52 protein-coding genes and 6 pseudogenes (1 of these 58 cut by a window edge) are annotated in these 56,293 nt (G+C 56.4%); 24 read left to right on the forward strand and 34 right to left on the reverse strand.

Going from position 1 to position 56,293, the window contains the following annotated elements:
• The first annotated feature begins 311 nt into the window (after nt 1-311).
• From HGP16_RS27480 to HGP16_RS27490, 3 genes and pseudogenes are all read left to right on the forward strand, one after another.
• Complete coding sequence (locus HGP16_RS27480; RefSeq protein ID WP_168843190.1) at nt 312-2,270, forward strand: hypothetical protein; 1,959 nt, start codon at nt 312-314, stop codon at nt 2,268-2,270.
• 26 nt (nt 2,271-2,296) lie between these two features.
• Complete coding sequence (locus tag HGP16_RS27485) at nt 2,297-2,515, forward strand: hypothetical protein (protein ID WP_168843136.1); 219 nt, start codon at nt 2,297-2,299, stop codon at nt 2,513-2,515.
• A gap of 161 nt (nt 2,516-2,676) precedes the next feature.
• Nucleotides 2,677-2,790 (forward strand): annotated as a pseudogene (locus HGP16_RS27490) (DDE-type integrase/transposase/recombinase); the annotation flags it as partial.
• A 246-nt stretch (nt 2,791-3,036) separates the two neighbouring features.
• Here HGP16_RS27490 and HGP16_RS27495 read toward each other — a convergent pair.
• Nucleotides 3,037-4,023 (reverse strand): AraC family transcriptional regulator, encoded by a 987-nt coding sequence (locus tag HGP16_RS27495; protein ID WP_168843137.1) that lies wholly within the window; start codon nt 4,021-4,023, stop codon nt 3,037-3,039.
• Between the two features lie 100 nt (nt 4,024-4,123).
• Here HGP16_RS27495 and HGP16_RS27500 point away from each other — a divergent pair, with 100 nt between their 5' ends.
• From HGP16_RS27500 to HGP16_RS27510, 3 genes and pseudogenes are all read left to right on the forward strand, one after another.
• A complete protein-coding gene (locus HGP16_RS27500) occupies nt 4,124-4,873 on the forward strand; it encodes an SDR family oxidoreductase (RefSeq protein WP_168843138.1) in 750 nt (249 codons plus the stop codon).
• 31 nt (nt 4,874-4,904) lie between these two features.
• Nucleotides 4,905-5,180 (forward strand): annotated as a pseudogene (locus HGP16_RS27505) (HAD family hydrolase); the annotation flags it as partial.
• Nucleotide 5,181: 1 nt separating this feature from the next.
• A pseudogene (locus HGP16_RS27510) lies at nt 5,182-6,475 on the forward strand (DUF3422 domain-containing protein).
• A 527-nt stretch (nt 6,476-7,002) separates the two neighbouring features.
• On the opposite strand, the gene HGP16_RS27515 reads toward HGP16_RS27510, so the two are convergent.
• The 12 genes from HGP16_RS27515 to traI all read right to left on the reverse strand — a co-directional run bounded on the left by HGP16_RS27515 (nt 7,003) and on the right by traI (nt 17,874).
• Nucleotides 7,003-7,413 (reverse strand): response regulator, encoded by a 411-nt coding sequence (locus tag HGP16_RS27515; protein ID WP_168843140.1) that lies wholly within the window; start codon nt 7,411-7,413, stop codon nt 7,003-7,005.
• A gap of 394 nt (nt 7,414-7,807) precedes the next feature.
• Nucleotides 7,808-9,130 carry an IncP-type conjugal transfer protein TrbI gene (trbI, locus tag HGP16_RS27520; RefSeq protein ID WP_168843141.1) on the reverse strand — a complete coding sequence of 441 codons (1,323 nt, stop codon included), beginning with the start codon at nt 9,128-9,130 and terminating at the stop codon, nt 7,808-7,810.
• A gap of 11 nt (nt 9,131-9,141) precedes the next feature.
• A complete protein-coding gene (gene trbH, locus HGP16_RS27525; RefSeq protein WP_168843191.1) occupies nt 9,142-9,603 on the reverse strand; it encodes a conjugal transfer protein TrbH in 462 nt (153 codons plus the stop codon).
• A complete protein-coding gene (gene trbG, locus HGP16_RS27530; protein ID WP_168843142.1) occupies nt 9,603-10,451 on the reverse strand; it encodes a P-type conjugative transfer protein TrbG in 849 nt (282 codons plus the stop codon). The genes trbH and trbG overlap by 1 nt, the downstream gene beginning before the upstream one ends.
• A gap of 17 nt (nt 10,452-10,468) precedes the next feature.
• Nucleotides 10,469-11,131, reverse strand: coding sequence for a conjugal transfer protein TrbF (locus tag HGP16_RS27535; RefSeq protein WP_168843143.1), 663 nt, complete (start codon nt 11,129-11,131; stop codon nt 10,469-10,471).
• A 15-nt stretch (nt 11,132-11,146) separates the two neighbouring features.
• Nucleotides 11,147-12,346 (reverse strand): P-type conjugative transfer protein TrbL, encoded by a 1,200-nt coding sequence (gene trbL, locus HGP16_RS27540; protein WP_168843144.1) that lies wholly within the window; start codon nt 12,344-12,346, stop codon nt 11,147-11,149.
• Nucleotides 12,340-13,149 (reverse strand): P-type conjugative transfer protein TrbJ, encoded by an 810-nt coding sequence (trbJ, locus tag HGP16_RS27545; protein WP_168843145.1) that lies wholly within the window; start codon nt 13,147-13,149, stop codon nt 12,340-12,342. The genes trbL and trbJ overlap by 7 nt, the downstream gene beginning before the upstream one ends.
• On the reverse strand, nt 13,121-15,595 hold the full coding sequence (locus HGP16_RS27550) for a conjugal transfer protein TrbE (RefSeq protein ID WP_168843146.1): 2,475 nt from the start codon (nt 15,593-15,595) through the stop codon (nt 13,121-13,123). Before HGP16_RS27550 ends, trbJ begins: the two co-directional genes overlap by 29 nt.
• A 10-nt stretch (nt 15,596-15,605) precedes the next feature.
• Nucleotides 15,606-15,905: a conjugal transfer protein TrbD gene (locus HGP16_RS27555; protein ID WP_168843147.1), complete on the reverse strand. Its 300-nt coding sequence runs from the start codon at nt 15,903-15,905 to the stop codon at nt 15,606-15,608.
• Nucleotides 15,898-16,278: a TrbC/VirB2 family protein gene (locus HGP16_RS27560; RefSeq protein ID WP_168843148.1), complete on the reverse strand. Its 381-nt coding sequence runs from the start codon at nt 16,276-16,278 to the stop codon at nt 15,898-15,900. The genes HGP16_RS27555 and HGP16_RS27560 overlap by 8 nt, the downstream gene beginning before the upstream one ends.
• Complete coding sequence (gene trbB / locus HGP16_RS27565) at nt 16,268-17,239, reverse strand: P-type conjugative transfer ATPase TrbB (RefSeq protein WP_168843149.1); 972 nt, start codon at nt 17,237-17,239, stop codon at nt 16,268-16,270. The genes HGP16_RS27560 and trbB overlap by 11 nt, the downstream gene beginning before the upstream one ends.
• The gene (gene traI, locus HGP16_RS27570; protein WP_168843150.1) at nt 17,236-17,874 is read right to left on the reverse strand and encodes an acyl-homoserine-lactone synthase TraI; all 639 of its coding nucleotides are present in this window, start codon (nt 17,872-17,874) and stop codon (nt 17,236-17,238) included. Before traI ends, trbB begins: the two co-directional genes overlap by 4 nt.
• Before the next feature lie 373 nt (nt 17,875-18,247).
• On the opposite strand from traI, the gene repA reads away from it, so the two are divergent.
• From repA to HGP16_RS27585, 3 genes and pseudogenes are all read left to right on the forward strand, one after another.
• Nucleotides 18,248-19,438 (forward strand): plasmid partitioning protein RepA, encoded by a 1,191-nt coding sequence (repA, locus tag HGP16_RS27575; protein WP_168843151.1) that lies wholly within the window; start codon nt 18,248-18,250, stop codon nt 19,436-19,438.
• Between the two features lie 75 nt (nt 19,439-19,513).
• Nucleotides 19,514-20,505, forward strand: a pseudogene (gene repB, locus HGP16_RS27580) (plasmid partitioning protein RepB); the annotation flags it as partial.
• Nucleotides 20,506-21,625: 1,120 nt separating this feature from the next.
• Nucleotides 21,626-22,123 carry a DinB family protein gene (locus HGP16_RS27585; protein ID WP_168843153.1) on the forward strand — a complete coding sequence of 166 codons (498 nt, stop codon included), beginning with the start codon at nt 21,626-21,628 and terminating at the stop codon, nt 22,121-22,123.
• Between the two features lie 323 nt (nt 22,124-22,446).
• Here HGP16_RS27585 and HGP16_RS27590 read toward each other — a convergent pair whose 3' ends face one another.
• The gene (locus tag HGP16_RS27590; protein WP_168843154.1) at nt 22,447-23,517 is read right to left on the reverse strand and encodes a GSU2403 family nucleotidyltransferase fold protein; all 1,071 of its coding nucleotides are present in this window, start codon (nt 23,515-23,517) and stop codon (nt 22,447-22,449) included.
• Nucleotides 23,518-24,014: 497 nt separating this feature from the next.
• Between HGP16_RS27590 and HGP16_RS27595 the strand changes: the two genes are divergently transcribed.
• Nucleotides 24,015-24,251 carry a hypothetical protein gene (locus HGP16_RS27595; protein WP_168843155.1) on the forward strand — a complete coding sequence of 79 codons (237 nt, stop codon included), beginning with the start codon at nt 24,015-24,017 and terminating at the stop codon, nt 24,249-24,251.
• 212 nt (nt 24,252-24,463) lie between these two features.
• Here HGP16_RS27595 and HGP16_RS27600 read toward each other — a convergent pair whose 3' ends face one another.
• From HGP16_RS27600 to HGP16_RS27610, 3 genes are all read right to left on the reverse strand, one after another.
• The gene (locus HGP16_RS27600) at nt 24,464-24,787 is read right to left on the reverse strand and encodes a DNA-binding transcriptional regulator (protein WP_168843156.1); all 324 of its coding nucleotides are present in this window, start codon (nt 24,785-24,787) and stop codon (nt 24,464-24,466) included.
• On the reverse strand, nt 24,777-25,136 hold the full coding sequence (locus HGP16_RS27605; protein ID WP_168843157.1) for a type II toxin-antitoxin system RelE/ParE family toxin: 360 nt from the start codon (nt 25,134-25,136) through the stop codon (nt 24,777-24,779). The genes HGP16_RS27600 and HGP16_RS27605 overlap by 11 nt, the downstream gene beginning before the upstream one ends.
• A 296-nt stretch (nt 25,137-25,432) precedes the next feature.
• Nucleotides 25,433-26,404: a hypothetical protein gene (locus tag HGP16_RS27610; RefSeq protein WP_246705601.1), complete on the reverse strand. Its 972-nt coding sequence runs from the start codon at nt 26,402-26,404 to the stop codon at nt 25,433-25,435.
• Nucleotides 26,405-26,724: 320 nt separating this feature from the next.
• Here HGP16_RS27610 and HGP16_RS27615 point away from each other — a divergent pair, with 320 nt between their 5' ends.
• Both HGP16_RS27615 and HGP16_RS27620 read left to right on the forward strand, forming a co-directional pair.
• A complete protein-coding gene (locus tag HGP16_RS27615; RefSeq protein WP_246703541.1) occupies nt 26,725-26,967 on the forward strand; it encodes a hypothetical protein in 243 nt (80 codons plus the stop codon).
• A 652-nt stretch (nt 26,968-27,619) separates the two neighbouring features.
• Nucleotides 27,620-29,542 (forward strand): S9 family peptidase, encoded by a 1,923-nt coding sequence (locus tag HGP16_RS27620; protein ID WP_168843158.1) that lies wholly within the window; start codon nt 27,620-27,622, stop codon nt 29,540-29,542.
• A gap of 184 nt (nt 29,543-29,726) precedes the next feature.
• On the opposite strand, the gene HGP16_RS27625 is transcribed toward HGP16_RS27620, so the two are convergent.
• From HGP16_RS27625 to HGP16_RS34200, 5 genes and pseudogenes are all read right to left on the reverse strand, one after another.
• Complete coding sequence (locus HGP16_RS27625; RefSeq protein ID WP_168843159.1) at nt 29,727-29,981, reverse strand: hypothetical protein; 255 nt, start codon at nt 29,979-29,981, stop codon at nt 29,727-29,729.
• 298 nt (nt 29,982-30,279) lie between these two features.
• A pseudogene (locus HGP16_RS27630) lies at nt 30,280-30,507 on the reverse strand (FitA-like ribbon-helix-helix domain-containing protein); the annotation flags it as partial.
• Between the two features lie 130 nt (nt 30,508-30,637).
• The gene (locus HGP16_RS27635) at nt 30,638-32,083 is read right to left on the reverse strand and encodes an adenylate/guanylate cyclase domain-containing protein (protein ID WP_168843161.1); all 1,446 of its coding nucleotides are present in this window, start codon (nt 32,081-32,083) and stop codon (nt 30,638-30,640) included.
• A 444-nt stretch (nt 32,084-32,527) separates the two neighbouring features.
• Nucleotides 32,528-32,785: a DUF930 domain-containing protein gene (locus HGP16_RS34590; protein ID WP_168843194.1), complete on the reverse strand. Its 258-nt coding sequence runs from the start codon at nt 32,783-32,785 to the stop codon at nt 32,528-32,530.
• Nucleotides 32,709-32,885, reverse strand: a pseudogene (locus tag HGP16_RS34200) (recombinase family protein); the annotation flags it as partial. The pseudogene HGP16_RS34200 and the gene HGP16_RS34590, both read right to left, overlap by 77 nt.
• A gap of 136 nt (nt 32,886-33,021) precedes the next feature.
• Between HGP16_RS34200 and HGP16_RS27650 the strand changes: the two are divergent.
• Nucleotides 33,022-33,393, forward strand: a complete 372-nt coding sequence (locus HGP16_RS27650) for a type II toxin-antitoxin system RelE/ParE family toxin (RefSeq protein WP_113349385.1) — start codon at nt 33,022-33,024, stop codon at nt 33,391-33,393.
• Nucleotides 33,380-33,697, forward strand: a complete 318-nt coding sequence (locus HGP16_RS27655; protein WP_168843162.1) for a helix-turn-helix transcriptional regulator — start codon at nt 33,380-33,382, stop codon at nt 33,695-33,697. The genes HGP16_RS27650 and HGP16_RS27655 overlap by 14 nt, the downstream gene beginning before the upstream one ends.
• A gap of 36 nt (nt 33,698-33,733) precedes the next feature.
• Here the strand turns inward: HGP16_RS27655 and HGP16_RS27660 are convergent, their stop codons facing one another.
• From HGP16_RS27660 to HGP16_RS27685, 6 genes are all read right to left on the reverse strand, one after another.
• Complete coding sequence (locus HGP16_RS27660) at nt 33,734-34,891, reverse strand: site-specific integrase (RefSeq protein ID WP_168843163.1); 1,158 nt, start codon at nt 34,889-34,891, stop codon at nt 33,734-33,736.
• Complete coding sequence (locus tag HGP16_RS27665; RefSeq protein ID WP_168843164.1) at nt 34,888-35,136, reverse strand: type II toxin-antitoxin system Phd/YefM family antitoxin; 249 nt, start codon at nt 35,134-35,136, stop codon at nt 34,888-34,890. Before HGP16_RS27665 ends, HGP16_RS27660 begins: the two co-directional genes overlap by 4 nt.
• Nucleotides 35,137-35,147: 11 nt before the next feature.
• Nucleotides 35,148-35,525, reverse strand: a complete 378-nt coding sequence (locus HGP16_RS27670) for a type II toxin-antitoxin system VapC family toxin (RefSeq protein WP_168843165.1) — start codon at nt 35,523-35,525, stop codon at nt 35,148-35,150.
• A complete protein-coding gene (locus HGP16_RS27675; protein ID WP_168843166.1) occupies nt 35,522-35,806 on the reverse strand; it encodes a type II toxin-antitoxin system Phd/YefM family antitoxin in 285 nt (94 codons plus the stop codon). Before HGP16_RS27675 ends, HGP16_RS27670 begins: the two co-directional genes overlap by 4 nt.
• Before the next feature lie 202 nt (nt 35,807-36,008).
• Entirely contained in the window at nt 36,009-36,320 is a 312-nt protein-coding gene (locus HGP16_RS27680; protein WP_168843167.1) for a BrnA antitoxin family protein, read from the reverse strand.
• Nucleotides 36,301-36,606, reverse strand: coding sequence for a BrnT family toxin (locus tag HGP16_RS27685; protein ID WP_168843168.1), 306 nt, complete (start codon nt 36,604-36,606; stop codon nt 36,301-36,303). The genes HGP16_RS27680 and HGP16_RS27685 overlap by 20 nt, the downstream gene beginning before the upstream one ends.
• 251 nt (nt 36,607-36,857) lie before the next feature.
• Here HGP16_RS27685 and HGP16_RS27690 point away from each other — a divergent pair, with 251 nt between their 5' ends.
• Nucleotides 36,858-37,745, forward strand: a complete 888-nt coding sequence (locus tag HGP16_RS27690) for a hypothetical protein (protein WP_246705602.1) — start codon at nt 36,858-36,860, stop codon at nt 37,743-37,745.
• Nucleotides 37,746-37,790: 45 nt separating this feature from the next.
• Here the strand turns inward: HGP16_RS27690 and HGP16_RS27695 are convergent, their stop codons facing one another.
• On the reverse strand, nt 37,791-38,648 hold the full coding sequence (locus HGP16_RS27695) for a hypothetical protein (RefSeq protein ID WP_168843169.1): 858 nt from the start codon (nt 38,646-38,648) through the stop codon (nt 37,791-37,793).
• 493 nt (nt 38,649-39,141) lie between these two features.
• Here HGP16_RS27695 and HGP16_RS27700 point away from each other — a divergent pair, with 493 nt between their 5' ends.
• Nucleotides 39,142-40,338: a helix-turn-helix domain-containing protein gene (locus HGP16_RS27700; protein WP_168843170.1), complete on the forward strand. Its 1,197-nt coding sequence runs from the start codon at nt 39,142-39,144 to the stop codon at nt 40,336-40,338.
• A gap of 93 nt (nt 40,339-40,431) precedes the next feature.
• Here HGP16_RS27700 and HGP16_RS27705 read toward each other — a convergent pair whose 3' ends face one another.
• Nucleotides 40,432-41,193, reverse strand: coding sequence for a hypothetical protein (locus tag HGP16_RS27705; RefSeq protein ID WP_168843171.1), 762 nt, complete (start codon nt 41,191-41,193; stop codon nt 40,432-40,434).
• Between the two features lie 116 nt (nt 41,194-41,309).
• Between HGP16_RS27705 and HGP16_RS27710 the strand changes: the two genes are divergently transcribed.
• Nucleotides 41,310-43,520, forward strand: a complete 2,211-nt coding sequence (locus tag HGP16_RS27710; protein ID WP_168843172.1) for a hypothetical protein — start codon at nt 41,310-41,312, stop codon at nt 43,518-43,520.
• Between the two features lie 299 nt (nt 43,521-43,819).
• On the opposite strand, the gene HGP16_RS27715 is transcribed toward HGP16_RS27710, so the two are convergent.
• From HGP16_RS27715 to HGP16_RS27730, 4 genes are all read right to left on the reverse strand, one after another.
• On the reverse strand, nt 43,820-44,239 hold the full coding sequence (locus HGP16_RS27715; RefSeq protein WP_168843173.1) for a hypothetical protein: 420 nt from the start codon (nt 44,237-44,239) through the stop codon (nt 43,820-43,822).
• A 147-nt stretch (nt 44,240-44,386) separates the two neighbouring features.
• Nucleotides 44,387-45,805, reverse strand: a complete 1,419-nt coding sequence (locus HGP16_RS27720; RefSeq protein WP_168843174.1) for a UvrD-helicase domain-containing protein — start codon at nt 45,803-45,805, stop codon at nt 44,387-44,389.
• Nucleotides 45,792-47,546: an ATP-dependent nuclease gene (locus HGP16_RS27725; protein WP_168843175.1), complete on the reverse strand. Its 1,755-nt coding sequence runs from the start codon at nt 47,544-47,546 to the stop codon at nt 45,792-45,794. Before HGP16_RS27725 ends, HGP16_RS27720 begins: the two co-directional genes overlap by 14 nt.
• A 341-nt stretch (nt 47,547-47,887) precedes the next feature.
• Nucleotides 47,888-48,823, reverse strand: a complete 936-nt coding sequence (locus tag HGP16_RS27730; RefSeq protein ID WP_168843176.1) for a LysR family transcriptional regulator — start codon at nt 48,821-48,823, stop codon at nt 47,888-47,890.
• 266 nt (nt 48,824-49,089) lie between these two features.
• Here HGP16_RS27730 and HGP16_RS27735 point away from each other — a divergent pair, with 266 nt between their 5' ends.
• The 7 genes from HGP16_RS27735 to HGP16_RS27765 form a co-directional block, all read left to right on the forward strand.
• On the forward strand, nt 49,090-50,061 hold the full coding sequence (locus tag HGP16_RS27735) for a transporter substrate-binding domain-containing protein (RefSeq protein WP_246705608.1): 972 nt from the start codon (nt 49,090-49,092) through the stop codon (nt 50,059-50,061).
• A gap of 65 nt (nt 50,062-50,126) precedes the next feature.
• Nucleotides 50,127-51,320, forward strand: a complete 1,194-nt coding sequence (locus HGP16_RS27740; RefSeq protein WP_168843178.1) for an ABC transporter permease subunit — start codon at nt 50,127-50,129, stop codon at nt 51,318-51,320.
• Entirely contained in the window at nt 51,320-52,456 is a 1,137-nt protein-coding gene (locus HGP16_RS27745) for an amino acid ABC transporter permease (protein WP_168843179.1), read from the forward strand. The genes HGP16_RS27740 and HGP16_RS27745 overlap by 1 nt, the downstream gene beginning before the upstream one ends.
• Nucleotides 52,453-53,238 carry an amino acid ABC transporter ATP-binding protein gene (locus HGP16_RS27750; RefSeq protein WP_205927570.1) on the forward strand — a complete coding sequence of 262 codons (786 nt, stop codon included), beginning with the start codon at nt 52,453-52,455 and terminating at the stop codon, nt 53,236-53,238. Before HGP16_RS27745 ends, HGP16_RS27750 begins: the two co-directional genes overlap by 4 nt.
• 152 nt (nt 53,239-53,390) lie before the next feature.
• The gene (locus HGP16_RS27755; protein WP_168843180.1) at nt 53,391-54,416 is read left to right on the forward strand and encodes an asparaginase; all 1,026 of its coding nucleotides are present in this window, start codon (nt 53,391-53,393) and stop codon (nt 54,414-54,416) included.
• 129 nt (nt 54,417-54,545) lie between these two features.
• Nucleotides 54,546-55,328 (forward strand): IclR family transcriptional regulator, encoded by a 783-nt coding sequence (locus HGP16_RS27760; RefSeq protein ID WP_168843181.1) that lies wholly within the window; start codon nt 54,546-54,548, stop codon nt 55,326-55,328.
• A 382-nt stretch (nt 55,329-55,710) separates the two neighbouring features.
• Nucleotides 55,711-56,293 carry the 5' end (the start) of an aminotransferase class V-fold PLP-dependent enzyme gene (locus tag HGP16_RS27765; RefSeq protein ID WP_168843182.1) on the forward strand. It continues 584 nt past the right edge of the window, so the window shows 583 of its 1,167 coding nt (coding positions 1-583); the start codon lies at nt 55,711-55,713; its stop codon lies off the right edge, out of view.

A 56,293-nucleotide genomic window follows, 5' to 3' on the forward strand; every position in this document is an offset into this window, starting at 1 on the left:
TGCTTCAAAGTCGCCAAGCGATAAGCTGGCTTCGCCTTTCACGCCCAGAAGCATTATTTTATACATGCAATTCTCCTTTGAAGGCGGCAATTGCAGGACAAATCGATATTCAATGTAATGTGCAACGCAAACTATCATGGTGTTTGCGGTGCACAAGAAGATTCCGGCTGTTGAATCCGGCAGGATATTGGCACAAACTGCCATCAACATATATATTTACGGTTTCTAACCCTGCGGATCTGCGCCGCATTTATCCGCATTCCCATACAAATGCAGTGATCGAAAATTCATACCGCCTGGGCGCATTCAAAATGACATTTTCTTTGCAGACATTTGGACAACTCCAGCTCCTTGATGCGAAAGGCAAATCCGTTTCCTTTCCAGAGAAGGGTCTATTGATCCTTGCCTATCTACTTACAAGCCAAGAAGGTTCTGAGCATCGGGCGAAGTTGGCGCAGTTTTTATGGGGCGACGCGGATAGGCCGGTTTCACTCGTCAATTTGCGCTCAATCATTTCAAGGATCAAATCACGCCAGGATGAACTTGGGGCGGAGTTCCTTCGCTTCACGGATGGCATGATCTCGCTGGGGCAGACGGCAATCGCATCCGATCTTTTGTCGCTTGACAGGAAGGGCTTCGAGGAACCCGTGATCTGGCTCGGGCGCCTCGTTGGACTCTTTAATCGGACGTTTATAGGCCCGGTTAACTGCCAAAGTCGCGATTTTGACGCATGGCTACTCCAGCGTAAAATCTACCACAATGCCCTTCTTAAGGGGTTGCTGAAGGAAACCTCTCATTCAGCAAAAACACCCAAAGAAGAGGAGATCGTAAAGAATGCGGCAATCCTCATCTTTCATAATGAACCTGACGATCCGGATACGCTCCGATTCCTTGTGCAATTATTCAACGCGGAGGAAGAGGTTGAATATTTCCGAAAATATCTGGAGCAGCGGAAACAGTCACTTTCCGAGGGACCCGCTCCGCTAGGTACCACTTCGAATAAAGCTTCTGCTGAAAGCGTTGTGAGAACGAAGGCACCCGAGCACTTCTCGGCGCAGGGTATGTCCATCACCGACTTCCCCCCTCAGCCCGAGAAAACACTGGCAAAAACTATTCCGCGTCTCGCCCTGCTGCCTCCCACGAATGCTCATCGCGATCCGATTGTCGCCATGGTTGCGTCCTCGCTGGTGGAAGATATCACGATAGCGTTCTGCGCCCTGAATAGCCTTGAGGTTATTGCCCCTCATACTGCGGTGAGGATCGGAAAAACGTCGGAGGATAAGGCCAACGTTTATGAACGCTATGACATCACTTATGTTCTTGACACGCGTTTGAGTGGCTTGAAGGATCAGGATCTTTCCTTGTTCGTTCAGCTCATATATGTGGACAACTCCGAGATCGTCTGGGCTGAGCGCTACATGCTCAGCACACTGGATCTGATGAGCCGTCGCCGTGACATTCTGCGACAAATTACTCTTTTCGTGGCAGGGCGCATCGAAAGCCATCAGGTCACCCGACTCTATTTCGAGCGAAGCGCGGCCGCGTACCATCGCTACCTTGTTGGTCGTCACTATCTCAATCGACTGACGCTTCCGAACCTACGGCGCTCGCGGAAGGAACTGAAAAGCGCCTTACAGGAAGACGCAAATTTTGCGCCGGCCTTGAGTTCGATTGCGCGAACCTATTCAAAGGAATGGCTTCTAACCGCCCGCGGCGATCTCGATCTTCTGCAGGCTGCGGCGGAATACGCCACACGCGCCATCGAGGCTCGAAGAGACTCGGCGGATGGTTACCGCGAACTGGGGGTTGCAAAGCTTCTTATGGGGGCAATAGATGAAAGCGTGCAGGCGTTGGAAGTGTCTGAAACGCTTAGCCCCAATTATGCCGACATCATCGCCGACCACGCCGATACGTTGAATCATTTTTCGCGGCCAGACCTTGCATTGCAGAAGCTCGAACGAGCGATCGAGCTTAATCCATTGACTCCGGACTCCTATTTATGGACTGCGGCAGGAGCCAGCTACAGCCTCGGCAATTTCGAGGGTGCACTCGGGTACATTGACGAGATGGTCGACGGCGATCTCGCGGACCGGCTTTCGGCGGCAAGCTGGGCAATGCTCGGCGATGAAAAGAAGTCGCGTTTCTTCGTGCGTCGGGCTCTTGAGGCAAATCCTCAATTCGATATCGATAAATGGCTAACTATCGTTCCATTCAAGGAACAATGGCAAAAGGACATTTATCGGGAAGGCCTAAAGAAAGCAGGATTCTAGTTCTTTTACAGAAAGGAATTATCGGAATGGCAAAAGTTGTCGTGATCGGCGTCGCCGGTGAGCATGGTCTTTGGGTTGCGGATCTTGATGCGGGGACGGTCACACCATTGCCGCATGCAGCAACCGGACATCTGAGGACCGTCGTTGACCTCCGGGGGGCTGGAGCCTCCGTGATTAAGGGGGTTGATGTAGCGATCGCGGTGAAGTCCACGGCGTCTGTCGCGAGCGGCCATATGGAAGGCTAGTAAGGGGGGCTTTGCCAAGCTGCGCGCCATCATGTGTTACTTTCGGAAACTCCGCGCCGATCGCCGTCCATAGGCTTCTACCTGTCGCACCACGTTTCGCCGCTCTCCTATCGCTGAGTCCAGAAACGGGCGCCCGAGACCGAGAATCGATTGCGCTGTCAACGAGCTGGCGTGTCGATGAAACCTATGTGAAAGTTCGCGGTAGATGGACATATCTATACCGAGCCGTAGACAAGTTCGGCAACACGATCGATTTCTATCTGTCTCCGACGCGTATTTCTGGACTAAGCGCCTTGACAGAAGCCGTCGCTCTGCTCGCATGGAATCTCGATGGTCAGGCCGCGTAACAGCAGAGACAATAGGATATTTCAAACCAACCGGAATTTTTGTAACAGGGCCCGAATTCCTTCGTCTCCATCGTTAAGGCCTAGCGTAGTATTAGCCTACCGAAAGTAGCATTCTCGTAGAATCGGTGTGCGCTCTTCTACTTGTTGACGTAGCACCATCAGCAGCATTGTGCCTTATCCTTGCCATTCGGGCGCAAAGTCGGTGCTTGCCAAAATCGGTCGTCCGTTCAATTTCGCTGCTGCGGCTGTCGGATGCTTTCCTTGGCGCCGCATCCGCGCATAACGAGCAGGCGGCGCGCCCGCATGGCGGGCAAAGGCAATGCTGAAGGTGCTTGCGGAACTGTAGCCCACGCGCGCGGCAACCTGATCTATGCTGAGTTCGCGCTCGCACAGCAATCGCTTCGCCAGCGCCATCCGCCAAGTCAGCAGATACCCCAACGGCGGTAGGCCCACGGCGCGACCGAAACGTGCAAAGAAGGCCGAGCGTGATAGAGCTGCTTCGGCGGCCAGTTCCGCCACGGTCCAGGGATATTCGGGCCGCGCATGGAGGGCGCATAGCGCGGCCGCCAGGCGATTGTCGGCAAGGCCACGGGCCAGGCCAGGCACGGAGGACCCGGTCTCGGCGCCGCATCGCAAAGCTTCGATCAGCAGCACCTCGAGCAACCGCTCGAGCATGAGTTCACGCGCCGGACGCCGTGCCCGGGTCTCGTCGCCGACCAGCTGCATCAGCGTCGCGAGCCGGGGCTCGCGCGCGAGAACCATCTGTGGCAGGAGCGGCACGAGGAGTTCCGCGTCAGCCGAACCAAAGCTGCAGTGACCGATCCGCATCCGCAGCTCGGCGGGTCCGTTCTTGCTGCCGACGCGAAAACAGCCCTCACTGATCTCGATCGGTCTCGTCGTCACTCCGTCCGGTGGCGCGTTGAGGCTTTCATTGATGAGATCATGCATTGCTGGCACCAGCACGAAATCGCCGGCCTCCAACACCATGAATGGCTGCCCGTTTATCGACACTCGGCAGCACCCCTCCAGCACCGCGCAATAAAATGGCTGGCGCGTCATTTCACGATGGATCCTCCAGGAGCCGGCGCACTCCACCAGTTTGGAGAAACGCGCAGTTGGCTGGAGCAGTGTTACGATCTCGGCGAGCGGATCAACGGTCATTACAGGACTTTCGCCAATGAAATTCATACTCTGAACGATATCAAGTCCTGTGGCGACAATCTACCTTCTGGGCGGTTTCAACATTTTTCCGGAGTTCCCCATGTCTACGATCCTCATTACCGGCTGCTCTTCCGGCTTCGGCCTGGAGACCGCACGACTGTTTCTCGATCGCGGTTGGAATGTCATCGCGACGATGCGTTCGCCCCGCGCCGAGTTGCTGCCCTCCTCCGATCGCCTGCGCGTCCTGCCGCTCGACATCACCGATCCCGACAGCATTAGCAGGGTCATTGCGCAGGCCGGTGTGATCGACGTTCTAGTCAACAATGCCGGCTTTGGGGCGCCAGCGCCAATCGAGTTGACCGCGCCCGAGACATCACGTTCTTTGTTCGAGACCAATATGCTGGGCACGCTTGCGATGGTCCAGGCGGTCCTTCCAGCTTTCCGCAAGCGCCAAGCAGGCGTTATCATCAACGTCACCTCGACGGTTACGCTCAAGCCGCTGCCTCTCATTGGCGTGTACCGGGCCAGCAAAGCCGCGGTTAACGCCTTCACTGAATCGCTGGCGATGGAAGTGGAGCCATTCGGCGTGCGCGTTCACATCGTCCTGCCGGGCCGTTCCCCCGAGACGCGATTCGGCGACAATGCACGGCCGCATCTGCGCGGTCTTGATCATCCCGCCTATGCTCCGATGATCGAGCGCTTCGTTGCGAGCGTCCGCGACAGCTCCGGTCCGGTGACCCATGCACCCGACGTGGCAGAAGCGATCTGGCGGGCAGCCACCGATCCATCCACCCCGCTGCGTATCCCCGCTGGGGCCGATGCCGAAGCATGGATGGCTGAGGCAGGCTAATTACTCGGCACCGCGATTGGCGCAGCCGTTCCCCATCATCACCCGCGATCAGGTTAAACACGCTAAGCCCGATCCTGACCTCTTCATTGCGGCTGCCGAAGCTTTGGGCGTGTGGATTGAAAACTCCGTCGTCATCGGCGACAGTGTGTGGGGCATGCTGGCCGCCACCCGCTGCAGGGCACTGGGTGTCGGTCTTTTAAGCGGCGGATATGGCCGCGAGGAATTGCGCGACGCCGGGCCCATGCAGATCTACGAGGACCCCGCCGATCTGCTCTATCACAACGACGAGGTCGGAGGCCGACGGTAGTTTGCACAAGGTTCAAGGTCCCGCCAAGGATGCACCGGTCGCTCAGCTGAGCTTTCCGCCAGCGGAAAATCGCGCACTCGCGCTGGGCGAGGTGCACGCCCGCCCCTTCGTGGCGGTGTCGTCCCCGCGCATCATCTTGCAGCTCGCCTTCCTGATGGATGCCGGGCAGGCGCCGCACAACGAGCTGATCGAGGAGTTGGCGCGCGCGGGGTGTTCCCGTACCCGACCGAGAAACCCGTCATTGCGCGATCCCCTGGGGCCGCGGAACCCTGCGCTGGGAGCGGCATACGGAATTCTCCACCTGGTTCTGGGATGGCCCGGCCATGACGGAATTCGGCGAACCCATGCCGCTTCATCCCTTCGGCGGCAGCTTTCGGCCACCGGGCAAATTCATTTCCGGCATTCGACTGGAGATTTGGCCTGATGGCGCGCAGGCGACAAAAGCAATCACAACCTTCGGGCCGACGAGCCTCTGTCGCAGCCGTGTTCGCGAGGGGGCCGCTGAGGTTGCCACCGACTTCCGACAGGATGGCGACGGGCTGACCCGAATATTGATCGTCGACAAGGGATTGACCGACCTGGGGCGCGGCGCGCTCGTCCAGTGTCTTTTGGACATCGAAACGTATCGCACCCTGGCTATGCTGGCGCTTCCGCTCGCTCAGACGCTCTCTCCGGAGATACGACGGATCGAGGAAGGCCTGAGATCCGTCACCCAGAAGATGCGCGACCAGGCATGGAAGGACGCGGATGATACGCTTGGGGAGATCAGCCGTCTTTCCGCCGAGCTGGAGGCGAATGCCGCGCAATCCCTTTATCGGTTCGGCGCGAGCAAAGCGTACGATTCCATTGTCGGAGAACGCATCGCCTCCCTCAATGAAGAACCTCTCGGAGGCGAGACGCTTGGCACCTTTCTTGAGCGAAGGCTTGCGCCTGCCATGCGGACCTGCAAATCGGTCGAAGAGCGACAGCAATATCTGTCAATGAAGCTGTCGAGGACCACCGAGCTTTTGAGAAGCTGGGTCGATGTTGGGCTTGCCAGGCAGAACATCGCGCTTCTGGCCTCGATGGATAAACGAGCCAAGCTCCAGCTTCGTCTGCAGCAGACCGTCGAAAGCCTTTCGGTGGCTGCGATCTCCTATTATGTCATCGGACTGGCAAGCTATCTGGCGAAAGGGCTAGACCATTCGTTTTCCCAGCCCGTGTCCACCGTCGGTATTGCCGCAGCGGTGCCTTTCGTGGTGATCATTGTGTGGTTCTTCGTCAGGAAAATACGACGCCATCACAGCGACGATTGAGCCGCTGCTTTCACCTTGCCGCGCCCTCATAACGGGCTACGGCGCTGATACGCCGTGGCCGATAAATTGTCGCCGAAACCACTTGCGCCAACCTCACCAGGTACTCGATCGTTAGCCCTGGCGTCAGTGGCATCCCGGCAGCGGCCAGCTGGCCGCGTCGCATCACCGACAATTAGCGTCTCGAGGTCAATCTGACGCTGCTCCAACAAATGGGCGTCGCCAAAGTCGGTTGATGATGGCATGGGAAACGGACTTGGCGCGCGGTCAGGCGACTATTGCCACCACCGGCGAAATGTGACGGCTAGTTTTGCTGAGAAGATCGAGCCAAGCAAGCCGGCGAGGATCGAGACATCGCAAACCAAGATCGTTTGCCCTAGTCATGCCGGTGGGCAAGACCGATGCCTCGACCACATCCAAGGGCTCTGTTTCAAATATTCCGCATGGTTGTGGAGGCCCCGTGTTCTTCACCGTCAAGCGGCCTGATCCTCCAGACCACCATCGGCTGGCAATGGGCGTTCTTGTACCTTTCACACAATAGCTGCGGCGGCATCATAGGCATCCATTTCCAGTAGAAGCCGAAAACATTTTATCGCATTGCCTGGCTCATATGGCTTTCTCAGGAAACGGCAGCGACGCGGAAGTGAGGATTGTCGCAGATTCACCATGGCTGAAGTGATAACGATGGCCAAATCCGGTCTTGTGCGGTGAATCCGCACAGCAAGACCGAGGCCATCGATGCTACCCGACATATTAACGGCCGTGAACACCAATCCAATGTCGGCGCGACGTTGTAGAACACCTATTGCTTCATCTCCATTTGATGCTTGAGCGGTCCCGAGTCCAGCTGCCTTGATCTCCTCAACAATCCTCAAACGAAGATCGGCGTCTGCTTCGACGACCAGGACTCCTCGAGCTGTTTTAGGCTGCCCTTCGACCAATTTGCCCCCTTTGAAGCACGGGTTGCGCCACTTAAAGCACGTCAGGCTCTAAGCTCTATTCATCGATTGAATCTTGCGTCGCGATAGCCTCCTCCTACTCTCGCTCCCTCTCACTAGAAGGCGGAATGGCGCCATTCCCGCGAGCGCCATTTGGGAGGAGGAGGGTCGGCGCTCGCATCTTGTCATTTTGCTTTGATCCAACATTACATCAGATTTGCTTAAATGATAAGCTATCATTTGCGATGCGGCCATGCGCTATGCGTCTAACGAATGGCTCGTAATATCTACGTCGATTGAGTGATGGTCCGCTTGCATAACGCCTTGCGCGAAACGCAGCAACATCGCTTCTCTAACGCCAAATTTCGGTGTTCGATTTAGTACGCCGCCAGGTAATCTATTTTCGGTAGGTTCCAGGAAATACGATATCCTGGTCAACAAGAACGTTGAATCTATACCCAGGTCGGACCTCAAGTGTGGGCTGAACATTTAGATTCTTACTGATCGTCTGTTCGGCGACACGGCCAAAGCTCTCCGCGAAATTCCGCCTCGCCGCATCGGACGCCGTATCCTGCGTAGCGAGTGTCGAACTCTGCGGCACGGACGCGTCGATCCCTGTTCCGATCAGCGCGATCAGTACCGCCGATCCGAAGGTCTTCAGGTAGTGGTTGTTCACCTTATCGTTGAAGCCGCCATAGCCTTGAGCATCCGTGCCCGCCATGCCGCCGATCTGAAGGGTCGAGCCGTTCGGAAAGATAATGTCGGTCCAAACGACGAGTACACGGTTCTGGCCGAAAGACACCTTGCTATCGTATCGGCCGAACAGCTTCGTTCCCTGCGGGATCAGGAGGCGATGTCCGGTCGCAGAATCGAAGACATTCTGGCTGACCTGGGCTGTGATCCGCCCTGGCAGGTCGGAGTTGATACCGGTAATCAGGGTTGCGGGAATAACCGAACCTCGTTTTAGCTCATAGAGAGACTGTTGCGGCACGACACGGTTGGGTAGGTAGCCTGCTTCCTTCAGATCGGCGTTGAAGAATTCTTCTTTGGACCTCTGCTCGTTCGGATCGAGGTTCTGTCCGCCGATGCCTGCTCGCAGCGCCGCCGCATAGAGGTCCGATGCTCCGCTGCCGGGTGCCGCAGACGAACTTCCAGCAGCCGTCGCGGCATTTGGATTTGAGATCGTCCCTGCCTTGGCATCGAATTTCCCATGGTCGATGGAGATGGGGGCATCATAGGCCGCGTCACTGGCTTGAAGCCTCGCCATCCGTTGGCGTTGCAGCTCGCGGAAATATTGCTCGTCTTGTTCGCGCTTCAGGCGGGCACGCCAAGCGTTTTCGCTTTCGAGGTCCTGGGATGGCTGTGTCTCCTGCCGACGGTCCGGCTGCGGTGCGAACGGGTTGGTGTCACTCCTTTTTTCATCCTTCGCTTCGACAGGAGCCGGCTGGAGGGGCATGGTTTGTTGGGGTTCACCAATGATCGCATCGCCGACGCCGCGCTTGAGCTGGTCGGCGAATGTCGATGCCGGATTTCCGGGACTCCCATCGGGACCGTTGTCCCGGCGAAGCAGCAGCCCACGTGTGGCAAGGCCATAAAAGATGACACCAAGGAATGCGACGACGAGCACAATCACGACGATGATCGGGAGGCGATTGACGCGGCGAATACTGTTCTGTGGGTCCTGGTTCGACACCCCACCAAGTTTAATGGATTGCACCATGGTTTCCTCTCCTATCCGCGGCGCATCACGGAAAGCGGGCTGGTTGGTGACGCCCCTCCCCCGTTCACCGTATAGGCGCGGCTAAGCTCCACATCTTTCGTCGATAGCCGTGCGAGAACTTGCCCTTCGAATGGCTCGACGACATAGGCGAGCGGGATGATCGCACCGGAGCCGTCGGTCTTCTGATTAGAGATGACTGCATACCCTCGCCCTTTGAGGGCGGCCTCCAAGGCTTGCCCGAAAGGAGAGCCATCCTGCTTTAGCCCGATAGCACCGCTGCTCGGATCGACGTGTTCGGTGAACCGGTTCGCCATGTCGGATGCGATCGCGGTCGCTGCCGCTGCCGGAATATCCGCTGATGCCCTGCTGGTAACCAGGCCACCGGGACCAAGGCTCTGGCAACCGGAAGCAAGAAGCAAGAGCGCGACAGCGAGGCCGAAGCTGCGAATACGGCGCAGGAACAGGGGTCTCATCATCGCCCGCTCCGCCGGATCGTAATTTTCTCCTGTTTCCAGCCAACGCCGGAGACCAGCACCGCCTTGTCGACATCGTAGTCGACGATCATCATGTCGTTCTTCATCCGATAATTGACGGTCCGGTTTTCGCCGCCGGAGACAACGAACAGCACTGGCGCATCCATGCCGGAGACCGAGCGTGGGAACTGAATGTATGTTTTCGTGCCATCGCTGTAGACCCGGCTTGGCCGCCATGCAGCGCTGCCCGAAATCGAATAGCCGAACCGCAGCTGTTCAGCCGGAACGCCGACGCCCGGGGTGGTGTTTGCCTCCATACGTGCGTTGGCGTCGGCGAGTTTCATGGAGACGTCTTCCGGAAATTCGAACCCGACACGCGCCATATATTGCGTCTGATGGGACTTGAGTTGGATGTGATAGGTCCGCCGCGAGGTTGTCACGACCATTGAGGTCACGAGGCCGGCCTCCGACGGTTTGACGATCAGGTGTATCGCCTGAGCGCCGGCGGCTCCCGAGGTTGCAGGCTCGACCTTCCAGCGCACGGTATCGCCCACCAGCACATCGCGGACGACCTCCCCGGCCTGCAGCTCGATATCACAAACCTGAAGGGGCGAGCACACCACGGAGGGTTGGATTTCGCCGTAGAGGAAGATCACCTTACCGTCCGGGCCTTTCGTCACGAGCCCGTCGCTTTTGCGCCAGCGCCCGGAAATTCCCGTGCCTTTGGTTTCGGTCGGTGAAAGACTTTGTGCTGCCGCCCGTGATGCGTCGGCCAAGGATGAAACGTTGATCGTCAATGCGATCACAATGGATCCGGCCACCCGGACACTTGTCGTTCTGGTGTTCATTTTGGAGTGCATGCCTCTTAAAGCTGGGCTGTCCAGTCGAAATCGCGGAGATAAAGGCCTATCGGGTTGAAACGGATGATGGCTTCGTCCTGCGGAGGCGTGAGTGTGACCGTCGCGACACCGCGGAACCGTCGGACAGCAGTTTCCTGGCCCTTGCGATCACGCTCGAACTCGGTCCAGTCGACCTGATAACTCTGGTCCGAGAGCGCCACGATATTGTTCACCTCGATGGCGACGGTCGCCGTCTTCGCCTTCTCGAAGGGCGAGGAGGAACGGAACCAGGCATTGACCTTTTCGGTCGCGGGATCGGAGGTTCTCAAATGTGCGTAAGTGCGATCGATATACTGCTTCTGCACGACCGCATCCGGTGTGACGCTCCTGAAATTCGAGACGAAGCTTGCGAGCGTCGCTCTGACGACCCGCGGGTCGGCATATTCGATCTGCTCCGGAAATCCAGCGCTCGAGGCCGTGCCGAGTTTGTCGACTTCGACGATATAGGGGACGAGCTTGACCTGCGTGCTCTGGAAGAGCGCGTAGGAAAAACCAATGATCGCCATGACCATGCCGATAATGCCGACGACACGCCAGCCCGCCGCAGCCTTCACATATGAGCCATAGCGTTCGTTCCATTCTTGACGTGCGGCAAGATAGGGATTTTCAGGTGGATTACCTGTCGCCATTACCAAAGGATCTCCTTATTTCGTGTCATCGATTGGCGGCGGTGCGGGTTTGGATGACGAACTGCGCGGAGTACGGCTCTCGTCAAGCTTAGCGTTTGCAAGACCCAATAGTGAGCCGGCGTAAGCGCCAGGCGACGCGATCGCCTTATCCTTGGCAGCGGATGCTGTCGCCTTTCCCGCGCCGCCAATGCCAGATGCCATGCCGCGCAGGGCCGCCCCCGCCATGGACGAGCCACCTGCTCGGGCTACACTTGCCGCCTGCATCCCCTTTGATGCCGCGCTCGCGCCGAGAAAGGCGCCGCCGGCCGTAAAGGTTGCCGCCTGTCCACCATGGCGAATGGCTTCCATGCCGCCAGAAACCGAGGCACCTTGCACGACGCCCTGCAGGATTGGGGGCACGTACATCGCAACGACGAAGATGACGACCGAGATCCCGGCAATCGAGAGTGTCGTGATGAACTGATCCGAGGTCGCTGTTGGCGCATCGCCGAGGCCGAGCAGGATGTCCGAGCCGATTTTGGCGATCATCACCAATCCCATCAGCTTCATGCCGACGGAGAATGCGTAGACCAGATAGCGAACCGCGAAATCCTTGGTGAAGGAGGAACCGCCGAGGCCGAGCATGATCACACCCGCGAGTAGCCCGACATACATCTCGACCATGACGGCCACGAAAATCGCCGCGACCAGCGAAAACGACACCACGACCACGACCATTGCAAAGACGGCGGCGATGGCGAGCGAATTGTCCTCGAAGAGGCCAAACTTCACCTGTTCGGACATCTTGGAGGCGACCTGGATGCCGGCGTCGAAAATGTTTGCCGGCGAGACGGAGCCGTTGCCAGCACCGATCTGAAACAGGCTATCGACAATCGCCTTGGCAAAGGCCGGGCCCTTGTCGAGGATGAAGGCGAACAAGCCGATGAACATGATCCGGCGCACCAATTCGGCGAACCAGGCGTCCAGACTGGCCGTATTGATGGCGAGCCAAACCGCGGCGATGGCGATTTCGATGCCGGCGAGGATCCAGAACAGCGACCGCGCTGCGTTCGTCACCGTCGCTTCCCAGCCCTTGACGGCGGTAACGACGGAGTTTTCGAGGGTGTTCAGAACTGCGCCGTTTTGCTGTGCGATCGCAGGCGTGCTCGCAAGCAGGACGATAGCGATGACAATAAAGAAGACCTCAAGGGCGCGTGACGGACGGAGGATTACCATTGCGGCCTCATCTCTTGCCCGCCGTGGATGTCGATCTGAGGAGCGTTGAAGAACTTCTCCCGGCGGGCCTGGGCCAGATCCCTCTGGGTTTGCTCGGATTGATACCAGGTGGCCATCATCGTCATTTGCTGGGAGATCAGTCCGCGAAGCTTCTGCATCTGCGCCACTTGCTGCGCCGCGATTTGGTGTCCGACTTGTAGAGCCTTCATCTGCCCGTCGGCCGACTCCGACAACGAGCGAAGGGAGGACATCGTCGATTCCTCGCTGGAGAACTGGTCCGCCGTCAGATTTGCGGCCTTCAACGTGCCGGCGATCGTGTCACGGTTCGTGGTCGACCAGGTCTGATAGGTCGAGGAAAAGCTCGCGTCGTCCGGCAGTTTGCTTTTCATATCGGCGAAGCTCTGGAAGCGCTGCTTCAGCACGTCGTCGACGTTGCCCATCGAGAATGCGATCCCCTGCCCTTGCGAAACGACGTTCTGCAAGGTTTTCAGATCGTTCTCGACCTGCCCCCAAACGTGATCGGGAAGTTGGGCGGTGTTCTGGAGCATGTTCTGATAGATGTTAAGCTGGTTTTGGATCTGCTCGGCGAGCTGGGAGATCTGTGTGATCTGATTGTTCACCTGCTCGGCGGACTTGCCGACGAGACTGACGAGCTCCGTGTTATTGGCAAGCTGCGTCCACTCGGTAGCCTGCCCCGTCACACCGCCGGCTTGAACAGGCCTCGGCAGGGCAATTGTGAACGTGCTTGCAAGCACGACAGCGGCGCGAGCCGCCTCACGCGGCAGACAGAAGCGTTTCAGCATCGGCAATTCCTCGTTGTTGGAGCCATTGGACAGGCCAAGCGGCACCGTATTGCGCCTGAAGTGCCTGTATCCGTTTGAGGTCCTCCTTGCCGGATGCGCCGACGAAGGAGAGCGTCACCGGTCCGAGCGCCATGTCGAACAGCCTCCGGCCTTCGGGCGAGGCGACGTAGTATTCCCGCTTCGGAAGGGCCGTCGCGACGATCTCGATCTGCCGTGCGTTGAAGCCGATCCTTTCATAGAACTCGCGGGTGCCAGGTTCGCGCGCGGCACCATTCGGCAGGCAAATCTTTGTCGGGCAGCTCTCCTTCAGCACGTCGATAATGCCGGAGCGCTCGGCGTCCGAAATGGACTGGGTGGCAAGAACGACCGCGCAGTTCGCCTTGCGCAACACCTTGAGCCACTCGCGGATCTTGTCGCGAAACGTCGGATGCCCAAGCATTAGCCAGGCCTCGTCGAGGATGATGAGGCTTGGCGCTCCCGTCAGGCGCTTCTCGATGCGGCGAAACAGATATGTGAGCACGGGAACAAGGTTTCGTTCGCCCATATTCATGAGCTCCTCGACCTCGAAGCATTGGAAAGCGCCAAGCGACAGGCCATCCTCCTCTGCATCAAGAAGCTGTCCCATCGGGCCGTCGACGGTGTAGTGATGCAGGGCGTCCTTGATTTCGCGCATCTGCACGCCGGAGACGAAGTCCGAAAGCGAGCGTCCGCGTGACTGCGCCATGAGTGCGATCTGACGGGAAATCGCGTTGCGATAGTCAGGCGTAACGGTCACGCCCTGAAGCGCAATCAGCGCCTCGATCCATTCACTGGCCCAGGCGCGATCGCCGTCGCTCGATAATTCCGCGAGTGGGCAGAATGCCAGGCCTTTTCCCTCCCAGCTTCCCGATGCGCCCTCGGCAGGATCGTTGCCGATCTCATAATGGTCGCCGCCAAGGCCGAGCGTCAGCGGCAGCATCGAGCGCCCTTTGTCGAAGGCGAACACTTGCGCGCTGGCGTAGCGTCTGAACTGCGCCGAAATCAACGCCAGGAGCGTCGATTTACCTGACCCTGTCGGTCCGAAGACGAGCGTATGACCGACGTCACCAACATGGAGGTTCAGGCGAAAGGGCGTCGAGCCCGATGCCACCTGCATCAACGGCGGCGCGCCTGGCGGATAAAACGGGCATGGAGCCGTTGGGCTTCCAGACCACACCGAGTTCAACGGGACCAAATCGGCGAGATTACGGGTGTTGACCAAAGGCTCCCGAATATTGGCATAGGAAACACCCGGCAGGCTGCCGATGAAGGCGTCGGTCGCATTCAGCGTTTCGATCCGTGCGCCGAATCCTTCCGCCTGAATCAATCGACGGATGGCCTCGCATTTTTCCCGAAGTCGCATCTGCTCCTCGTCGAAAAGAACGATGACCGGCGTGTAATAGCCGTAGGCGACGAGTTGCGAGGCAGCCTCGGCAATCGCGTCCTCCGCCTCAGCCACCATCGACATTGCATCCTGGTCGAGCGAGCGGCTCTGGGTCTGGAACAACTGATCGAAGAAGGGCCGCACTTTTTGCTGCCACTTCTTGCGTGTTCGCTCTAATTTCTGCCGCGCCTCCTGTTCGTCGAGGAAGACAAAGCGCGACGACCAGCGGTATGTCAGTGGCATCAGGTCGAGGGCGTTGAGAATTCCAGGCCAGCTTTCCGCCGGCAATCCATCGATGGCGACTACGCCGAGGAAACGGTTTTCCACCAGTGGCGTCAGACCATGCTGCAACTCAGCGGTCACCAGCCAATCCAGATACATCGGAATTTCGGGCAGCCGGAGAGGATGGTTCTCGCCGGTTATGCAGAAGCGCACGAACTGGAGGAGCTCGTCATAGTGCGCGATCCGGAAGCCGCCGCGCTCTTCGGCTTCGCATGTCGTCATGCGCCTGATCGAGACGACATTGCCGAGATACTGTTCGATCTCGCGGATGGACGTGTGAAAGCTGTCAAGAATTGTCGTGGCGTAAGATGCCGTTCGGCTTTCCAGATCGGAATAGACATAACGCGCGAGCCCAGAGCGTCTCGGCTCCGGCGGACGCCATGTTAGGATGAGGGCGTGCCGGCTTTCGAAATGTCCCCTCTCCCGTTGGAAGTGAGCACGGCGCTCGGCGTCGATCGCCCGTGTCACCGGATCGGGGAAGAAGCATTCGCTCTCGTCCGGATAATCCAAGGTCGGCACCCGAACCGCCTCGACCTGAATCATCCAGCCAGATCCGAGGCGTGCCAGGATCGTATTGATCTGGCGCGACACGTCGTTGCGCTCGGTGTCGGTCGAGCTTTCACTGTCAGGCCCGGCGAAGTACCAGCCTGCCATCAACGATCCGTCCTTCAAAAGAAGAACCCCATTGTCGACCAGGCCGGCATAGGGCACGAGGTCGGCGAAGGAGGGCGTGGAATGGCGGAAGGATTTTAGCGCTACCATCTAAGGCCCCTCAGAACTTGCGCCATGGCGTCGATGTCGGCCGGTAATGCGCCTTGTAAGAGACGTGGCGAATGTAGACCCGCCGCATCAACGGATCGGCCTTCGCCATGATCCTCAGCGAGGCGATCGCAGCCAGCCAGATGCCCAAGCCGAACAGCGTGGCGTACCAGGTCAGGACAACGAAGATCAGGATGATCGACGCGAGGCCCGTCAAAAGGACCAGTTCGCGGTCCGCACCCATCAGCAGGTTCGGGCGCGAAAGTGCCCGATGAACCCGTGAACGTACAAGATTGCTGCCCGCCTCAGTCATGAACAGCTTCTCCCCTTGCCTTGCTTGAGGCCTGATACGGCGCTGACCCGATCGACGCGCCCGTGGCGCCGAATAGGGCCACAATCTGCGTGGCGCCGAGGAGAACGCCGCCGACGAGCGCGATATAGCAAAGCCTCCTCGCGAAATCGTTGAGCTCGCCGCCGAAGATCAGCATGCCGCCGGCGATCGCCACCGCGGCCAATGCAATGAAGCCCGCCACGGGGCCGGTAATCGATTGCTGGATCTGTTGGAGTGGCGACTCCCAGGGTAATCCGCCGCCGCTCGACGAAGCAAATGCCGGGGTCGCCAGGGCGACTGACCACAGGATCACAATCAGGCAACCGGCTCGTGCATATTGACGCTTACGCTGCATGGCTATCCTCATCAATTTGGGCGTAATGTTCGGTTCGGTAGCGAGTGTTGCCGAAACCTTCGACATGAATGACGTCGCGGACCCGCCGGCCGCGTCCGGTCCGCTCGATGGAAAGAACAAGATCGACGGCCTCGCCGATCACGTCCTGCATGGGCTGCTGGCTGGCTTCCGCCGTCAGTTGTTCGAGGCGGCGCAACGCGGACAGGGCACTGTTCGAGTGAATTGTGGTAACCCCACCCGGATGGCCGGTGTTCCAAGCCTTGAGGAGCGTGAGCGCCGCGCCATCACGGACCTCCCCCACAATGATCCGATCGGGCCGCAAGCGCATGGTGCTTTTGAGAAGCCGCGCCATGTCGACAGTATCGCTGGTGTGGAGCGAAACGGCATTCTCCGCTGTGCACCGGATTTCGGTCGTGTCCTCCAGAATGACCAGACGATCGTCCGGCGCGCCCGCTACGATTTCCGCGATGACTGCATTGGCGAGCGTGGTCTTGCCTGATCCCGTACCGCCGGAAATCACGATGTTCATGCGCGAGGCAATCGCTTCGCGCAGCACCGAAACCTGCGCCTGTGTCATCACTTTCGACGTTACATAGTCGTCGAGTGGGATTAGGCGTGAAGCGCGTCTGCGGATCGTAAAGGCCGGTGCGGCGACCACCGGCGGCAACAATCCTTCGAAGCGGTGACCGCCGATCGGCAATTCGCCTGAGATGATCGGTTGCTCTCTATCGGCCTCGGATTGAAGGGCATGGGCTACACTGCCGATGATGACCTCTGCAGCGGCGGGATCCATCGCGCCGGCTGGCGTAATGCCGTGGCCCAGACGCTCAATGAAAAGCCTCCCATCTGGGTTCAGCATGATCTCGACCACTGTCGCGTCCTTAAGGGCAACGCATAGTTGATCGCCGAGAGCGTCCTGAATCTTGCGGATAAGCCGCGAATGGGAACGGAGTTGGGTCACGCTCCACCCCCGATCCATCCCGCGTTACCGTTGCTTGTGAGAGGATGATATGTCGCTGGGCGAACACGCTCGAAACTGGCGCGATCAAGCGGGAGGCTTCCAGCGATGGCGATCGTGTTGCCGATCGCGGTTGGCTCGCCAAGTCGATCCATCGGCCAGCCCGCACGTTTGAGGATCCGCTCGAAGCGAAGATCGGTCGCGGTGACAAGCTGGGTGTATCCGTTGGCCGCCGACCACTCGATAATCGCGGCGAACATGGTGAGAGTGACAAGGTGGAGTTGGCCCCCTCCCCTGCCTGCCGCAAGCGACGTGTCGACGCAGAACCGGGAGCTTTCGACGACTGCCAAACGCGTGGGGAGCGAGCCGTTCTCAAGGAGCTGCGGGAAAGTCCACTCAAGCATTGTGGGGCCCGTTGCCGGTAGAAGACGGGCGCAGCCGACAACCGATCCGGCCCGTGTCACGGCGAGGATGTAGGTGGGGTGAAGCTCGTCATACTGGTCCCGTTCCTCACCAGCGATGATTTCGACGTTCCATTCCAGTCTCGCCCCGAATACGGCGGCGCGCAGGCGATGCATCTTCTTGAGATAGCTTGAATGACGTTCGTAGAGGTTCGGCGAGACGGCGAATATCTGCATGTGCGACTCCGCGTAGGTGAACTACTGGAGTGGAAACCATCTTTGGCGACCCGTGACTATGTGCAGATCTGCATTCGGTGATTCGACCAAGGCGCGGATCGGGACGGGCAGATAATGGGTGTTCGCTGAAACTATGCGGTATCTTTTGACCGGGAGATTGCGTGCAAACGTTCCCTGCGGGAAAGCCAGGAATGGGCCTAACTCTACGTTTATTATTGAGAATAACGCTCGGACGCTGAAATCGAAGCCTCCGTTAGCTTCTCGTTAACCTTAAATACCTTGCAGCAATAACGGAATCGAATGATAGTTGCGCAAATGATGGCCGCACGGTCATTTTTTCGAAAGTGTCGCCATCAAGGAAATAATTCGCAAAATGAGCCAGCCACAGCCGAACCGGTTTGATTTCGAGATCGCCCAGCAAGGGGCTAAAATCTCGAATGCGTTGCATATGCTGCGCAGCCAGCAGTACCCTCCCGATGCCCGCAAGGGATTGCGGAAATTTCAACTCGGGGAAGTCGCCGACTTCATAGGTGTTACCCAGAGTCATCTGCGACAGATCCATTCGGAGGGAAAGGGACCGGAGATCGAATCCGTCAGCGGCCGACGCTATTATACGGCCGAGCAGATGCTCGAGCTTCGGGAATATCTCGAAGCGAACAAGAAATCCGACAAGAGATACTACATCCCGCAGCGGCGTGAAGGCGAGCCGATGCAAGTCGTATCAGTCGTGAACTTCAAGGGCGGAAGTGGCAAGACGACCACGGCTGCGCATCTCGCGCAGTATCTCGCCCTCACCGGCCATCGCGTTCTGGCGATCGATCTCGATCCGCAGGCCTCGTTGACCTCGCTGTTTGGAATTCAGCCTGAGCTCGATGACACGGCCTCTCTTTATGAGGCACTGCGGTTTGACGACGAAAGGAAGCCGATTGCGGACGTTATTCAGTCGACGAATATTCCCGGTCTGGATGTCATCCCCGCGAACCTTGTCCTGCAGGAGTATGAATATGATGTACCGCTCGCCATCTCCTCACGGAAGGGCGACGAAGGCAGGCTGTTTCATATGCGTATCGTCCAGGCGCTGAAGGAGCTTGACGACAGGTACGACGTCGTTGTCATCGATTGTCCACCGCAGTTGGGTTATTTGACCATCACAGCCCTTATGGCTTCGACCGGCATCCTTATTACCATCCACCCACAGATGTTGGACATCATGTCGATGAGCCAGTTTCTGATGATGCTGGGCGGAATCATGACGCCGGTCGCGGAGGCCGGTGCTGAGATCCGCGTCGAGTGGTTCCGGTATCTCGTCACGCGCTTCGAGCCGACGGACATACCGCAAGCGCAGATGGTCGGCTTTATGCAGTCGATGTTTGCTCAGCACATGCTTCGAAACCACGTGCTTAAATCGACAGCCATTTCGGACGCGTCGATCAAGAAGCAAACCCTGTATGAAGTCGAGCGTGGCGATTTCGTCAGATCGACCTATGACCGCGCTATTGAAAGCCTGAACGCCGCCAATGGCGAAATCGTGGAGCTGATCCACAATGCGTGGGGGCGGAAATGACCAGCTTGTCAGCCGTTTTTTTCTTCAATTTCGATTGGAATGCCAGCAACTTACCAGCGCTGAAGGGGATGTGTCATGAAGCGTGAAAATCCATTCGCCAAGCTGGACATTGCCTCAATCTCAACAGAGATGGCGCCCACTAAGCCCGGTTACGGCATGACAGGCGCTGCCAAGACCGTCGTTCGCTCGATCGAAGATCTTGCGGAGAATACCAAGAAGCTCATGGAAGGCGAAGTGATCGTGGAATTGGATCCGCGTTCGCTCGACGTTTCCTCCATTGCTGACCGCCTTTCCGATGATGGCGAGGAATATCAGGCGCTCAAACAGGCGATCAAGGCATCTGGACAATCGTCGCCTATTTTGGTTCGGCCAAATTCGAGCGATGGTCAGCGTTACATGGTCGTGTTCGGCCATCGTCGCGTGAAGGTAGCCCAGGAGCTCGGTATACCGGTCAAAGCCGTCGTTAAGAAACTGGACGACATCGCCTCTGCGATTGCGCAAGGCCAGGAAAATTCCGCTCGATCAAATCTGTCGTTCATTGAGCGGGCATATTTCGCGCAGAATCTGCTTGCGTCCGGAATGACCAAGGAGGTGGTTAGAGCGTCGCTTGCCATCGACGAAGCTATGCTTTCCAAAATGCTCAGTGTCGTCGAGGTGGTTCCAACGCCCGTCATCAAAGTGTTGGGAGCCTCCAAGAAGATTGGTCGCGACAAGTGGTTGAGCTTGCGTCAACTGCTGCTGGTCCCTGCCCTTCTGAAGGTGACCACCGATTACGTGGGAACTGCCGATTTCCTCGCGATCGGAGAAGAGGCGAGATTCGACAATCTTCATGGCTACCTGACACGGTACAAGAACAAGTCGGCAGCCAAGAAACCAAAGGCTCCAGCGTCCGCAAAAAGTTGGACGTCGAACGATAGTTCGCTGAGTTTCACCATGAATGCCAAGCCTAAGAAGGTTGCGATCGAGCTTTCCAAAGCGGAAGCGAAACCCTTCAGCGATTGGCTTTCGAGCCGGATGGATCGCCTATACGACGAATACAGACGGGCCTACGCGAACGAAACGGAGATTGGGTCGCAAAAGGAAAAGGTGCCCAAGCGGTAAACCGCGGAAACCCCTGTCGTTACCCTTAGCACGATCGCATCCGTCTTTCCCCGCAGTGCAGCCAATTGTCTTTGACGCGGATTTGGCGAGCGGATTTCTTTTGCCGAAGAAAGGTGAGGCTGGATGTGACGGCGCGTTCGGGCGGAGGGTAATGACGCTTGCTTTGGTGAAAGCCAGCTGTAGATCAAAGAATTGAATTCAGGCGCACACTTTGACCAGTGGAAAGTGTTTCCCGACCTCTGCCGCGCGCGCGGTTTAGTCTTCAGGATGGAGCTCTCGCCGTTCTCGAGGCGCTGCTGACCTTTTTGCCCCGAGGCCGAGCTCGACAGGGGTAGCGCGGAGCGCCGCGGCATGGGTCACAAACGGTGAGATGCGGGCAGACCAAGGCGTAGGCGAAGGTCGAGCCGATCAAGTTGCTTGCGTTGGTCTAGCCCCTCGAGCATGCCCCGACCCGGTCGGCCACGGGTCGGCAGGATTTCGCGTTAGTGCGAGCTCATGGCAGCCGGTGCTGATTCGATCGACGCTCGGCATTCGTCGAACGATCAGGGGCTCGCGATACCGTGGGGCCGGGGGATGCAGCCGCCGCAATCGCATGTATCCCTGAACAATGAAACGGAGGCCAATTTAAGCGTGCCTGGACCGAAACTTGTCAGCCGTTTTTTCTCGAAGATATCCCTGTTCCTACAATGTGTTATCGGAATTGAGGTAGCGTTCGCGCACAAAGGCGTTCCTTGGAAAGGACTTGGGATTTTGCACTCTGGACAATCGGCGAACCGCGGCGCCCGGCATAGGAGGCATCGCAGGTGGGTCCGCTGAGGGATCGGTGGCGCAAGGAGAGGGCTTATCCTTCCGAAACAACACAATCTCGGTTGCGAGTCGCGCGACGATGCGGCTTGTTAGTGAGCGCTTAAAAGCCTATAACTCATAGGACAGTGCGACTCAGCACAATTGCCAATTAAATCACTCGCGGACCGGCTTGATGTTCAGCGATGTGGTGTGAATGCTGAGATGCGGCTTGCCCAAGGCAAGATTATCCCGCCCTGCACTGTTCCAGCCAATCATCGATAACCATTGGAGCTTGAGAACATGATCTCAGCCGGATATTGCCGACTTATGGCCCGTTACAATACGTGGCAGAATGCCTCTTTGGTAACTGCCGCCGATGGGCTCACCGACGAGGATCGCTGGAAGGATCGAGGGGCCTTCTTTCAGTCGATCGCGGCAACATTAAACCATCTATATTGGGCAGATGCCCTGATCCTAGAGCGATTAAAGGGGAACGAGCGTCCGGAGAGAACCATTCAGCATTCTTTGTCAGACCCATCGAATTGGGATGCTTTCAAAGCGCTCCGTTTGCAACGAAACGAGGAAATCGAAGAGTGGGCCGCGCGATTGCTTGACGCCGACCTTAACGGTTCGCTTGTTTGGTATCCTGGCGACGGTTCAACTCGGATCGAGAAACCAAAAACCATCTGTGTTATTCAACTCTTCAATCATCAAACCCATCATCGGGGTCAGGTTCACGCGATGCTGACCGCAGCGGGCGCGAAGCCAGAGCCAACTGACCTTCAGATGCTCGCATAGCCAGTGGCTTGATCATTCCGCCTCGATGAGGATGGCTAACGAAGCGTGCCAGGCGATCGCGGCGAACCGCGACGGGCGTGTCACCGAAGCCCCGATCTCGCACAGCGGTCTTGAGAGGGCAGGGTGAGCTCGCGAAGCGCCAGAGCCGTGCCTGCGGACTGCCGCGGCCGGAAATGACATTCGTATTGAGAGCCGTCTTTCAAAGCGCGTGGGCTTGGCAGGCGTCTTGTCGTCAAAAGGTGATGAAGCGCTCTGCGTCGGCCTAGTCAGCCCGCCAACTTTTTTGCGATGAGTGATGCAGAACCATAGCGACGGCAGTTCGTTCACTTCTTTTCAAGGTCTTCCATCTTCATGCCGAGAGCCTTAGCCAGAGCTATCTTGCCGTTATCAGGTAGCCTCTTAAGGCTGTTGGTGATCCCGTCCTGCCACGAAGGACCGCGTTCCCATGCCTCTTCATAGGCAACGGCCAGCACGTCGCTTTGGCGCATTTCCACAAGGGCTTCAAAGAGCAGAGCGGCTTGGGATCTGTCCTTGTCCGCCTTGGCGCGTCCGAGCGCGTCCGTAAGCCGCCTTGAAGCCACGATGAGCTTATGGACGGCATACCTTTCCGGAGCAGGCACGAGGACGTTTACGCCTTCGCGATGGAGGAGGACCGTGCGGACAGGTTCGTAAAGCAGGTAGTCGAGAAACCGCAGATTTTCCGCCGACGCGCCGCCGAGGGCGGACATGGATGATGGTTTGCCTGCGTAGTCGTTCGATCCCCGGTTTCCCGTCAAGAACTCCACTCGGTAGCCTTTGCCGTTTATGAATGCGGTGACCTTCACCCGGTCCGATTGATGTGGAATCGGTCGGAATCCAGGATCGACTGACTGGAGGATTTCCAGGACGGGCGGCAAGCTATCGCCCACTTCGGCCGAAATCGCGAAGTCCTGCGCGAAATCGGCATCTCCCGTCTGCATTGCCGAGGACGGCAGCCTAACGCCGAGAAGGCCTGCGTAGGTGCCAAATGCTACGGATCCGATTAGGACGGCCCGCAGTCGGAACAATCCGGCGTCCGCAAGAGCCTTCGTGATGTCCCCCGCGAACGGGTCTGGGCCGGGGAGGCCGGCGCGACGCAAGGTACTGACTATGCGTCGGCGCTCCCTGATATCGTCCTTGATCTCTTTGTGAGCATTCACCCGCGCGGTGATCTCCTCGTCGCTGTGCGGGCCGACATAGCGACGCTTGTCGCCGTTTGGAGTTGGTAGGTCGAAATACCAGTAATTGCGTCCCTTGACGGGGACTGTGACAAAACGGCCTGCCACGGGAAAGTCCGCGTGAAACGGCGCATCGAACGAGCGCTGCGCCAACTCCGCGAACATCGTTCGATATACGAGACCGACCTCTTTCGTCATCGACGTTTCTCCCATCCGAAGCGCGCCGAACTTCTGTGCCGGCAGCCCGCCGGCGCCCTTTCCACAACGGGCGAAAAAATGTTCTCGCTCGTTGTGGCGTTGCCGGTTATAATGTTCTTGCTGAAAGATTATAACTCGCCGGAAGCCCAACAAATGTATCTTCCTGCCGGCAAAAAATTCTCAACGTCCGCATCATGAGACGTCGTAAGATTGCCGCGTTTGTTTTAGGTCCTCTGACGGGACGTTTACGGCCTTTATCAAGAACCACATATTTGCTTATCTCGAAGGGACAACTGAGGCCTTTAGGGCTATCGACAAGCAGTCTCCCTGCAAATCGGACTTGTCCTTTATGAGTCTTAGCTGCAACAGCCCTCAGACAATCGGCGGTGCGCCGAATTTCGGACTGGATCTCTTTCGTTCACTCCAGCTATTCACTGAGCAGCGGAGTGATTTGAGCGCGCGAAGTAGCGGTGGTCGTCTCCTCAACGGGGCATGTCATGATGACGCAGATCATTGCTGAATGGGCGACACAGAACGGGTTCGATCTACTCGATTCGCGGAAGTATCGTCGTAGCGATAGCGAGCGCACAGTCACCATCGAAATAAAAAAGGTCTCGGTGGTGCTGATCGATGAAACGATTGGATTACGTCCCCGGGTCGTCTCTGCCTTGTTCAAAGATTTGTTTTTTGGCAGCCCCGATGGCAAACTCGAACGGCTCTTGCTCGGTCGTTGACGATATCGAATTGCGGGCCTCTAACTTGAGACTCGCAATTCTCGTTGCCTGATCTCCAAAAGGGTTGACCTTGCCGCTAAAATGACCAAACCAATGGTTCGACCCCCAATAAGGTAAATACCGAAGGGCAATTCCGGCGGCTGCGCCAACTGAGATCGACGCAAACCTTCCAATCCGGCGCGAAAGCCGCAAAATGGCACCAAGTCAACTTATCATACGAGCATCTGAAGTCCGTGCTTTTGTACCAATGACAAGAGCTTGAGTGCGGGTCCACTCGGTCGTTTCGCACCCGTCTCCCATTTCTGGACCGTCGACTCGCTGGTATTCAGATAGCGGGCAAATACCGGTTGGCTCACATGGTTATTCTCGCGGAGCGCCTTGATCTGGGCGGGCGTCAGCTCTTGCGGAACGACAAGGCAATCGCCATCGAAGGTCCTCATTGTTTCCTTGTCGATGGTCCCGGCCGCATACATGCCTTCAACGGCGCTATGGATCGCCTCGAAGGCATCGCTTTTGAACTTTCGTTTAGTCGCCATGATCAATCTCCAGCAGGGCGCCGTTTTCGATTTCCGTTTCAAGATCGGCCTTCGTCTTGCGACGGTAGAGATCGGCGAGCCTGCGGAATGCTAGAAGCTCGTCGTCATCGATGTTCGCTCGATCCTGTTTGGCGAAAAGATATGCGAAAACCCAGAACTCTTCGGCCTTTGCCAGAACGATTGAACGATGCATGTTGTCGTTGAGCCGCTTTTTGAACACACCGCCGCCGAGATCATCGGCACGGCCGACGGCAACCTGCTCGATCGCCTTCGATAGGGCCTTGTCGGAAATGCGCGCTTTCTTCGCCGCCTTGGCAAACCACGCCGTTTTGAACACTCGTTCTGACATTGGTCATATAGCACTAAGTGCTACCTTCATCAAGATTCAAAAAGGGGACTGCGCTCCTCCCGTGCTTAAATAAAATCTGCTCAGCAGAGACGACTCTGTCCTGCGGAAGGAAACGCCGTAGTGGTTGGCGACCAGCGCCTCCTGGATGATATAGTCGCCTGCTAGTAGGAGCCGGTCCGCTTGAGGATAATGGCTTGCAAGCACACGTGAACGCTATGCCGGCCATTCGATAGCTGAGTCGCCGTCAAGGCGTCGAAATACTTCGAAACGGGATATCAGGCATTCCCTTTCTTAAACTAATCCTTCTGAGTGCTCTCCAGACGACGCCCTCGGGGTGGCGTTGGATCCACCCGCAACGCCTTTCTCACCTTGCGCGAGAGCTCATCGACCGTCGCCATAACTCGGTTCATCTGTGACAGCGTGGACGCAGGTTGCGGGGCATAGCCGATAACGTGATGCTCGTTGCTTGCGGAGAGCGTGGCCAGATGCGCCACCGTCCGCTTGCGCAGGATAAGGCCAGCGTCGGTCGCTATCCGCGTTCGTTCGCCGAGGTCGTGCCGGAAACCGCCTAGCATCGTGGGGTCCACGCCTCTGGCGAGCAGGAATGCATTCAGGTAGAGCTCCATCGCATGGAGCGCCAGAAGACGCTGCGGAGCCTGGTTGAGCTTGGACGAGCCCTCGCCAAGCTTCCTGGCCGCGTCTTGGTAGTGCGTCGCCAGGTTTAGAATGCTCCGAACGCCTGCCGCTTTGCCGGGCTGTGCAGGTCGCTTGCATGATGTCGGCCGACGCTTCTCAGCAAGGCGGGTAAGATCCTTCAGCATCGTGCGCAGCTCAGGCCAGGGGGCATCTTCGAGCTTCAGGCCGGGATCATGCATGACGATCAGGCAATGGAGTTTCGCGGTGACTTCCATCAGGGAGGAGGGCGGTGTGATCCCCATGACACGTCCCGATATTCCGGCCCCTTCCGCGAGCTCCTGCTCCAAAGCGAGCGCCGCGCTGTATCCCAAACGCTGATCCGCGTCCTTCCATCGTTTCCGGCGCACACGAAGCTCGGCGCGCGCCTGAGACAGGTCTCCGGCATTAAGCTGCGTTGCCATTCGATTGATGTCGGCAAACGAGTGAACCTTAACGACGCCATCCTTTCCAACACTCGGCAGCGTCGCTGCCGGAAGACCACCGGCCTCTTCGAGCAATTCCTTCTCAAGTTTTTCTCTGAGACGAGTGGCCTTCACCTGCTGCTGATAAAGCGCATACCATTTCGGCCACATTTCTCTGACGGGCGTTGGGCCAGGCTCTGTTCGCCGAGCGTCAGGATCTTCGATGCGAGAGCTCAATAGGCGCGACGCGATGGAAAGCAGGTTCCGGCGGTCGATCACGCGCGGGACGGTTTCACACGTCGGAGGGAATGGGCTTATTTTTCCGCGGGCAAATGCGGGCAAAGTTCTGCTATTCTCAGAATCAGCCATGATCCAAGCTCCAACCAGCCAGATTGTGGTCAGGCTGGGTAGCGTGCGCGAACACGCGATCCAGCCGTCTGCAACATGATAATAAACGTCCCCGTTTAATCCGTCAATAAAGGGGCCCGTTTATGGACGTTAGATTTATTTTTGATATTGAGCGACGGGAAAGAATACATTTTATGGGTCGACCGCCGCTAAATCTGAAGGAAACGAAAGTTCGTCTTCCACGGGCAACGAAAGAACGGATCAAGGCTCTAGTCGGAAACTACGGCATCGCCACCTTCATCCGTGAGGCCGTCGAAAACGAGCTAGCGCGCCGGGAAGCTGAGCCGCCGACGACCGATGGGACTGGCGAACGCGAGATAGAATAACCATCGTCAGAATGCGCAACAGATAGGGCGATCTTGTTCTGCTGACCGATAGTCATAGGGGGCAATGATTCCGAAGAGAAGCGAGGGCTTGCGAGAGATTTCACACGTCGAGAAGCCGAACGCGCAAAAGCCTTAACCTCAATATGAAACCGGCTTCGTAGAATTATATGACGGCTTAGCGATACCATTTTAGCCTATGGAGGCTCACTGCGCTGGAGGCGCACAAGCCCCTAGTGTTGTTGCTCGTAGGCTTTTCAAGCGTCAAAAGCCAAGGCGAGAAAGATACCTTTCCTTGTCCTTCACAAGCCGGGACGGCTAATTGACGTGCTGAATGACTTCAGGCACCCAACGCAGAGAAGTGGGATCGCCCGTGATCTTTTAGCTGACGATATGAGCGCGCGCCGCCAACCTCATTTCCGGTTAACTACGCTCCCCTCAACCACCGCCAACGGAGACTTGGGAGTCCAGCTTCGGCCGGATGTGAAAATCGTTCATTGCGTTGGCCGCATACAACGGCGGCTACCGGGAATGTCTCCCCCACCTTTAACGTCAACACTTTCTCGGGAACGGTATTGTTACTCGCCGTCGTTGCGAAGCCTGATAAGCTCAGCGCGAGGTTTATATTCTGTGGAACTAAGCTCCGGAGTGTCCCTTGACCGTTCAATCCCTCATTCCACGCAGGCTGCTATTCGGAAACGCCAACGCCTTTGGGGGGCGGCTTTCACCCAACGGACAATGGCTGACGTGGATCGCGCCGTTTGAGGATGTGCTCAACGTCTGGATTGCCCCGACAGGCGAGCTCCAAGCGGGAGAACCTCTGACGCGGACAAAAGGTAGGCCGATTACCTGGCAGGATTGGACGCCTGATGGTCGTTTCGTGATGTTCGTCAACGACGAGAACGGGGATGAAAACATTCACGCGTTTATCGTTGATCCGTGGACGAAAGAGCTTCGCGACCTGACGCCCATCGCCGGCATAAGTGCACAGGTTAAAATGTGGTCGAGGCAGATTCCTGGAAAAATCGTCATTGGGCTCAACGATCGCGATCCGCGCTGGCATGATCTTTATATTGTTGATGCCGAAACAGGCAAACGCGATTTGCTTTGGCTCAACACGCAGGATTTCGGGTATATCGGCGTCGATTGGCAGCTTCGTCCGCGGCACGCGCGGTCGTCATCAGCAGATGGCGGAGCGAAACTATGGCGGATCGATGGTGACAAGGTCACCCACTGGATCGATCTTGATCATGTCGACGGATGGCTCACATGGCCAACACGCTTCGATGGCGACAGCAAACGCTTGCTGATGCGAACCTGCATCGGCCGGGAAACGACCGTTTTTGCTTGGCGTGACTGGGAGAACGGCGAGGAAACTGTCGTAGTCGAGCATCCGCGCTTTGATGTCGGGGGATGCCTACTTCACCCGATTACCTTCGATCTGGAGGCGGCGAACGTCAACGGAGCGCGTGTTGATTGGCTCTATGTCGCGCCCCAGGTTCAGGCCGATTTTGAGATTATTCAGGCTAACTTGCCAGGGTTTGAATTCAACATTGTCAGTCAGTCCAGCGACAACAGGACATGGATTGTCGATGCGTATAAGGCGGAGCAGGCTTCAACGACCTTCCTTTATAGCCGTGATAGGGGAACGATGACCGAACTGTTTCGAGCGCGTCCGGAGCTGGATACTTATAAGCTCGCGCCGATGCGATCTATCGAAACGAAATCACGTGATGGTCTTGATCTCATCTCCTATCTGACGTTACCTGCCGATGTCGCAATGGATCGGCCGGATGTTCCCCTGCCGATGGTGCTGGATGTGCACGGTGGACCATGGTCTCGCGACATATACGGTTATCGCGGTGACCACCAGTGGCTCGCCAATCGTGGCTACGCGGTATTATCGGTCAACTATCGTGGCTCGTCGGGCTTCGGGAAATCGTTCATTGCCGCCAGTGAAAAGCAGCATGCCGCCAAGATGCATAACGATCTCATCGACATCGTCGATTGGGCGATCCGTGAGGGCATAGCGGACAAGTCGAAGATCGCGATATTTGGCGGATCCTATGGCGGCTATGCTTCGTTTGTTGGTGCGACGTTCACGCCCAATGTCTTTTGCTGCAGCGTACCTGTTGTCGGCATCACCAATCTGCAAACCTTGTTGGAATCGATACCGCCTTATTGGGCGGGCTTTGCCGATTTCATGTATCGCAGCTATGGCGATCCGAAAACGGAGGAGGGGCGGGCGCTGCTGGCCGAGCGTTCGCCAATTCATAGGGTCGACCGCATCCAGAAACCGATGTTGATTTTTCACGGCGCGAACGATGTGCGTTGCAATATCGCCGAAAGCGATACGATCGTTGCGGCCATGCAGGCCAAGGGGATACCTGTGACCTATGTTGTTTATCCAGACGAGGGACACGGCTTTGCAAAGCCAGGCAACAGGATCGCCTACTTAGCCTTCACAGAAGCATTCTTCGCCAAGCATCTCGGCGGTGAGTGTGAACCCTTCGGTAGTGATCTTGATGACTCAAGCCATGAAATCAGAGCCGGGGCAGAGATTTTCGACAAGTTCTGATGGTGCAAGAGCGCGACTATCGATTCTCGATCCAATATCGGCGTCGGTCTCTATCCACCTTACTGTTGGCTGGGACCGCAGCGTTTCCGCAACGAATTGCGCGCTATTCGAGATCGAGTCTGAGAGCAAATATTTCAATCCGCTGATATCTCCTCTAGCGGCGCGAGCGTACGGTTACCTGTCCTTAATTTTGGGATTTGAGCGCGGGTCGCGCCAATTCCACAGCATCTCGAGAAAGCCATTGATGGGCTGCGATAGCGGCTCGCAGCTCGGGAAGCGTGCGATTGCCTTCTCTGAACAGGGTGACGACGGCGGCCGCTGCGATTTCATACTCTGGTTTGTCCCGGCTAATGGCCGTTGCATCCCGCCATTCTTCGAGCGCTTGGCTTATAATGTCGAGTTCGACTGAACCGAAAGTTGCGTTTACGAAATCTCTCATCGTCCCTTTCCAAAACAAGCGGCAAAGAGATGGGAGTCGGCGCGGCCAATTTCAAATGGGCCGTCTGCAACTGAACGGAGACAATCAAATTTTAACCATGACTTGCGAGCTTTACCACGCCACGCAGCTGAATACTCGGCACTCGGGCAGGTGCTGGTTTCGCGTCACCTGCCCGATATCGAACAGCCAGTTTAATCGACCCTTGGCTTCCTCAGCATGACGGCCCTGTTCGGTGACGACGCCAATAGCTCGGAAAGAACGTTGGCGTCGAGGATAGTCGCCGGTCAGGGTGTAGAGCATCGCGGATGAGATCGCGGGTGGCAATAGCGAGCTCGACACCGCCGACCGGTTCAAGCCGGGCGCGAATAGTTTCAGCAAGGTTGCGCGCGGGTTTTTCGTCAGCGGCGAGCGCCGATCGAAGGATATCGCGGGCCTCGTCTTCCATCGAACGGCCACGAAAAGCTGCACGCACGCGCAGACGCTGCTTCAGCGCATGATCAATATTCCGGATCGTCCTACTCGCCATCGGATCTCCCTGAATCAATAGTGACAATCTGATCGTCGATGGTTTATTTACAAGCATTGTGCGTTCGCACTTATCCAGCCTAGAAGCGCAATTGCCGAGAGGATCCTAAGGGAATGGCACCGGCGCTCTACTAACGAGGCATTATTCGGTAAACGCATGCAGTTCCGTCAACGCCCCGGATTGGAGCCTCGAAGACAACTACTCTTTGGCCGGCGAGAAGTTGGCTGACGCCTGGCGCCGAAAATAGCGCTTCGGAAATGCAGATTTCTCCTGCGCCCGCCAGCGACTGCACGCGTGCGGCAACATTGACTGTCTGGCCGAAATAATCGAGGTTTTCGTTCAAGCTCACAGCGATCGAGGGGCCGCAGTGGGCTCCGATCTTCAGGATAAGGCTAGGGTCGCCATGCTGGGCATTATGGCGCTCAATAACCCCCAGAATGTGCAGCGCGGCCGAGACCGCATCGGCCGGTCGGGAGAAAGCAGCCATCACGGCGTCGCCGATCGTCTTGACGATCGCTCCCGAATGCTCCTGCACCGTTGCGCCGAGCAACGCGAAATGCTCGCGAACCAGCGCATAGGCATTGAGATCGCCGAGCCGTTCATACATGGCGGTCGACCCCTTGAGGTCCGTGAATAGCAACGTCACCTGTCGGATACCCAGACCCTCCTTCTCGTCGACGTTCTCCGAGCGAAACAGGCGTCGAAAGGTCTGTCGGGCAAGCAGCATGCCGCCCGACATATAGGGATCAAAGTCGAGAGCCGGCTTGATTGTCTGCGCCAGGATTTCGGGTGGCCAATTGATCAGCAGTAGCGAGCCGCGTGAGGCGCCGGAATTCTGCACGTCGATGATGACAGGGCCGGGCGGCACCGCCGGCAGCGAAGCGGAAAAGCGCTGCCCGTTATATCCGATGCGCAGATGCGTCGGCACTGTCACAGGTTCGCCTGCGACCGGCAGTGCGAAACTCGCCTGGGTCTGGACATTGATGCCTGCTAGGGCTCCAGGGCCGAGCTCCGCCCTCAACGTTGTAACCGAGCCTGGCGGCAGGAAAGAGAGGCCGCGAACCAACCCCTGCAGGACATCGAGAAAGCGGATCTGTTGGCCGGGCAATCGCGCGTCGCTCAGGAAACGCGCCTTCCAGTGAAAATCCTCGACCGAGAGCGAGGCGGGATCATGAAACGGCAGCTGGCGGAGATGTGGCGACACCGTGAAGGTGACCTCGATGAAATCGTCGAGGTTGGTCTCGCCGCTGACGTCGCATAGGCCGCAGACATAATGGGTTTTCAAGGTTCGCAAAGCACCGAAACTGTCGAGGACCATGCCAGATTGAGGACACACCACGTCCCAGCTCATTTCGAATAATCCGTTTCGGGTCGCATGGAGAAACAGATCGATGCTTTCCACCTCCGCGATGGCGCGGTCGCGGGCGAAGGCAAGCGGATTGACGCGGAAAAGAGATAAGTCGTCGCCGTTGCGGATCAGTGTTTCGAATTTGGAAATGACCCTCGGGCTCCAGGACCGAGCGTGCTCGATCTCGGCGATCTTGCTTTCAAGGAGCCGTTCCTGAACGTCAGTCATGTAGCACCTGCGCGTTAGCTATCGATCAGCCATGCCGTGGTACCTGTCTTGGCTATTGAAGACTATAGCAAAGAATACACTGCGCGTCCGCTTCCGGGCACCGAATAGCTGGTCCCGCCGCCATCGGATTCTGGGATCTATGGGCGACAGATAAGGGGCGTTTGCGGGAGGGGGCGAAATTCTCCGCTACGCTTCAAGAACTATCGCGATAGGTGCGATATCACCGGCTGCGCTTTGGTGAGCCGCGCCAGCGTTTTGGATTCCTAATCTCAAGAAAAAATCATGTGGCCCGCCTTCGTAGACATCAAGGCTGACAGCCCCACCAAGCTGTTGCGCTGTCCGTTGCAACTCGTGCCCAATCGACAAGGGAACCCTCCGGTCGGACCTTTTCCAAATTAAAAGCAGTATCAGCAATGAACGTATAGGCTGTAAGTGCCAGCCGCCCTAATCAAGCGGCTTATCTTCGATGGGAAGACTATGTTCGGCCCAGTCGTCTCTCGGTATTGGCTCGCCCATGAGAAATTCAAAGGCAGCAACCTTCTTATGATCCGGCGTAAGATCACATTTGAATAGCAACCTATACCAATCTCGCTTGGTGTGCAGAGCCGCTCCCTCCGAAAAGGACCCGCGACGCGCCGGATCCGTGCTCCTGAAAAATCCGCTCGCAGCCGGCGCCGCGCAACTCGTCCATCTGCGCGTCATGGACCTGATCGTCGGTCGAGACGCGTGCGTAGCCGATAAGACGTTGGAGAGCCGGCGCTGGATTGGCGGCTTGCCGTTTGCCATGATTTTCTCGCGCGATTTCACGGTGCTTTGTACAAACAAGGAAAGCGTGAGAAAATGACCTTTTTTGATTGTCGGATGCTCCTCACGTCCCTTGCCAAAATAATAAACAATCTTTATATATCCCAAAGTATCTATATCTTTTAGGATATGAAATGACAGAATGGAAGGTTGAGTTTCACCCGCGATTTCGAGACGAGATCGCCGACCTTCCGAAAGATGCAAGAGTCGAGCTTTTGGCACATCTCGTTGTGCTGAGGCAAAAAGGATTTCGCCTCGGGAGACCGGAGGTCGATACGCTCGAAGGCTCCAAGCACGCGAACATGAAAGAGCTGCGTGTAAAAGTTCTCAAAGTGCAATGGCGCTTTGCCTTTGCCTTTGACCCGGAACGAAAGGCTGTTGTGCTGTGCGGCGGCGCGAAAAGCGGCGTTAGCCAGAAGCTCTTTTATAAGCGGCTGATCGACCTAGCTGATAAACGATACGACGATCATTTGGCAGAGCTGGAGAAGAACCGTGGACGATCTTGATAGACTGATACGCGATTTGTCGGCCGACGAACGTAAGGCCGTGGAAAAGCGCGCAGAGGTGTTGCTTGAGGCTCATAACCTCCGTGAATTAAGGGCTCTGGCCGGTCAGACGCAAGAGCAGGTATCCGCGAAAACAGGCTTTAAGCAGACCAACGTGTCTCGGTTGGAGAAGCGCGCGGACATGAAACTGTCAACGCTTCGAGATTATGTGGAGTCGCTGGGCGGTAGCTTAAAAATCATCGCTGATGTCGCCGGCAAAAAGGTCGACCTTTCTAGTATCGCCGAAAGGTCTCGGCACCGTTGAAACGGAGGTAAATTTCTGCGTTCGAATTCGCCGCTGCTACATAACTAACCGCGCCGCCCGTCCGTTTTTCCGCTCGGCGTTGTTATAGTAGCTTGCCGCCTGCGCCACCGACTTATGCAGGGATTGCTGCATCGCCTCGGGCAGGGGCACGCCACGATTGGCCGCCTCGGTCAAATAGCCGGATCGCAGCCCGTGAGCAGAGAATGCCTCCGGATCCAGACCCGCCTGTCGGCATCTGCTCTTGAGGATCAGATTGACCGACTGCGGCGTCAGCGCTCGCCGGTCAATATTGCCCCATTGGTCGATCCGCCGGAAGAGCGGTCCGCTCTCGATCCTCGCTTCTTCTATCCACCGCTTCAACGCGACAACCGGCCGGCCGATCAGAACGACATGTACCTGGTCTTCGGCCGTCGTTGTCTTCGTGCGGCCGAGATTGACGGTGAGACACGGCAGAAGAGGGGAGGCGGCATTGCGTGGATCGGCATGGACCTGGTCTTCATCGACCAGATCCTCGACCCGCAAATCGGCGACTTCCGAACGCCGCCGACCGCCGGAGGCAAAGGCGGTCAGCAGCAAGGCGCGATCGCGAAGATCGACCAGGCGCTCACCGTCGCAGGTGGCCAGCAGCTTTGCCAGGACATCGCCGGTGACCGCCTTTTTGCTCTTGCGTCGCCTTGGTCGAGCGCTGGCCCGCACCGCGAGCCTGAGTGCGGATTTCAGGGAAGGGGCGGAAAACGATCCGCTCAGGCCACGCCAGCGGGTGAGGATCGACCAGGAGGTCAGCCGCCGGCGCACGGTATCAGGCGCATGCGGGCCATCGGCCCTTAGCAGACCTTTTGCCCGCAATCCGATCTCGACCTTGGCCGGCATGCCGTGGCTGGGATCCTCGGCACGCTCCACGGGATCCCAGAGATGGTGGGCGACGAATTTCAGGAGCAGGCTTTCTGGCGCCGGCCAGGGGAGGGGCGCGCCTGTCGCAAGCTCGCACCATGCCTCGAGATAGCCGAGATCGGAGGCAAGTGCCCTGAGCGTGTTGGCGCCTATGCCTTCCTTGGCCAGGTATTTGAGCGTGGCGACATCGTCGTCGGTCAAAAGCGCGGCGAGTTGGTCGCGACGGGCAAACGGCAGGATGGCGCCGAGTGCGTCCAGTTCTTCGGCGCGGCTTTCAACCGAAATTGATGAAGCGCCGTTCATTTCGGCAGTCCGTTCAAGTCATAGAGATCGTCGTGGTTTGGCGTCTGATCAGCGTTTGCTGGGCGACTCTCGGCTGCCAGCGCCAGAAAATCATCCATCGTGCCCTGGCCCAGCTTCGGGGGCGCCGTGAGGACGGCGATAGGCTGCCCAGCACGGCAGATGACGATCTCGTCGTTGCGCCGGGCGAGATCCACCAGCTCTTCGAATCGTTCGGCCGCTTCGGGAATATCCGCAAAAATCTTCATCGCTATTGCCCTCACCAGACCCGTTCGTGCAGCACCATGTCGAAAGCCACGTCCAGCGATACGAAAGCGCAATGTTCCAACCGCGTTTGGGCGGCGAGAATGCGATCCCAGGGATCGCGGTGATCCCAGTCGAAGCTTGCCGCCAGCTCGGCATGCAGATCGCTGATGGCGAGCGTCTGTAGGCCGCTGGCGGTGACGGCGGCGCGCAATTCCTGCGGCTTCAGGTCGAGCTTCTTCAGCCGCATCTTGTTGTCCAGCTCGTAGAAGGAGACGGCGCTGACGAGAACGGTGTTGGACTTGTCCTCGATCAGGCCTCGGGCCGCGTCGGACAGCCGGTTGCTGCCGGTCGTCCACCAGTAGACGGCGTGGCTGTCGAGCAGCACCTTCATGGCTCGCGCTCGGCTGGTCGGCCCTGCCAGATGCCGACATCGTCGTTGAAGTCGCCTGCGTCGATCGCCGCCTGCTCAGTGTCGACATCGTCGAACAGGTTGTCGGGCAGGCCACGCTGGCGCAGCAGGCCGAACGGTCGTTTGCCACCGTCGGCCGGGCCGATGCGGGCGTAGACTTCATTGCCGCGCATGATAACAATTTCTTCACCCTGGTTGGCTCGTTCGAGCACCTCGGCGAAATTCTTGCGCGCTTCGCTGATCTTGTAGCTGGTCTGGGGCATCGTACGCTCCGGGAGTGACTTTTGACGCTAATGTAGCACCGTAAATGCTCGCGTACAAGTCATCTGTACACGTCACTATCGATACTTGAAACCTATCGATGGTCATCGCCCAAGAAAACCACCGCCTGAGCAACGGAAGCGATCATCGACTTCGATTCACTATGAACAAAGAATAACGTTAATTCATATGGTTAACGCCTGCCTATCGCTTGAGCGATGCAAGCATTGCGTGGCGCAAAATGGCGTTGAGCCGCGATTGATAGCCTTTCCCCTCACTGCGCAGCCACGCCAGCACGTCCGAATCGATCCGTACCGTGGTCGAAGTCTTGGTCGGCTTGTAGAACCGGCCCTGGATAGCATTTTTGAAGAACGTGTCGGGCAAAGCCGGGCTGTCACCGAAATCGATGTCGCTGTCCGGCTTGGCGGCCAGCGCTGCGAGTTCTGCCTTCTGCGCCTCGGTCAGGGGCGGCAGATCGGCGAGATCAATGTCATGTTTAACGAGTTTCTTGCTCATAGCGTCGCCTTTCTGATTTCTCGGCCTTGCGGGCCGATATGATGCGGATTACCTCGACGGCATGCCCGTCCTCATCGTCCTCATGGATGGTGTGCGCCACCAGCAGCAGCACGTGCCCTTCGACCATGCCAAGCGTCTGCCAGCGATATTCGCCACCCTCGATCCGATCATGGTGCGAAAGCGCGAAGGGATCGGCGAAAACGCGGATCGCCGTCTCGAAGCTCACGCCATGCTTGCGCACATTGCCGGCCGCCTTGACCGGATCCCATTCGAACCGCGTGTTCATACAATATTGTTACTACAGATTTGTGTTTCAAGAAAGAGATGCTGGAAAGTTCTGCACCATCGCCGCATCCGTGACGCCGGCTCTGCCTATCCGGCCGCGCAGCCTAACGCCAGGCGCTCCTTACGCCTATGAGAAGACCAAGCACTTTTTCTCCACATGCGGAAGGGGACGCTCGACGCCGCCGAATGGTTGAGCAAAGATGAGCTAGGCGAATTGTTGGATGTCTCGTCAGGATCAAACAATGAGGGGCGATGATGAAGAAGATGGAGAAGCCGCCGATTGGACAAAGGCAGGCTAAACGGATCTGCCAAATGTCGGCTGCAAATCGGCTCGCTTTCATTGCCGAGGGTCTACCGATCATTCATGCCAGTGCGATGGGATTTTGGGCTGCCTCCATGGAGCTGCAAGCGAGGCCACGTGAGGCCGAGGTGCTTGCCGGCTTCGCGAAGGCGGAAGCAGCAAAGATACTTATTCTGCTCGATGTCATCCGTTGCCCACCAAAGCGAATCGCAGGCATCCTCGACAGGCAAGTGAAGCGGTTTTATGGGCACCTCGAGCGATTGATTTATGCTCAGCTTGCGGAATGGTGGTTCGTAGATATCGCGGATGTTCGAAAAGCTGTCGAGCCGTTACGCAGGGCGCATGACCTCGAAGGCAATCTGGGTCAATATATCGTCCCCAACAACACGCTCTATTGGCGAGAAAGCAAGCTTTATGCAGATGTCGAGGCATATGAGGACGGCACGCCCCTCTGGAATGCCCCCGTCGCCTATCAAAGCCGCTTGCCGTCACGCATGCCGGCTGTGGTCCAGGTCGTAGATGCAATGGCAGCTTGCGGGATCTTGACCGTTGCCGGGCTCAAGGCCATGTCCGAGATCTGGGGACAGCTTGAGTTTAGGGAGAAGGAAACACTGCAAGACGGGGAGCGTTTGACGCGGGAGCTAATTGCACGGCTGATTGCCGAAGAATTGCCGCGTGAATCCGCAGAGCAAGCTCACGTCGACGCGATCTACAAGCACTGGCCCTTGCCGCTATACAACGTCGAACTCGACGAAATCCCCGTGTCGCTCGAGCAATTGAGGGATGAGCAAGATCGCCTCTTTCGTGCAGAGATCGATAACAGTTCCTGGCGAGAGTGAATTACTTCCCCCGAAAATTGCGCGCTCCGACTGCGACGCCAAACGTTATTTGGTTGCCCGTTGACCTGCAAAATGGCCGCCGTCTGGAACGCGCGCCAGCATAGACAAGATTGAGCGCGTGCCGTGATATATCAGTTGCGCCAGCCTATCGTTTGAAAGAAGGCCGTCGAAAAATGTCGCGTAAGTCGCGAATATAATATCGACGACATCGTTTCTGACCCGATCTGCGCGCACGATGTCTGGTTTACCTTGAGCGATCCAGTCAATGGACCAAACAAAGGTCGCGACAGAATGGCGAAAGAGGTACGTATTCTGGAGTTCGTTCACGCTGCCAATACGCAATGGAGGGGTCGGATGCGATTCCATCGCTTTGAACGCCAATTGCATTATGAACTTCACCGCTTTCTCGATCAGCGTGTCCGGAAATGGTTTACCTAAGCGAATCGCTTTCAGCTCCTCCTCTCGAAACGTCTCCCTCAATTCCTTAATCGCTCCCGGAAGGATCGGCGCACTCGCGAGAATGCGGTCCATTTGCGTATCCGCCACGCGGCCGCTCTCCAGGAGTTGTTTTCGCAGGCCGGCGTCTCCATTTTCCGCGGCTTTTAGCCCACGGCAAAATCTTGGAAAGTCGCGGGTCTGACGCTCATCGATCATCCGCCGCTGCAGCCCTCGCTCCCGTCCTGAAAGCGAGCAGATGTGTCCAGTCGATTTCAGGATGATGATTTGACGTGGAAATTCACTTGCGATCTTCATGGAAGGGAAGATCGATTTCAGGGTATTGCCCTTATATGCCTCCATCGCCGCGTAGTCGTTCAGCACAGCATAGTTGTTCTGAGACGCACTTAAAAAAGCCCGAAGCGTCTCACAGTGCATCGCGTTGCTGTCGACAACCTGTTTTGTCATCTCTTCTTCAACCCTCGCCAAGATAGCACGTCGAACACCTCCGCGGAGCGCAGGCACCGTGAAAATGCGCAACTGTGAATGCCCTTGCCCGGCCGTTAGGTGAGCCAACGCTCAGATCGATCGGGACGCTCATCGTTGAGCCGGTATTGCCACACCGGCCGTGAAGAACAGGTCGCACAACTCGTACCTCGCTGGCGCCATCAATCTCGAATGCTAGATTCGAGATGGTTGTGGCGAGAAAATCAATCGAGCCGAACGTCGGGATCAAGCCCTGCATAGGACGGAATTGAGAGTTCTTTTATTGCAAACATATCGGTACCCTCCCATAGCAAAGTCGTCTTGTTGTTCCGCGACGTCAATTGACGAGTGCTTGCCGCAGCATGTTTCGTAGCCTCCTCGGCTGTTTTGTCCCATTCTGTCGGGTTGCTGTCGTGGCGACAAAGCGCAACGATGGGCAAATTTACGGCTGTGGCAATGAAACGAGGAAAATCTCATGCGACAGACTAAACCCGCAGACAGCAACGACCGCCCGCTTACTGCATCCGAAATCGCGACCTTCGTGCGTGCAAAGCGCGATGCGAATGGTTGGTCTCAGGAAACACTCGCCGAACTATCCGGTCTCAACGTTCGGACCGTTCAGCGGGTTGAGGACGGGCAGCCCAGCAGCACAGACACGCGCAGAGCTATCGCAAGAGCATTCGACTTTTCCGATCTCGACCTTTTCAACAAACCAATGCCGGTCCCAAATGAAGTGCAAATTCGGGAGCTGCTTGATGAATGCGAACGACTGAAGAACGAGCGAGAGCTGCTTCGAGTCAATATGGAGCAGCTTAACAAGCGCGTGGAAACCACGCAAACGATGTTGGACGTGGCTGCCGCCAGAGATGGGCGCTGGCTTCATTTAGTGAGGACCACCATGATGCCGAAGCAACCCGGCCGGGTTCCGTTTCACAATGCGGCAGAAGTCGCACTCCGAGGATATCATTGCAGTATGCGGGAGAAACCGGTGCTCAACCGTGTCACGTGGTCCCCCCTCCCTTACCATGAGAATGGCCTTTGCCGAGGATATCATGCTGGCCTTATCTTGACGGGAAGTCATTTCGCGCCGGGCGTGGCGATTGCTAAGCGCTTTAAGGGTGCGCCAGAAAATGGAGCTCCGGATCTCAGCCAGCTGTGGCAGCAACCTAGCATCTACTTCGGCGACCACCTAGAGCTTGCTGCAAGTGTCGAACCCGATGGTCCGGTTTCCTGGCGCGGAATGGAGTTCTGCGTGCGCGGCCCTGAAGGGCGATTGTCCGAGTGGATCGAATTTTCGTATGTATTCGACGACGACAAGTTGCTGGGCGACGTGATGCGGTACGATAATGAAGGTCGCGCTGCCTTGGACCGTTGTGATTTCGACGCCGCCGTCGAGCCCTTACGCCGCGCAATGGTCATTTCGCGTGGCCTGTTCGGATGGCAGTCAGAAAAGTACAGACAATCTGAAGCGATTTGGAATCTCGCGCTAGACACGGCTGCCCTTAACAGGCTTCGCTTTAGGGAAGGCGCTACACTTAGGATCGTCGCAGGACCGCACGAAGGAAGATCTGGTAAAGTGGAGAAGATACTACTGCGACATTTCCATGCGTATGTAATCAACGTGGGTCAGGAGGAGGTTCAAGCGGCCGACAATCAAGTCGAGTGTACATGATGATAGAGCCAGCATCATCCCATTTGCGGTCATTATTCCCGCTCCGAGGTCACCTAGCGGCCCTGGGAATCAGGCGCCAACGAGAAACACATTTCACTCTTCTGCGAAGACAGAGTTGAGAAAAGCAATCACGTAACCGGCCTTAAGGATTTGGAATGTGGTTTTTCCACCTCGCACAATCAGACCGGCAAAGTAGGCGCGGGGGTGCCCACTTTCTAGCTGGATCACGAAGGCCGATCCCCCACTCATGCCGTCAGGATGAACTTCAAGGGGCTGCACGGCCTGCACAGTAAGCAACGCTTGGTCGCTCGGTTGCGAATATGGTTGGCAAACAACATTGCGCCGCGCCAAACCGAGGTGATTGTTTTCGTGAACGTCATATTCCTGATCTATTGTGGGATATCCGCTTAAGAGCAGCCCCAGAACTTGAGCATTCAAGACGTCGGGCGGTCCGCTCAGCAAATCGAAAAACCGTTTCTTAAACTCCGGGCGGTCTGCGCATGGTTCGGTAAAATCGAACGCGGCGATATCGTACGCATCTGTATCCGGATGCGGGCCATAACCACGTACCCCTCCCGATGTGATTATATGGCTGCCCGAATCGGTCAGCATCGCCACTTGGCGCGGATCGAAATTGCGCAGCTGATGTTGGGTGGTGAGAAGAATTTCTCGACCTTGAAAGCGAACAGCTGTTGCGGACCCCACCAGAGAGACTTTGAATAGCTCGTCATCGTTGTTGATTACGAGGTTGAGAGCGTGGCGGGAGAGAACACTTTCGATCGAGCGACCAGGAATGACAAGGTTATTTACCTGGACGCCGTGGGCGGAGAATTGACGGAGGATCGAATTAGGCATTTGATTTTCAATAGTTGAATGTGCTCCGATGAAGGCAGAACTTTTCGGTCTTCCGTCGAACTGTACAGCTTTTCCAGGCAGGAAAGGCAGTTATTTTGCACGATCTGGGAGAAGAAATGCAGGCCTTCCCACTCGATCCTAGCATTCGCTTTATCATCCCCGTGCCTGACGGAGAACCAGAGAAAGCGTCGCCTTTTCAGGGGTTCGCTGTGAGCCTCTGTTTGAACTCGCGGTTGATGCGGCTCGCTGCCAAGTTACCTTCAAATGTGTTCGACCTCTCTGAAGACGGACGGAAGACCTTCGCTGCCCGCCGCATGTGCGGTGTCAATCCGATCTACGTACTGCCGATGTCACCGGGGGCTATCCGGTCGCTGGAGCCGGAGGTTTTCGCACCTTTCAATGTCCTTCTTCTGCCCGATGACCAGCATGCCGATGATTATCGAGATTGGGCAAATGCCTGTGCGATCGCTCCTTTACTGGTCGCCAAAAGCGGCGGTGACGTTCGGCCCGCCGACCTCTCGCCCGAGGCTTTGCGAGCTTTCTGTCTGGCAGTTTGTGACCTGCTGTCGGAGCAGGTCATTGCGCAGGACATCGATGACGCAAGGTGTGCACTGCATGATCGGTTTGAACCAGTCTCGCGCCAGCTCGATTATGGTCTCGAGGGTCATGCCACAATCACGCCCAATCTAATGGTGCTGCACGCGCTCGGGTATCGCGATATCGGCGTCAAACCGTTCAAAGACATCGGGAACGGCATCGCCCCGTATGTTCGTCAAATTGTTGCGACGTGCGAGACGATCTTCTCCGAGCGAGGGTCGATCGACACGAGCGGCGGATCGCATGAATACCCTCACTTTCCCGATCTCAACCTGTTTGCTCCGGCGATGTATGCACACGTGGCGACGATGCGTGCTCCCGATAAGGTGGTTGGCGCCGAGAAGCGGGCTTTTTTCACCGTACGGGATATGCTGGTCGGACAGACAGGTTATGGCTTCTCGGCAACGACCGTTCATCAAGAAGAGGTCATGTTCGGCGCCAGCCTCGCCGACATTGGCGCCGGAAAAGCCAAAGCGTCCCCACATCCGATGATGCACATTAGACAGTTGGAACTGGCTCTTGCGACTGATGCGGTCGCGACATTCGCTGCATCTCACCTTGCCGCAACCATCCGGCTTCCCAATGCAGTCAACACGACTTTCAAATCAGTGCGCGCATTCGCCTCCGGGCGACGCGGTGACGAGACACACTCAAAAAAGCGGCTCGACGCGTTTCGCCAAGTCCAGCAGGCCATCGACAGCGCGGTTCCGGCAGGTTTCCTTTCAATTATTCGTCAGTCGCGCGATGGGATCAGGATTATTGCCGACGCCCATCTGGAATGGCTGAGCGTTGACGGACTACCCTTGTGCATTCGCAAGAATGTCTCGAGACTTCCTGCTACACCAGGCAATCTTTTGATCGACCAGCTTGCGCCGCTACCGCTTCTTCGCCTTACTCCGGAAAGCTTTCGCAAGGTTCTGATCATCAGTGCCCTCAAGCGAACCGATCCGATCCGTCCGATGTTCGAGATGGCCTTTGAGGGATTTAGCGAACAATGGGAAGATCGCATCGAGATCGAGGTTGTCGAGGTCACGAGCGCCGACGAGCTTGTCGATGCCCTCAACGCCTTTGACGGACCACTCGTTATTTTCGACGGCCATGGAAGTCATCGGGAAGAGAAGGCCGGAACGCTTCATCTCTACGACGAGGCGTGTGACGTCTGGCTATTGCGCGGGCGGATCCACAGGCCGCCGCCCATCGTTATTCTTAGCGCTTGCGACACGCACGCCGCAGCGCGAAATCATGCAACGACTGCGAACGGTTTTCTGGCGATCGGGTCGCGCGCCGTTTTGGGTTCCGTCTTTCCGATCGGGGGGCGTGATGCGGCTATCTTGGCGGCCCGGCTGATCTTCAGAATCTCCCATTTTCTGCCGGCGGCAATTTCCGTTTTTGGCCGCGCGCTTTCGTGGACAGAAGTCATTTCGGGAATGCTGCGCATGCAGCTCCTCACAGATTTTCTAAGATTGCTCGAACAAGAGAAGCTGATCGACCAAGAGGCCTACTTCCATATCCATATGGAAGGCAATCTTGCCATTAATGGCGGCGCTCCATCGCCGTTTGAGGATGTTATCGACCTATTGGAGACGGCGGGACTTTCCCGGGAGGGGGCGAAAGCGAAGCTCGATATGGCCCTCGCAAACTCGGACGTGCTTTCCTATGTGAACATCGGTCGCCCCGAAACCATCCTGATCGATTCCCGCGATCGTGACGAAACCGATGATCAGTCGTGACGTCGAGTGCCATATCAACCACCAGTCAAGTGGGAGCTACAGGGCGATCCGGTGGACACCGCCCTTTTAGACGTCAACGCGCGGATACCAACTTGAGGGCGTTATCTATATTCACGGCGTTGTAGGCAAGGGCTGGGAGGATGAAAACGGGCCAATCAAGCTGGCTATGGGTCCATGCTTGCACCGTCGCTTGGGCTATCCGGCCTCTGAATAACCAGTCGCTCCTCGATCTGTCTAAGCTCGATTACTACGGCATACCCAAACTTTTTACAGCTGATGCTTGATCGAGAGAATTTGAACTAGCCCGACATTGCTTGGGTTGCGCCACCGATTAAGCCACCGACAAACGATCCGATCTTGGTGTAGACGGACGCTTCGAGCTCACCCTTGACGCTCACCTTTTTCTCGATGCTCTCACCGAGATCGGGATCGTTAGGCTTAGTCTGCACGATTGAAACGCCCTTGGATGTGAGTTGCACACCATTGAAAGCGTAACCGCCGTCGAACTCTTGAATACGGCGAACGCGGATTAGTCCTTCGTCTTTCATCCAGTAGAGAACGTCGGCAAAAGTTCGCAGCACCTCTTCTTCATCGCCAATGCGATGGGTCATGATGTCCATGGCATCTGACGGATCGAAATCGACACGTGAAAGTCCCGCGTTCACTAGGTATGAGAGAATTCGCCCCATGGTTTGGTAGTGGTACTCGATGGTGGACATGAAGCTCGCTATCTTTGTTAGCCGTTGAGTTTAGAAAAATCATACGCGAAAAGCTCCGCATTGTAAGTATGAGTGAACGCTAGAGTTGTTAAATTCATTTGTCTTGAATAATCATTGGACGCAAATGTCCATTTGCAAATTTGAGGGCTATGAAGGTTGAAATTTCATATGCTCGGTAACGATATCGATCCGCAGCGACGCACGCGTCAGAGCTACGTAGGCATCTTCTTTGGTCATCGGGTGAGATAAGAATACGACGGAGTTTTCGTATTCAAGGCCCTTTACCAGAAGTGTGCTGGTGACAATTTTGTAGCCGTGGCGACGTCCAACGTGTCTACGGCGCTCTTGAATATGCCATGCGCAATCAAGGAGTGTCGGATGTTCGGATAGGATTCGGCTGGCTAAACTGTCTTTCAGCGCGAAAAGCAGTTCGCTGCGGAACGCTTGGCCTACCTTTCGAAATTCATCAATCAAGATGGTAAGCGGCTCCAGATGGTCATCGTTGATAATCTGGAGCGCCGCTGCCTCTCTCACCGAGAGAGGTTTTGTGATCCTTTTGCCTTTGTGAATATCTTCGACTCTGCGAAGAAAGGGTGTTGGTCGAACCCCTACAATGCTCTTGCTCAAGAATGTTACGAAATACCGTAGCCGGGGAAACCCCGTTGTCGCTTCAATCTTCACGCAGGCTTCCTGTAGCCCTTTGCACTCAATCGTTTCAACGTTTTGGGCGCGGACGCGTTTCGCCAAGGCCGCGCGCTGGTTTTCGCTCCCCTTGGTTCCGACTATCACGAGACGATTGGTAGGCGAGGGGGAGATCGCATTGCAGGCTTTTGCTTCCAGCTTGCGGACAAGTGCCTGATTCTTGACATGGTGGACGCGGATACACGATGGCACCGTCTGAAGATCAATAGCTCTTCCGGCCAGAAGGTCGTCGCGAGTGGCCCTCAGCCATTTGGCGAGGTCGTGGTTTCCTAATTTTTTCCATCGCCAGGGCGTCTTTAGCTCATCGACCTGAGGGAATGTCGGCAGCACGTCAACGGTCCAATCGACAACTGCCTCTGACCCAAAGTCGAAAATTCCTTGCAAGGGATCGCCGAAGACTATCACAGGAACTGTACGGGAAAGTTCTTTGATGATCTCATGTTGGCTGACCGTACAATCCTGATATTCGTCCACCAGCACCATGGAGTACGAGGCCTTCACCACCACGTCCAAGGTACCCGACGTGAGAAGCTGCCGCGCGGCTAGATAGACCGTGGGCCATTGGTTGCCGCGCGGTGTGGTGATCGACGGAATGCCTGAGGCTTTTGGAAAAGATGATGCGTACCGAAGCGCCCAGGCTGCAATTGTATCCAATTGATATCGTTCTGGTCTGACCCCCTTCGATTTCAGGCGCGACTTGAGCGCCTCAACACCGGCCAGCGTGTGCGTGAGTAACAGGCATCGACCTGTGGTGTTCGCCACTATTTCAGCTATTGTTTCGGTCTTACCGTAACCGGCCGGAGCTATTACGGAGCCGCTTGTTTGTGCCGAGACTGCTTCGGCTATGGCCTCAGGGACGGGCATCGATCCATGCTCGTATTGCCGTTATTACCGTTTCAAATTCCGGCTTGCTTTCTGCAAGATATGGTCCCACCACGGTCTGCGCAATCGTATCGGCCTTCTCTATGTCTTTGAACCAGGCGCGGTGGCGTTCGCCATCTTTGTCAATCTTGCCCTTGGCTCGATCTGCGAGGGCGTCACGTAGCACTTTGTCGCCAAGCGCCTTGCGGATGCTATCCGTGTCGGGAAATTGCTCAGCCTTGGATCGATCTTTGTTGGCGGCCGCTTGTATCGCAGCTGGGCTGATAATTGTGAGAGTGTAATCAAATAGAGCTTCCACGGCCTTTAAGGGCAATTCGTGAAAAAGGACATCCTCCGTTGCGTAACTCTGTCTCCATCGAAATATAGGAATTTTGACATTTGCGAGCTTGCCGAGGATTTCCTTGTCGTCAGGTTCCCGGTCGGAATCGATGAGCAGCGCCACATCATATCCTAGGGAAAAGAAATGACCCGCCAGTGCGGGAGCTTGGTCGATTCCGCCTCCGTCCACTAGCGCAATGCCCTTCAGGGCGAGAGTATCCTTTCCCGCTGAGGACCAGAAATCATCCAGTCCTCTCAACAGGCCGACTTCCGTTTTGCCTTCGCATATCAGTATCGTCGGTGCCAAATACGCCTCGGGCATGGACCGCGGCGGCGCTTGGGGGTCCAGCCGTGAATACTTTTTGTTTGCGGCACGGATCTCAACCTTGCCATCCGCTAAACGTCGAACAACGTGCAAATCATCGACTTTCAGCTCCCGAATGACGACGGGCGAATGCGAGGTCAAGAATACTTGGGGACTTGCACGGTCTTTCGACTTGAGATGCTTCAACAGGCGCACAATTCTGTACGGTTCAAGACCATGTTCCACCTCGTCAATGATTGTTAAGCAGGATGACGCCCTGGAAAAATCCTGTAGTGCGGCGACCAGCAGCCGTGATGATCCCAAGCCCATAACGCGCAAGGGTATCTCTCCATTATGGATCGCGATGCTGCCGTTAGTAACGGAGAGACCATCGACATCCAAACCGGCTGTTAGTGTTTCCGGAAGTGCCATCCCGACCTTAGCGGCCGCTTTGGAAACATTGGTCAGGCTATTCTTGAAGAGGTTGGCTGCTTCTTCCTTGAAGTGGGTACGGGCCAATCTTCCTGCACGGGCCAGAATATCTTTTGTTCCTGCTGTTCCTTCGCTCATTCGGGTCAGCGTCGAATTGCGGCCCCAGCTCAGATGGTGATCGGCATAAACCCCCAGTCGTGCGGGTGCGACCTCAGTTCGATGTGAATAGCTCAAAGCTCGTTCTTTTAGATCGCCGGACGTGACGCGGTCATTGTGAAGGCCCCATTTGCCCTCCAGGGATTCATCTATCGTGAGGCGGATCGAGAGGGCAGGCATTCCGTGTTCCGGTAATGGCAATTCATCAACGAGTTTTTTGTCGTTGAGGAAACCTCGGAGATAATGGCCATAGTGTTGATCGGACGTGAATTCCTTGGGAAGGTCGATTAGGGTAACTGTAATGACGGCGGGGTTAGCGTGGTCGCTCTGATAGAAATCAAGATCATCGAAATTTAGCGTGTGGCGAGGTGATAACGCCAATTCAACAGCATCAAGGATCGTTGTCTTGCAAGAGTCGCCCGGTCCAATCAGGCAATTTACGCCGGGTTCTGGCGCCCACTGAAATAGTTTGATTCCGCGAAAGTTTTCAATTTCAATCAGGCCGATGCGCATATGTTAATTTCCGTGATGATTTAACGCGGTTTTGCATGTGGCACGGATCCAGAAAACACTTAGCATAATCAATCGTTTCAAATGGTTGAATTTTCATAGCTGGCTCAGCACGAAACGAAAGTGCGGATCAAAATCTCGCGCAACTCAACAGCCTGACCTTCATATCGATACGTTGAAGGCGAAGAGCAGGAATTTTCACTGATTTGGCACCCCGGCGACTTCATCTTGACAAATCAGCGACTGACGCAGTGGTTGGTTCGGCGACTTACTTGACCTCGGAACGGTAAATATGGGCCAAGAGAGGTCGTCTAATGGGATCGGAAGTAGTCTACGTCCCGGTTTCATGTTGCGATCGCCCCGCCGCTTTCGATCGAAATAATCGGCAATGTTGCCGCGTGCTTGCGAAGCGCCTCGATTAAGATTTTGAGCGCTGGTCTCCTCGATTCACCTTTGCGAATTGCAAGGAGGATCGATCTCTTCATGGGGGGATCAAATTGACGCGCGACGATTTCGTGGCGGTGCCGCAACACTCTGATCTGAGGCAAGATGGAGATCGCGCTCCGCCCCGCAACCATAGCACAAATGACATCGAATGCGTCGAACCTTCCTATAATTTTGGGCTCGAAGCCGCGACTTTTGCAGATCTCAAAAATCGTGTCTGAGAACGTGTTGGGCCGCGTATCGATTGCCCAAAACTCATCTCGAAGATCCGTGATCCGGATCTTTCTTTTAGTAGCCAATGGATGAGACTTGGCGAGAACGGCCACGATCGTATCTTCGTAAATAGAGAAAGTTTCGAGGGCCTCTGGACTCTTATCCTGCTTGAGCGTCAGATCGTCGACAATCGCGAGATCGACCTGCCAACTTCGCAAAGATGCTAGACTTACTAGAGGTTCCATCTCGATCGCTGAGACGACTAGATCTGGAAAATCAATCTGCAATTCCCGCAGCGTCCCCGGCAGCAGGCTCGCAGCGATGGAAGGGAACGACGAGAGCGTCAGCTCACCAGCAACGATCCGCTTTATCTCGGCCAGCTCGGTTTTTGCTTCTTCCAGCACATTCAGTAGTCTCTCGGTGTGCCGTATCAAAACCTGGCCCGCTGGAGTAATCCTGACGCCGCGGCCGCGGCGCTCCACCAGCGCCACGCCCACCTCTTCCTCAAGCATGGAAATCTGCTGGGAAACCCCGGAGGGCGACAGTCCTACCGCCTCTGACGTGGCCGCCATGGTTCCTCGGATTGCAAGTTCCCTAAGGGTTTTTAGTCGCTGAGTGTCCATAGTTCGATTGGCCTAACCGGTTCCGTAATCGACAGCATATCGCATTCAACAGTTTTTCAAATGGAATACTTGAAATCATTTAACTGGACTGATGTTTTGAGTCAAACTACGCTCAAAATGCAGGTGTTGGATAAGAAAAAGAAGCGACACGACGCCCAAATTCGCTTGCAAATCATCATCGCCGGATAGGCTCCGGGTGACCAATGGGGAACAAAATGAAGATAGCACTCAGCATTGCCGCCGCCGCCGTTTCACTTTTCGCCGCCATGCCAGCGAGCGCCAGCGTGCTCGATACCGTGAAACAACGCGGCACTCTAAATTGCGGAACCGACAATACAGCTCCCGGCTTCGGATATTTGAATACGAAAACCGGCAAGATGGAAGGTTTCGACGTCGATTTCTGCCGCGCGATTGCCGCCGGCGTTCTCGGTGACGCCACCAAAGTCAACTACGTTGTCGTTACCGACAAGAGCCGCTTCACGGCGCTTCAGACCGGACAGGTTGATGTCGTGTTCGCGCATACGACCATGAAGCCGGCTCGCGAGTCCGCAATCACGATCGACTTTCTACCGATCACATTCTGGGACGGGACGGGAGCCATGGTCAAGGCCGCCTCCAAGGTCACAAAGTTCGATGATCTCGCAGGCGCGAGCCTTTGCACAACGCAAGGGTCGGGAACTGAAGCTTTGCTCGCCAGCCTTGTGAAAGAACGAGGCTGGACGAACAAGGTACTCACCTACGAAAATCTGGAAAAACTCTTCGGCGCCCTCGGGAGCGGGCGTTGCGACGCTATGATAACCGACAAGACGGCGCTCGCCGCATGGCGCGGCAACTCTGCCAAGCCGGATGACTACTTCATTCTGCCGGAAATGCTCGAAAAGTCTCCATTCGCCGGATTCGTCGTCGCAAACGATTCTCGCTGGCGGAACGCTCTGCGCTGGATCACCTTTGCGATGATTCAGGCGGAAGAAGACGGCTTGACGTCGGCCAAAGTTGACGAAGCCAAGACGTCGTCCGACCCGGTGATGAAACGGTTTCTCGGCCTCGATGGCACGTTCGGCGCAGACTTCGGAATTCCCGCAGATTTCGTCGCGCAGGTTGTCAAGCAGGTCGGCAACTACGGAGAAGTCTACGATCGCAATCTCGGCCCCAAAACTCCGTTTTACATCGACCGGAAAGGCACTCCGAATGCCCTTTTTAAAGACGGCGGCACGATGATTTCTCCGCTCTGGAACTGATAGTATAGTGCGGCCGGTAACGGCCGGCCGCATATCTCCATGGCTTTCACTAAAGGGAGCGTCAAATGATGGCCGCAAGCACAATCGATGCGCCCGCTCAATTCGACCGGCAAGCGCTTAGAGCTCGGGCAATTCGAAAAAAACTAACGCAGTTAGCAATCGTCGGCGCGGCGATCGGTATTTTGTTTGGCCTTGGATATGCGTTGCGAGCGAGCCTTGCTGCCAGGGGCATTGCGTTCAGCTTCGACTACCTTTCGGCGGCGGCGGGTTTTGAGATCAGCGAGGGGTTTACTTATAGCTTTTCCGATCCTTTTGGGTTGGTGACATTCTCATCTGAGATGAGTAATGCGCAAGCGCTATTCGCCGGGCTAATGAACACGCTTAAGGTCGCCGTCCTCGCGATCCTGTTTGCCACGATAATTGGTGTGATGCTCGGCGTCGGCAGGCTATCGACGAACTGGCTGATCCGCCAGATCTGCTTCTATTTCGTCGAGTTCGTCCGCAACACGCCTTTGCTGATCCAGTTGACATTCTGGTATGTCGCCGTGATCCTCCAGTTTCCGCCCATTGCAGGAGCGCCGCATCTTCTTGGTACCATCCTAAGCCAACAAGGCGTCTGGATTCCGGGCCTTGTGGCGACTCAGAGCACGACCGGCTCCTCGATAATCCTCTTCCTTTCAGCTTTAGTCATGCTCGCGTGCAATTTCGTCTCAACCCGAAACGGCTTCCGTATTGCCTGTCTTGTAATTGGTTTACTGCTGCTGGCCGCTGCGCTGTATCTCGGGTTTCGATTGTCTATCGAATTTCCTGAAGTCGGGCGGTTTAGGGCATCTGGCGGATTTTCGCTGTCGCCGGAATTCACTGCAATCCTGATCGCGATTTCCATCAACAGCTCCGCTTATCTCGGAGAGGTGGTGCGCGGAGCAATCGAGAGTTTGCCGAAGGGTCAGTGGGAGGCAGCGGAGTCGTTGGGGTTCTCCCGGAGCGAGACCATCAAGGACATCGTACTTCCGCAGGTGTTCCGCGTCGTTCTTCCGTCCTTTGGGAACCAGTACATTGGTCTGGCCAAGAATACGTCTCTTGGCATCGCGATTGGGTTTCCTGATCTCTTCAATGTGTACGGCACCGTCGCAAACCAGACTGGCCGAAGCCTTGAAGGCGTGATTATCGTCATGCTGGTCTATCTCTTCCTCAGCCTCACGATCAGCGCCGTCACGAACGTGCTCAATGCGCGCATGCAAATTCCGGGAGCACGATAATGCACGCCACGACGACCCTGAAATGGCTTCGTCTCAATCTTTTCGCCAAGCCGTTCGACACTGCCTTGACGATCATTGTCATACCCGTGGCGATCTGGATTGCTTACGCATTCCTGGCCTGGGTTCTGACGGGCGCAGACTGGAGTGTTATCCAGTCGAGCGCGAAGGTTCTCATGACCGGGGTATTTCCCGATGGTGAGCTATGGCGTGCCTGGTTTGCGACCGGGTGCCTTTCACTGATCTTCGCCACTGTCAGTGCCACGGCAATTCCATTCCAGACGCGCCGCTTGGTTGTCGTAGCAATCGGATTCGGGTTCATCACAGTGCTCGCCGCATATGTTTCCATTGGAGCTGCGGTCAAAACGTTGCTCGTAGCTGCGATTTACGTTTCAGGATGGATCGCGGGATCGAAACTTCCCACAATCAAAGCCCATACAGGCAAGCTATCAACGGCATTATTAGGGCTTACAGTAATCGTTTTGGCGCCAGTAGGTCCCTCCACTTGGGGTGGCCTGTTGCTCTCGGTCATCCTGACGATTTTCGCAGCTGCGCTGACCATCCCGATCGGAATCCTGCTGGCTTTCGGCCGCCAGAGCAAGATTGGTAGCATTCGAGTCCTATGCACCGGCTACATCGAACTCATGCGCGCTGTTCCGCTGATCCTGATCGTCTTTTGGATCTGGATCGCCCTCCCACTGCTGCTGCCTAGCGTACACATCCCTGACGTCATCCGCGGTCTTCTTGGCTTCGTAATTTTCTACTCGGCTTACGCGGCCGAATTTATCCGCAGCGGCTTGCAGGCAGTCCCACGTGGACAGACTGAGGCCGCAGACGCTCTCGGCTTCAGTGACGCCGATATGAAGCTATTGATCGTGCTGCCACAGGCGATGCGCGTTGCTCTGCCTGGATTGGTTGGCAACATCCTCGATATCTTCAATTACGCGCCCCTCGTTTTCATTATTGGCCTGACGGATTTTCTCAGGGCGGGCCAGATGATCTTGGCAAATCCTCAAAACAGCGGGCAAACCTATGAAATCTATGTGTTTCTCTTCGCAGTGTATTTTGCGATCGGAAGTATCATCACTTTCATGGCGCGCCGTCTCGAACAGCAGCTCGGTAAAGGAGCAAGCCGATGAACAACATATCCGCGACAAAGACGAATGAGCCGATAGTAAGGGTCGAACGCCTCAACAAGTATTATGGGACGTTCCATGTCCTCAAGGATGTCGACCTATCTGTCGGAAAAGGCGAGGTCATCGTTGTAATCGGAGCGAGTGGCTCTGGAAAGTCGACTCTCATCCGTTGCGTCAACGGTCTCGAGCAGTATCAGAGCGGAAATCTGATGGTCGATGGGTTCCGCATGCCAATGGCGGAAGAGCGCGCCGTTGGCGACGACAAGGCCCTGCAAGAGATCCGCAAGGGCGTTGGGATGGTCTTCCAGCAGTTCAACCTGTTCCCGCACATGACCGTGCTGGAAAATATCGCTTTGCCCCCCATCAGAGTGCGAAAGCAGTCGCGAAAAGACGCCGAAGCGAAGGCCTTGCGACTCCTTGACCGCGTCGGTCTGAGCGACCAAGCGCACAAATATCCTGCAGCATTGTCTGGGGGGCAACAGCAACGAGTGGCGATTGCTCGATCCCTCGCGATGGATCCGCACATCATGCTCTTCGATGAACCGACGTCCGCGCTCGACCCTGAAATGGTGGGTGAGGTCTTGGACGTGATGCGCGAGCTGGTTGCCGAAGGGATGACGATGATGATCGTCACCCACGAAATGGGGTTTGCGCGGGAAGTCGCGGACCGCGTGGTCTACATCGATCATGGACGTATCACCGAAATCGGAGAGCCGAACAGCTTCTTCGACAACCCGCAGCACGAGCGCACGAGAACCTTCCTGTCTCGCATTCTTAGACACTGATCTGCAGAGGGCATCGCGATGTGGGGCCAAGCTGATTTGGGCGATGCGTCCATGCGACAAGCATCCAGGAACTTACAGAACCGAACCTCCGCAACGTCCCTGACAAAGCGGTCGTCTCTCAACTTATCGCTCAGTGCCGAGGAACATGGAAGATGAAGAACGTGGTTGGATTTGGCCATGCATCGGTGCGCATCGACGACCCCAAGTTGGTTGTAGTCCTGGCGACGGGTGGCACCATTGCCCAGGACGGAGCGCGAACGGCGACCATTGGGGTTGAGACACTACTGCAATTGAGTGGTATCGATCGGGAAGTTGAATGCCTTCAGCTCATGCAAGTAACAAGCCCGAACATTCGTCCCGAACATTGGCTTGTTCTTGCCGAGCAGGTGGCTATTGTCGCCGCGCGACCGGATGTGTCGGGCGTCGTCATCACACACGGGACTGATACGCTCGAGGAAACGGCATTCTTCCTTGATCTCACCTATCGCGGGACGAAGCCGATCGTTATCGTTGGCGCCATGCGGCCGTCGCACAGTCTCGAAAGCGACGGGCCACTGAATTTGCGGCATGCGATTATGTTGGCGCGATCTCCGGAGGCTCGTAACCGAGGCGTGCTGACTGTCCTTAACGCTCGAGTACAGGCTGCCAGGGATGTTACAAAGCGTCATAGCGTGGACGTCGATGCCTTCGACAGCCCTAACATCGGTGACGTGGGTGCGATCGAAAATGACAAGCCCCGTGTCGCCGCCCCGTTAGACGCTTTGCCCCACTTCTTGTTGCCGAGCGCCTTGCCGCCGATCCCAGTCATCTATGCTTACGCCGGCCAAGAGCCCGAAACCTTGTCCTTTCTCGCCTCCGCCAGACCGCCCGGCCTTGTTTTTGCTGGAACCGGCGGCGGGAGCATTCCGGACGCAATTCTGCCAACAGTCCAGCGGGCAGCCCAGGAGGGGACAATAGTCGTGAGGTCGTCGCGCACTGGAGCTGGCGCCGTAGCGCGCAATGCCGAGGTTGACGACGACGCCAACGGCTTCGTTGCTGCTGGGACGTTGAACCCTCAGAAGGCGCGCGTTCTTCTGATGCTGTGCGTTGCCGCGGGATTTGACACACGCAGGACCCAGGAGATGTTCGCGAAATGCAGCGGCGCGACTGAATTTTCAACGACCGGTGCAACAAGATAGCGTGGGAACGCGAGACGGGCGCGCGAATGCCATTTGATCATTCTGGGGTCTATGAGTAAGGTCGCAGTATCAAGTTTCGAGTTTTTTCCTCTCGAAATATGATTATCCTTTTGTCTTGCGAGCTACGATATGAGTTTGAATGCCAACCAGGATGGCCCACTCGATCGCGCCTTTGCCATCCTGGATTTTGTGGCCGGCCAATTGAAGGCCGTAACTGCGGCAGATATCGCCAAGAACCTTGATCTGCCCCTCCCGACAGCTCACAGGCTCATTGGCAATCTTGAAGCGCGAGGCCTGATCCAACGCGCGACAGGCACGAAGCGATATGTTGTCGGCAACGCGCTTGTCGTGCTCGCAGGCAAGACGATCGGCTCGGCCTTTCGCACTGCACGGCGCCATGCAGTCCTCCAGAACGTCGCAGCAGAGATCGGCGAACAATGCGAAATCGGCATTGTCAGAAACAATGTCGTCGCCTACGTCGACAGCATCCGGGTGACCGCACCCCAGGGCCTTCAGTTCGATCCTGGGCACAGCGCCCCGCTGTATTGCACCTCAACAGGCAAAATCTACATGAGCATGCTGCCGGCAAAAGCTCGCGAAAAGCTCGTGCGGTCAGTCCGGATGGAAAAGCATACAGATCGGACAATAACTGATCCTGACTCTCTTTTACGTGTGCTTGAACAAACGAGATCAGCTGGCTGGGCGCGAACAAACGAGGAATATGTCAAAGGCGTGGTCGGGTGTGCAGTCCCCATACTTGCCCCGGACGGCACGCTCATCGCCTGCCTTGGGGTCTCGGTTCCCGCGGCTCGGGTGAGTTACGAGGAATTGGAGCGGTTCCGAGAGCCTTTGATGAATGCAGCCATTCTGCTGTCCGAAACGATCCTCCAGGCGGATAGCGACTTCGTCTAAAGGCATATTCTCAAGTTTCGGAAGAACAATTCTCGGATCTGATCGATGCGAGAATACTCGCAGCGCCCCCTGTCGCACCCTCTTCGTCGTCGGTCTTTTGCTTCAGGCCAGCGCCGGAGCCTGTCATTGTGTTTCATATCAGTAACTTAAGATAAAGCCTTCCCCGGGCCACGTAGCAATTCTCATTTTTCGGAATTAAATACTCTCATTAAACGATATATTTCTAGACTGTTCGACGTTTTGACCTATCATTTCAATGGATGAAATTTATGCAGCGTAAAAGAATTTAAGGCAGACGCAGACAGCCTGGCCAACGGTCGGGACGGGAGCGACGTGGTTCACCGCCACGCCGAACGGATTTTGTTGCCCATTGGAGAGAATGATGATGCAGTATTACGATGTCCAAGCAGTCAGGAAGCTCTTTCCTGCCGTCGAGCAGATGACGTACCTCGATTCTGGCTTCCAGACGCCGATGTCGAAGCCTGTCAAGGATGCCCTCGAGACGTTCATCAGGGAGGGCTACGAGACGGCCGGTCCGAAGTCTGTGTGGATCGATCGCATGGAGCAGACTCGGGCAAAGGTTGCCGGCCTGTTAGGCGCTTTTGTCGAAGAAATCGCGTTCACCAAGAACACTTCTGAAGCGATGAACATCGCCGCTAACGCGTTGCCGCTCAAGGCGGGCGATAACGTCCTCATGATCCATGGCGATCATCCCAACAACGCCTACGCCTTTCTCAATCTCAAAAGGAGGGGCGTCGAAATCCGCTTCATTCCTATGACGGAAGTCGTCAATGCCGACAGCTTCCGTTCGTATATCGACGCCAAAACCAAGGCAATTTCGATGTCGCAGGTTACATTCCATGCCGGACATCGCTTCGACATTTTCGGTGTCGGTCAGCTTTGCAAGGAAAAGAACCTCTACTATGTGCTCGACATCATGCAAGCGGTCGGCGTGGTTCCGATCG

The sequence above is a fragment of the Rhizobium sp. P40RR-XXII genome, assembly GCF_012641405.1.
GTDB lineage: Bacteria > Pseudomonadota > Alphaproteobacteria > Rhizobiales > Rhizobiaceae > Rhizobium.

Excerpts from the sequence above, each read along its gene's own strand:
- HGP16_RS27480 (WP_168843190.1), top strand. The coding sequence starts at position 312 with ATGACATTTTCTTTGCAGACATTTGGACAACTCCAGCTCCTTGATGCG.
- HGP16_RS27625 (WP_168843159.1), bottom strand. The coding sequence starts at position 29,981 with ATGAGAGATTTCGTAAACGCAACTTTCGGTTCAGTCGAACTCGACATT.
- HGP16_RS27695 (WP_168843169.1), bottom strand. The coding sequence starts at position 38,648 with ATGACAAAACAGGTTGTCGACAGCAACGCGATGCACTGTGAGACGCTT.
- HGP16_RS27670 (WP_168843165.1), bottom strand. The coding sequence starts at position 35,525 with ATGAAGGTGCTGCTCGACAGCCACGCCGTCTACTGGTGGACGACCGGC.
- HGP16_RS27590 (WP_168843154.1), bottom strand. The coding sequence starts at position 23,517 with ATGACGAAAGAGGTCGGTCTCGTATATCGAACGATGTTCGCGGAGTTG.
- HGP16_RS27725 (WP_168843175.1), bottom strand. The coding sequence starts at position 47,546 with ATGCGCATCGGCCTGATTGAAATTGAAAACTTTCGCGGAATCAAACTA.
- trbI (WP_168843141.1), bottom strand. The coding sequence starts at position 9,130 with ATGGTGCAATCCATTAAACTTGGTGGGGTGTCGAACCAGGACCCACAG.
- HGP16_RS27720 (WP_168843174.1), bottom strand. The coding sequence starts at position 45,805 with ATGCCCGTCCCTGAGGCCATAGCCGAAGCAGTCTCGGCACAAACAAGC.
- HGP16_RS27760 (WP_168843181.1), top strand. The coding sequence starts at position 54,546 with ATGAGTTTGAATGCCAACCAGGATGGCCCACTCGATCGCGCCTTTGCC.
- traI (WP_168843150.1), bottom strand. The coding sequence starts at position 17,874 with ATGCAGATATTCGCCGTCTCGCCGAACCTCTACGAACGTCATTCAAGC.
- HGP16_RS27585 (WP_168843153.1), top strand. The coding sequence starts at position 21,626 with ATGATCTCAGCCGGATATTGCCGACTTATGGCCCGTTACAATACGTGG.
- HGP16_RS27745 (WP_168843179.1), top strand. The coding sequence starts at position 51,320 with ATGCACGCCACGACGACCCTGAAATGGCTTCGTCTCAATCTTTTCGCC.
- HGP16_RS34590 (WP_168843194.1), bottom strand. The coding sequence starts at position 32,785 with ATGACGCGCAGATGGACGAGTTGCGCGGCGCCGGCTGCGAGCGGATTT.
- HGP16_RS27595 (WP_168843155.1), top strand. The coding sequence starts at position 24,015 with ATGATGACGCAGATCATTGCTGAATGGGCGACACAGAACGGGTTCGAT.
- HGP16_RS27500 (WP_168843138.1), top strand. The coding sequence starts at position 4,124 with ATGTCTACGATCCTCATTACCGGCTGCTCTTCCGGCTTCGGCCTGGAG.
- HGP16_RS27665 (WP_168843164.1), bottom strand. The coding sequence starts at position 35,136 with ATGAAGATTTTTGCGGATATTCCCGAAGCGGCCGAACGATTCGAAGAG.
- trbH (WP_168843191.1), bottom strand. The coding sequence starts at position 9,603 with ATGAGACCCCTGTTCCTGCGCCGTATTCGCAGCTTCGGCCTCGCTGTC.
- repA (WP_168843151.1), top strand. The coding sequence starts at position 18,248 with ATGAGCCAGCCACAGCCGAACCGGTTTGATTTCGAGATCGCCCAGCAA.
- HGP16_RS27635 (WP_168843161.1), bottom strand. The coding sequence starts at position 32,083 with ATGACTGACGTTCAGGAACGGCTCCTTGAAAGCAAGATCGCCGAGATC.
- HGP16_RS27710 (WP_168843172.1), top strand. The coding sequence starts at position 41,310 with ATGCAGGCCTTCCCACTCGATCCTAGCATTCGCTTTATCATCCCCGTG.
- trbJ (WP_168843145.1), bottom strand. The coding sequence starts at position 13,149 with ATGCTGAAACGCTTCTGTCTGCCGCGTGAGGCGGCTCGCGCCGCTGTC.
- HGP16_RS27560 (WP_168843148.1), bottom strand. The coding sequence starts at position 16,278 with ATGCAGCGTAAGCGTCAATATGCACGAGCCGGTTGCCTGATTGTGATC.
- HGP16_RS27610 (WP_246705601.1), bottom strand. The coding sequence starts at position 26,404 with ATGTGGCCGAAATGGTATGCGCTTTATCAGCAGCAGGTGAAGGCCACT.
- HGP16_RS27700 (WP_168843170.1), top strand. The coding sequence starts at position 39,142 with ATGCGACAGACTAAACCCGCAGACAGCAACGACCGCCCGCTTACTGCA.
- HGP16_RS27485 (WP_168843136.1), top strand. The coding sequence starts at position 2,297 with ATGGCAAAAGTTGTCGTGATCGGCGTCGCCGGTGAGCATGGTCTTTGG.
- HGP16_RS27660 (WP_168843163.1), bottom strand. The coding sequence starts at position 34,891 with ATGAACGGCGCTTCATCAATTTCGGTTGAAAGCCGCGCCGAAGAACTG.
- HGP16_RS27690 (WP_246705602.1), top strand. The coding sequence starts at position 36,858 with ATGATGAAGAAGATGGAGAAGCCGCCGATTGGACAAAGGCAGGCTAAA.
- HGP16_RS27730 (WP_168843176.1), bottom strand. The coding sequence starts at position 48,823 with ATGGACACTCAGCGACTAAAAACCCTTAGGGAACTTGCAATCCGAGGA.
- HGP16_RS27740 (WP_168843178.1), top strand. The coding sequence starts at position 50,127 with ATGATGGCCGCAAGCACAATCGATGCGCCCGCTCAATTCGACCGGCAA.
- HGP16_RS27605 (WP_168843157.1), bottom strand. The coding sequence starts at position 25,136 with ATGTCAGAACGAGTGTTCAAAACGGCGTGGTTTGCCAAGGCGGCGAAG.
- HGP16_RS27705 (WP_168843171.1), bottom strand. The coding sequence starts at position 41,193 with ATGCCTAATTCGATCCTCCGTCAATTCTCCGCCCACGGCGTCCAGGTA.
- HGP16_RS27555 (WP_168843147.1), bottom strand. The coding sequence starts at position 15,905 with ATGACTGAGGCGGGCAGCAATCTTGTACGTTCACGGGTTCATCGGGCA.
- HGP16_RS27735 (WP_246705608.1), top strand. The coding sequence starts at position 49,090 with ATGCCAGCGAGCGCCAGCGTGCTCGATACCGTGAAACAACGCGGCACT.
- HGP16_RS27615 (WP_246703541.1), top strand. The coding sequence starts at position 26,725 with ATGGACGTTAGATTTATTTTTGATATTGAGCGACGGGAAAGAATACAT.
- HGP16_RS27750 (WP_205927570.1), top strand. The coding sequence starts at position 52,453 with ATGAACAACATATCCGCGACAAAGACGAATGAGCCGATAGTAAGGGTC.
- HGP16_RS27550 (WP_168843146.1), bottom strand. The coding sequence starts at position 15,595 with ATGGTAGCGCTAAAATCCTTCCGCCATTCCACGCCCTCCTTCGCCGAC.
- HGP16_RS27600 (WP_168843156.1), bottom strand. The coding sequence starts at position 24,787 with ATGGCGACTAAACGAAAGTTCAAAAGCGATGCCTTCGAGGCGATCCAT.
- trbG (WP_168843142.1), bottom strand. The coding sequence starts at position 10,451 with ATGAACACCAGAACGACAAGTGTCCGGGTGGCCGGATCCATTGTGATC.
- HGP16_RS27495 (WP_168843137.1), bottom strand. The coding sequence starts at position 4,023 with ATGACCGTTGATCCGCTCGCCGAGATCGTAACACTGCTCCAGCCAACT.
- HGP16_RS27680 (WP_168843167.1), bottom strand. The coding sequence starts at position 36,320 with ATGAGCAAGAAACTCGTTAAACATGACATTGATCTCGCCGATCTGCCG.
- HGP16_RS27650 (WP_113349385.1), top strand. The coding sequence starts at position 33,022 with ATGACAGAATGGAAGGTTGAGTTTCACCCGCGATTTCGAGACGAGATC.
- trbL (WP_168843144.1), bottom strand. The coding sequence starts at position 12,346 with ATGGTAATCCTCCGTCCGTCACGCGCCCTTGAGGTCTTCTTTATTGTC.
- HGP16_RS27685 (WP_168843168.1), bottom strand. The coding sequence starts at position 36,606 with ATGAACACGCGGTTCGAATGGGATCCGGTCAAGGCGGCCGGCAATGTG.
- HGP16_RS27675 (WP_168843166.1), bottom strand. The coding sequence starts at position 35,806 with ATGCCCCAGACCAGCTACAAGATCAGCGAAGCGCGCAAGAATTTCGCC.
- HGP16_RS27535 (WP_168843143.1), bottom strand. The coding sequence starts at position 11,131 with ATGGCGACAGGTAATCCACCTGAAAATCCCTATCTTGCCGCACGTCAA.
- HGP16_RS27755 (WP_168843180.1), top strand. The coding sequence starts at position 53,391 with ATGAAGAACGTGGTTGGATTTGGCCATGCATCGGTGCGCATCGACGAC.
- HGP16_RS27715 (WP_168843173.1), bottom strand. The coding sequence starts at position 44,239 with ATGTCCACCATCGAGTACCACTACCAAACCATGGGGCGAATTCTCTCA.